At 70.3% G+C, this 57,357-nt stretch carries 53 protein-coding genes (1 of these 53 only partly in view); 46 read left to right on the top strand and 7 right to left on the bottom strand.

All coding sequences use genetic code 11. The features are described from left to right. The 5 genes from ACFCVM_RS13200 to ACFCVM_RS13180 all read left to right on the top strand — a co-directional run. A protein-coding gene (locus ACFCVM_RS13200; RefSeq protein WP_375836820.1) for an ABC transporter permease crosses the window boundary here: on the top strand, positions 1-485 show its 3' end. Its footprint begins 757 nt before the window's first position; 485 of the gene's 1,242 nt are visible here — the last part of the coding sequence; its start codon lies beyond the left edge, outside the window; its stop codon occupies positions 483-485. Between the two features lie 59 nt (positions 486-544). Further along, positions 545-1,036, top strand: coding sequence for a GNAT family N-acetyltransferase (locus ACFCVM_RS13195; protein ID WP_375836818.1), 492 nt, complete (start codon positions 545-547; stop codon positions 1,034-1,036). A 108-nt stretch (positions 1,037-1,144) separates the two neighbouring features. After that, entirely contained in the window at positions 1,145-4,048 is a 2,904-nt protein-coding gene (locus ACFCVM_RS13190; RefSeq protein ID WP_375836816.1) for a DNA translocase FtsK, read from the top strand. A 76-nt stretch (positions 4,049-4,124) separates the two neighbouring features. Beyond that, a complete protein-coding gene (gene pgsA, locus ACFCVM_RS13185) occupies positions 4,125-4,727 on the top strand; it encodes a CDP-diacylglycerol--glycerol-3-phosphate 3-phosphatidyltransferase (RefSeq protein ID WP_375836814.1) in 603 nt (200 codons plus the stop codon). Between the two features lie 13 nt (positions 4,728-4,740). Further along, positions 4,741-5,241 carry a CinA family protein gene (locus ACFCVM_RS13180; protein ID WP_375836811.1) on the top strand — a complete coding sequence of 167 codons (501 nt, stop codon included), beginning with the start codon at positions 4,741-4,743 and terminating at the stop codon, positions 5,239-5,241. A gap of 49 nt (positions 5,242-5,290) precedes the next feature. Here ACFCVM_RS13180 and ACFCVM_RS13175 read toward each other — a convergent pair whose 3' ends face one another. Continuing rightward, on the bottom strand, positions 5,291-5,986 hold the full coding sequence (locus ACFCVM_RS13175; RefSeq protein WP_375836809.1) for a response regulator: 696 nt from the start codon (positions 5,984-5,986) through the stop codon (positions 5,291-5,293). Beyond that, positions 5,983-7,614, bottom strand: coding sequence for an ATP-binding protein (locus tag ACFCVM_RS13170; RefSeq protein WP_375836808.1), 1,632 nt, complete (start codon positions 7,612-7,614; stop codon positions 5,983-5,985). Before ACFCVM_RS13170 ends, ACFCVM_RS13175 begins: the two co-directional genes overlap by 4 nt. Positions 7,615-7,813: 199 nt before the next feature. On the opposite strand from ACFCVM_RS13170, the gene ACFCVM_RS13165 reads away from it, so the two are divergent. The 10 genes from ACFCVM_RS13165 to dapF all read left to right on the top strand — a co-directional run bounded on the left by ACFCVM_RS13165 (position 7,814) and on the right by dapF (position 17,420). Next, entirely contained in the window at positions 7,814-8,881 is a 1,068-nt protein-coding gene (locus tag ACFCVM_RS13165; RefSeq protein WP_375836806.1) for a Bug family tripartite tricarboxylate transporter substrate binding protein, read from the top strand. Beyond that, positions 8,878-9,435, top strand: coding sequence for a tripartite tricarboxylate transporter TctB family protein (locus ACFCVM_RS13160; protein WP_375836804.1), 558 nt, complete (start codon positions 8,878-8,880; stop codon positions 9,433-9,435). The genes ACFCVM_RS13165 and ACFCVM_RS13160 overlap by 4 nt, the downstream gene beginning before the upstream one ends. Then, positions 9,428-11,029 carry a tripartite tricarboxylate transporter permease gene (locus ACFCVM_RS13155; RefSeq protein ID WP_375836802.1) on the top strand — a complete coding sequence of 534 codons (1,602 nt, stop codon included), beginning with the start codon at positions 9,428-9,430 and terminating at the stop codon, positions 11,027-11,029. The genes ACFCVM_RS13160 and ACFCVM_RS13155 overlap by 8 nt, the downstream gene beginning before the upstream one ends. A gap of 146 nt (positions 11,030-11,175) precedes the next feature. Further along, positions 11,176-11,484, top strand: coding sequence for a helix-turn-helix domain-containing protein (locus tag ACFCVM_RS13150; protein WP_056013571.1), 309 nt, complete (start codon positions 11,176-11,178; stop codon positions 11,482-11,484). A 71-nt stretch (positions 11,485-11,555) separates the two neighbouring features. Further along, positions 11,556-11,801, top strand: coding sequence for a DUF3046 domain-containing protein (locus ACFCVM_RS13145; RefSeq protein ID WP_375836799.1), 246 nt, complete (start codon positions 11,556-11,558; stop codon positions 11,799-11,801). Between the two features lie 308 nt (positions 11,802-12,109). Next, positions 12,110-13,174 carry a recombinase RecA gene (gene recA / locus ACFCVM_RS13140; RefSeq protein WP_375836797.1) on the top strand — a complete coding sequence of 355 codons (1,065 nt, stop codon included), beginning with the start codon at positions 12,110-12,112 and terminating at the stop codon, positions 13,172-13,174. 35 nt (positions 13,175-13,209) lie between these two features. After that, on the top strand, positions 13,210-13,932 hold the full coding sequence (locus ACFCVM_RS13135; protein ID WP_375836794.1) for a regulatory protein RecX: 723 nt from the start codon (positions 13,210-13,212) through the stop codon (positions 13,930-13,932). Between the two features lie 45 nt (positions 13,933-13,977). Continuing rightward, positions 13,978-15,555, top strand: coding sequence for a tRNA (N6-isopentenyl adenosine(37)-C2)-methylthiotransferase MiaB (gene miaB, locus ACFCVM_RS13130; RefSeq protein WP_375837626.1), 1,578 nt, complete (start codon positions 13,978-13,980; stop codon positions 15,553-15,555). A gap of 1 nt (position 15,556) precedes the next feature. Then, complete coding sequence (gene miaA / locus ACFCVM_RS13125; RefSeq protein ID WP_375836792.1) at positions 15,557-16,477, top strand: tRNA (adenosine(37)-N6)-dimethylallyltransferase MiaA; 921 nt, start codon at positions 15,557-15,559, stop codon at positions 16,475-16,477. A gap of 61 nt (positions 16,478-16,538) precedes the next feature. Next, a complete protein-coding gene (dapF, locus tag ACFCVM_RS13120) occupies positions 16,539-17,420 on the top strand; it encodes a diaminopimelate epimerase (protein ID WP_375836790.1) in 882 nt (293 codons plus the stop codon). A gap of 40 nt (positions 17,421-17,460) precedes the next feature. Here dapF and ACFCVM_RS13115 read toward each other — a convergent pair whose 3' ends face one another. Then, the gene (locus ACFCVM_RS13115) at positions 17,461-18,075 is read right to left on the bottom strand and encodes a class I SAM-dependent methyltransferase (RefSeq protein ID WP_375836787.1); all 615 of its coding nucleotides are present in this window, start codon (positions 18,073-18,075) and stop codon (positions 17,461-17,463) included. A gap of 42 nt (positions 18,076-18,117) precedes the next feature. Between ACFCVM_RS13115 and hflX the strand changes: the two genes are divergently transcribed. The 4 genes from hflX (at position 18,118) to ACFCVM_RS13095 (ending at position 24,180) form a co-directional block, all read left to right on the top strand. Further along, positions 18,118-19,647, top strand: coding sequence for a GTPase HflX (gene hflX, locus ACFCVM_RS13110; RefSeq protein ID WP_375836784.1), 1,530 nt, complete (start codon positions 18,118-18,120; stop codon positions 19,645-19,647). 267 nt (positions 19,648-19,914) lie between these two features. Continuing rightward, positions 19,915-20,901, top strand: coding sequence for a methylenetetrahydrofolate reductase (locus tag ACFCVM_RS13105; protein WP_375836782.1), 987 nt, complete (start codon positions 19,915-19,917; stop codon positions 20,899-20,901). Further along, positions 20,898-23,249 carry a 5-methyltetrahydropteroyltriglutamate--homocysteine S-methyltransferase gene (gene metE / locus ACFCVM_RS13100; protein ID WP_375836780.1) on the top strand — a complete coding sequence of 784 codons (2,352 nt, stop codon included), beginning with the start codon at positions 20,898-20,900 and terminating at the stop codon, positions 23,247-23,249. The genes ACFCVM_RS13105 and metE overlap by 4 nt, the downstream gene beginning before the upstream one ends. A 163-nt stretch (positions 23,250-23,412) precedes the next feature. Next, positions 23,413-24,180 (top strand): alpha/beta fold hydrolase, encoded by a 768-nt coding sequence (locus tag ACFCVM_RS13095; RefSeq protein ID WP_375836778.1) that lies wholly within the window; start codon positions 23,413-23,415, stop codon positions 24,178-24,180. Positions 24,181-24,211: 31 nt separating this feature from the next. Here the strand turns inward: ACFCVM_RS13095 and lexA are convergent, their stop codons facing one another. After that, positions 24,212-24,889 (bottom strand): transcriptional repressor LexA, encoded by a 678-nt coding sequence (gene lexA / locus ACFCVM_RS13090; RefSeq protein ID WP_375837625.1) that lies wholly within the window; start codon positions 24,887-24,889, stop codon positions 24,212-24,214. Positions 24,890-25,154: 265 nt separating this feature from the next. On the opposite strand from lexA, the gene ACFCVM_RS13085 reads away from it, so the two are divergent. From ACFCVM_RS13085 to ACFCVM_RS13045, 9 genes are all read left to right on the top strand, one after another. Further along, entirely contained in the window at positions 25,155-25,547 is a 393-nt protein-coding gene (locus ACFCVM_RS13085) for a LysM peptidoglycan-binding domain-containing protein (RefSeq protein ID WP_375836776.1), read from the top strand. A gap of 42 nt (positions 25,548-25,589) precedes the next feature. Continuing rightward, complete coding sequence (locus ACFCVM_RS13080; protein WP_375836774.1) at positions 25,590-26,681, top strand: histidinol-phosphate transaminase; 1,092 nt, start codon at positions 25,590-25,592, stop codon at positions 26,679-26,681. Next, positions 26,678-27,292: an imidazoleglycerol-phosphate dehydratase HisB gene (hisB, locus tag ACFCVM_RS13075; RefSeq protein ID WP_375836772.1), complete on the top strand. Its 615-nt coding sequence runs from the start codon at positions 26,678-26,680 to the stop codon at positions 27,290-27,292. Before ACFCVM_RS13080 ends, hisB begins: the two co-directional genes overlap by 4 nt. Then, positions 27,289-27,927, top strand: a complete 639-nt coding sequence (gene hisH / locus ACFCVM_RS13070) for an imidazole glycerol phosphate synthase subunit HisH (protein ID WP_375836769.1) — start codon at positions 27,289-27,291, stop codon at positions 27,925-27,927. The genes hisB and hisH overlap by 4 nt, the downstream gene beginning before the upstream one ends. A gap of 156 nt (positions 27,928-28,083) precedes the next feature. Continuing rightward, positions 28,084-28,830, top strand: coding sequence for a bifunctional 1-(5-phosphoribosyl)-5-((5-phosphoribosylamino)methylideneamino)imidazole-4-carboxamide isomerase/phosphoribosylanthranilate isomerase PriA (gene priA / locus ACFCVM_RS13065; RefSeq protein WP_375836768.1), 747 nt, complete (start codon positions 28,084-28,086; stop codon positions 28,828-28,830). 10 nt (positions 28,831-28,840) lie between these two features. Further along, positions 28,841-29,653: an SseB family protein gene (locus ACFCVM_RS13060; protein WP_375836766.1), complete on the top strand. Its 813-nt coding sequence runs from the start codon at positions 28,841-28,843 to the stop codon at positions 29,651-29,653. A gap of 117 nt (positions 29,654-29,770) precedes the next feature. Continuing rightward, positions 29,771-31,216: a pyridoxal phosphate-dependent decarboxylase family protein gene (locus ACFCVM_RS13055; protein WP_375836764.1), complete on the top strand. Its 1,446-nt coding sequence runs from the start codon at positions 29,771-29,773 to the stop codon at positions 31,214-31,216. Between the two features lie 52 nt (positions 31,217-31,268). Beyond that, entirely contained in the window at positions 31,269-35,813 is a 4,545-nt protein-coding gene (locus ACFCVM_RS13050) for an ATP-dependent helicase (RefSeq protein WP_375836761.1), read from the top strand. Then, complete coding sequence (locus tag ACFCVM_RS13045) at positions 35,800-36,576, top strand: DNA-formamidopyrimidine glycosylase family protein (protein ID WP_375836759.1); 777 nt, start codon at positions 35,800-35,802, stop codon at positions 36,574-36,576. Before ACFCVM_RS13050 ends, ACFCVM_RS13045 begins: the two co-directional genes overlap by 14 nt. 22 nt (positions 36,577-36,598) lie before the next feature. Here the strand turns inward: ACFCVM_RS13045 and ACFCVM_RS13040 are convergent, their stop codons facing one another. Continuing rightward, positions 36,599-36,949 (bottom strand): DUF1844 domain-containing protein, encoded by a 351-nt coding sequence (locus tag ACFCVM_RS13040; protein WP_074261092.1) that lies wholly within the window; start codon positions 36,947-36,949, stop codon positions 36,599-36,601. A 262-nt stretch (positions 36,950-37,211) separates the two neighbouring features. On the opposite strand from ACFCVM_RS13040, the gene infC reads away from it, so the two are divergent. The 17 genes from infC to ACFCVM_RS12955 all read left to right on the top strand — a co-directional run bounded on the left by infC (position 37,212) and on the right by ACFCVM_RS12955 (position 54,312). Beyond that, entirely contained in the window at positions 37,212-37,832 is a 621-nt protein-coding gene (infC, locus tag ACFCVM_RS13035) for a translation initiation factor IF-3 (RefSeq protein WP_375837624.1), read from the top strand. Between the two features lie 55 nt (positions 37,833-37,887). Beyond that, positions 37,888-38,082, top strand: coding sequence for a 50S ribosomal protein L35 (gene rpmI / locus ACFCVM_RS13030; RefSeq protein ID WP_056657888.1), 195 nt, complete (start codon positions 37,888-37,890; stop codon positions 38,080-38,082). A 32-nt stretch (positions 38,083-38,114) separates the two neighbouring features. Continuing rightward, a complete protein-coding gene (gene rplT / locus ACFCVM_RS13025; protein WP_375836757.1) occupies positions 38,115-38,501 on the top strand; it encodes a 50S ribosomal protein L20 in 387 nt (128 codons plus the stop codon). A gap of 144 nt (positions 38,502-38,645) precedes the next feature. After that, positions 38,646-39,458 carry a TrmH family RNA methyltransferase gene (locus ACFCVM_RS13020; protein ID WP_375836755.1) on the top strand — a complete coding sequence of 271 codons (813 nt, stop codon included), beginning with the start codon at positions 38,646-38,648 and terminating at the stop codon, positions 39,456-39,458. Positions 39,459-39,514: 56 nt separating this feature from the next. Then, entirely contained in the window at positions 39,515-40,303 is a 789-nt protein-coding gene (locus ACFCVM_RS13015; RefSeq protein WP_375836753.1) for an amino acid ABC transporter ATP-binding protein, read from the top strand. A 56-nt stretch (positions 40,304-40,359) separates the two neighbouring features. Next, entirely contained in the window at positions 40,360-41,223 is an 864-nt protein-coding gene (locus tag ACFCVM_RS13010) for a glutamate ABC transporter substrate-binding protein (protein WP_375836751.1), read from the top strand. 65 nt (positions 41,224-41,288) lie between these two features. Further along, positions 41,289-41,936: an amino acid ABC transporter permease gene (locus ACFCVM_RS13005; protein ID WP_375836749.1), complete on the top strand. Its 648-nt coding sequence runs from the start codon at positions 41,289-41,291 to the stop codon at positions 41,934-41,936. After that, positions 41,933-42,859, top strand: a complete 927-nt coding sequence (locus ACFCVM_RS13000) for an amino acid ABC transporter permease (protein WP_375836747.1) — start codon at positions 41,933-41,935, stop codon at positions 42,857-42,859. The genes ACFCVM_RS13005 and ACFCVM_RS13000 overlap by 4 nt, the downstream gene beginning before the upstream one ends. Positions 42,860-42,902: 43 nt before the next feature. Continuing rightward, positions 42,903-43,943 (top strand): phenylalanine--tRNA ligase subunit alpha, encoded by a 1,041-nt coding sequence (gene pheS, locus ACFCVM_RS12995; RefSeq protein ID WP_375836745.1) that lies wholly within the window; start codon positions 42,903-42,905, stop codon positions 43,941-43,943. Between the two features lie 3 nt (positions 43,944-43,946). Next, complete coding sequence (gene pheT / locus ACFCVM_RS12990; protein WP_375836744.1) at positions 43,947-46,472, top strand: phenylalanine--tRNA ligase subunit beta; 2,526 nt, start codon at positions 43,947-43,949, stop codon at positions 46,470-46,472. A 486-nt stretch (positions 46,473-46,958) separates the two neighbouring features. After that, positions 46,959-48,002 carry an N-acetyl-gamma-glutamyl-phosphate reductase gene (gene argC / locus ACFCVM_RS12985; protein WP_375836742.1) on the top strand — a complete coding sequence of 348 codons (1,044 nt, stop codon included), beginning with the start codon at positions 46,959-46,961 and terminating at the stop codon, positions 48,000-48,002. Then, positions 47,999-49,150 (top strand): bifunctional glutamate N-acetyltransferase/amino-acid acetyltransferase ArgJ, encoded by a 1,152-nt coding sequence (argJ, locus tag ACFCVM_RS12980; RefSeq protein ID WP_375836740.1) that lies wholly within the window; start codon positions 47,999-48,001, stop codon positions 49,148-49,150. The genes argC and argJ overlap by 4 nt, the downstream gene beginning before the upstream one ends. A gap of 2 nt (positions 49,151-49,152) precedes the next feature. Continuing rightward, complete coding sequence (gene argB / locus ACFCVM_RS12975; protein WP_375836738.1) at positions 49,153-50,061, top strand: acetylglutamate kinase; 909 nt, start codon at positions 49,153-49,155, stop codon at positions 50,059-50,061. Positions 50,062-50,093: 32 nt separating this feature from the next. After that, complete coding sequence (locus tag ACFCVM_RS12970) at positions 50,094-51,245, top strand: acetylornithine transaminase (protein WP_375837623.1); 1,152 nt, start codon at positions 50,094-50,096, stop codon at positions 51,243-51,245. A 33-nt stretch (positions 51,246-51,278) separates the two neighbouring features. Continuing rightward, complete coding sequence (gene argF / locus ACFCVM_RS12965; RefSeq protein ID WP_375836736.1) at positions 51,279-52,208, top strand: ornithine carbamoyltransferase; 930 nt, start codon at positions 51,279-51,281, stop codon at positions 52,206-52,208. After that, positions 52,208-53,698: an argininosuccinate lyase gene (argH, locus tag ACFCVM_RS12960; RefSeq protein ID WP_375836734.1), complete on the top strand. Its 1,491-nt coding sequence runs from the start codon at positions 52,208-52,210 to the stop codon at positions 53,696-53,698. Before argF ends, argH begins: the two co-directional genes overlap by 1 nt. Continuing rightward, on the top strand, positions 53,695-54,312 hold the full coding sequence (locus tag ACFCVM_RS12955) for a DNA-3-methyladenine glycosylase (protein WP_375837622.1): 618 nt from the start codon (positions 53,695-53,697) through the stop codon (positions 54,310-54,312). Before argH ends, ACFCVM_RS12955 begins: the two co-directional genes overlap by 4 nt. A gap of 3 nt (positions 54,313-54,315) precedes the next feature. On the opposite strand, the gene ACFCVM_RS12950 is transcribed toward ACFCVM_RS12955, so the two are convergent. Further along, positions 54,316-54,918 carry a hypothetical protein gene (locus tag ACFCVM_RS12950; protein ID WP_375836732.1) on the bottom strand — a complete coding sequence of 201 codons (603 nt, stop codon included), beginning with the start codon at positions 54,916-54,918 and terminating at the stop codon, positions 54,316-54,318. Next, on the bottom strand, positions 54,915-55,520 hold the full coding sequence (locus tag ACFCVM_RS12945; RefSeq protein ID WP_375836730.1) for a DNA-binding protein: 606 nt from the start codon (positions 55,518-55,520) through the stop codon (positions 54,915-54,917). Before ACFCVM_RS12945 ends, ACFCVM_RS12950 begins: the two co-directional genes overlap by 4 nt. Positions 55,521-55,627: 107 nt before the next feature. Here ACFCVM_RS12945 and tyrS point away from each other — a divergent pair, with 107 nt between their 5' ends. Beyond that, positions 55,628-56,929, top strand: a complete 1,302-nt coding sequence (gene tyrS, locus ACFCVM_RS12940) for a tyrosine--tRNA ligase (RefSeq protein WP_375836729.1) — start codon at positions 55,628-55,630, stop codon at positions 56,927-56,929. The last annotated feature ends 428 nt before the right edge of the window (positions 56,930-57,357 follow it).

Raw genomic sequence — 57,357 nt, 5'->3', positions numbered from 1 at the left:
TCCAATCCGAGCTCGGCGAGGGTGCGACCGTCGACGGATGGCGCAGCGACTATGCCGCCCAGGAAGGCGACCCGTTCCTGCCGATCAAGCTCATGGTGGTCGGCGTCGCGGTCGTCATCCTGCTGCTCGGCGCGCTCGGCCTGCTCACGATCGCGCTCGTCACGGTCCGCGGACGCATCCGCGAGATCGGCATCCGCCGTTCGTTCGGCGCCACCGCGGGCCGCGTGTTCTTCTCGGTGCTGATGGAGACGGTCGTCGGCACGTTCGTCGCGGGCGTCGTCGGCGTCGGGGTCGCGATCGCCCTCGTGCGCAGCCCGCTCATGGGCATGGCGCTCGGCGGGGCCGAGGTGCAGGACATGCCGGGGTTCCCGATCGAGGCGGCGCTGATCGGCATCGGGGCCGCCGTCGCGGTCGGCGCACTCGCCGGACTCCTGCCGGCGCTCGGCGCGGTACGGGTGAAGGTGATCGACGCGATCCGGTTCTGAGGCCGCGGGCGCCGACGGCGCGAAACACCGCCGAAACACTCCGCGCGTAGCATCCGGCCATGGCGGCATTCACGTTGCGGCCGGCTGCCCCCGACGACGGTTCGTTCCTCGCCGACATGGTGGTCGAGGCCGCGAACTGGCGATCGGGAGGCACCCGACCGCGACCGACGGTGCTCGCCGATCCCGCGTCTCGCGGCTACATCTCGGGGTGGCAGCGGCCGGCCGATCGCGGCGTCGTCGCGCTCGACGGCGAGGGCCGGCCGGTCGGCGCCGCCTGGTACCGGCTGTTCGCCGCCGACGCTGCGGCCCACGGCTTCGTCGCGGTCGGGGTGCCCGAACTCATCATCGGCGTCCGGCCGCTCTGGCGTGCGCAGGGTGTCGGACGCGGCCTGATGCAGGCGCTCGCCGAGACCGCACGCGCGGCCGGGTTCGCCCGACTCGCCCTGAGCGTCGAGCACGGCAACTTCGCCGCCACGCTCTACAGATCAGAGGGCTTCGCCGTCGTCGCCTCGCATGGCGGGCGAGACACGATGGTGCGTTCGCTGGGCTGACCTCTGCGGCTCGCTTCCGCTGGAATCCGGGGCGAATGGCACGGCGGATCGCGAACACTCGCATCCGGCTGTCGTCCAGTGCGGGCGCGCGGCCGTAGCCTTGTGGACATGGCTACGAGCACCAGGTCGAACGGGCGTGCCTCGGGCGCGTCCTCGCGTGCTTCGAGTTCCCGAACTGCGCCCACGAAGAAGCTGCCGGCCGCGAGCACCCGCGCCGCCGCGACGAAGAAGGCGCCAGCCGCACCCGAGGGGCCGAACCTCATCGTGCGCGCTTGGATGGGTCTCGCGCACCTGACCGGCGGGGCGGCCCGCGCACTCGGCCCCGAGACGCTCTCGAAAGAGGAGCGCCGCGACGGCCTCCCGTTCTTCATCGTCGTGCTCGCGATCATCGGCGCCGTCGTCGAGTGGTTCCTCATCAACGAGCCCGTCGCCCAGACCCTCGACTCATGGACTTTCGGCGGACTCTTCGGCCGCGTGGCCTTCGCGCTGCCCGTCGTCATGCTGCTGTTCGCGGTCTGGCTGTTCCGGCACCCGAGCTCGGTGCACGACAACACCCGCATCGGCATCGGGCTGGGCCTCCTGCTCCTGACCGTCTCCGCCCTCTGCGACATCTTCGGCGGGCAGCCCGAGCCGCGCGAGGGCATGGCCGTGCTCGCCCGTGCCGGCGGTATCCTCGGCTGGCTCGTCGCAGCGCCCCTCATCGCCCTCATCACCCAGGCCGGCGCTGCTGCCGTCGTGATCGTGCTGCTGCTGCTCTCGCTGCTCATCATCACGAAGACGCCGCCGAATCGCATCCCGGCGCGCTTCCGCGAGCTCTACGAATGGCTCTTCGGCGCGACCCACGACGAGACCGACGCCCCGCCCGAGGCGAAGCCGAAGCGCGAGCGCAAGAAGTCGGTGCAGACCGAGCTCGACGGCATCGACGCCCTCGGCGACGGCGACGACGAGGAGCCGAAGGGCGGCATGCTGCCGTGGTGGCGCCGCAACGACTCCAATCGTGAAGAGGACCCCGCGTTCGAGGCCACCGGCGTCGAGGGCCTCACCGAGGTGTTCGGAGCGGGCTCGGCCGCCGGCAGCTTCGAGACGCCGCTCGAGGGCGTCGGCCAGAGCAGCTACAACACCGAGGTGCTCGGCGACCTCGAGCGCGCCGAGTCGGCGCTGCAGCAGTTCACGGGCGACGTGCCGCGCGGCGGCACCGGTCTCCGCGGCGACGACGCCGGCGCCACGAACGTGCTCGCCGCGTTCGACGTCGCGGGCGACGCCGACGACGCGGCAGCTCTGCCGGGCGCCGGCGCACCCGATGCGTCGGAGTTCGATGCGGAGGCGGCATCCGAACCCGATCGCCCCTACAACCTCCCGGCCGCGTCGACGCTCGCCGCCGGCGCCCCGGCCAAGAAGCGCTCGCAGGCCAACGACGACGTCGTGCGCCAGATCACCGGGGTGCTCGAGCAGTTCGGGGTCGACGCGAAGGTCACGGGCTTCTCGCGCGGCCCGACCGTGACGCAGTATGAGATCGAGCTCGGCCCGGGCGTGAAGGTCGAGCGCGTCACCGCGCTGTCGAAGAACCTCGCCTACGCCGTCGCCTCGAACGAGGTCCGCATCCTCTCGCCGATCCCCGGCAAGAGCGCGATCGGCATCGAGATCCCGAACGCCGATCGCGAGATCGTGACCCTCGGCGACGTGCTGCGCTCGGGCAACGCCGCGAACGCGACGCACTCCATGACGATCGGCGTCGGCAAGGACGTCGGCGGCGGCTACGTCGTCGCCAACCTCGCGAAGATGCCGCACCTCCTCGTCGCCGGCTCGACGGGCTCCGGCAAGTCGAGCTTCGTGAACTCGATGATCACGTCGCTCCTGATGCGCGCGAAGCCCTCCGACGTGCGCATGGTGCTCATCGACCCGAAGCGTGTCGAGCTCGCCCCGTACGCGGGCGTGCCCCACCTCATCACGCCGATCATCACGAACCCGAAGAAGGCCGCAGAGGCGCTCTCGTGGGTCGTGAAGGAGATGGACATGCGGTACGACGACCTCGCGTCGTTCGGCTTCCGCCACATCGACGACTTCAACAAGGCCGTCGTGAACGGCGAGATCGTGCTGCCGGCCGGCTCCGAGCGCAAGCTCAAGCCATACCCGTACCTGCTCGTCGTCGTCGACGAGCTCGCCGACCTCATGATGGTCGCCCCGCGCGACGTCGAGGACTCGATCGTGCGCATCACGCAGCTCGCCCGCGCCTCCGGCATCCACCTCGTGCTCGCGACGCAACGACCCTCGGTCGACGTCGTCACCGGCCTCATCAAGGCGAACGTGCCGTCGCGGCTCGCGTTCGCCGTCACGAGCGTCACCGACTCGCGCGTCATCCTCGACCAGCCGGGTGCCGACAAGCTCATCGGGCAGGGCGACGCGCTCTTCCTGCCCATGGGCGCGTCGAAGCCGCTCCGCGTGCAGGGCGCCTGGGTGAGCGAAGACGAGATCGAGCGGGTCGTCAAGCACGTCACCCGTCAGGCACGTCCGGAGTACCGGCAGGATGTCGCGGAATCCGCCCCCCGGAAAGAGATCGACTCCGACATCGGAGACGACCTCGAGCTGCTGCTCGCGGCAGCCGAGCTCGTGGTGTCGACCCAGTTCGGCTCGACGTCGATGCTGCAGCGCAAGCTCCGCGTGGGCTTCGCGAAGGCCGGGCGCCTCATGGACCTGCTCGAGTCGCGCGAGATCGTCGGCCCGTCCGAGGGGTCGAAGGCGCGCGACGTGCTCGTGACCGCCGAGCAGCTGCCCGGCGTGCTCGCCCGACTCCGCGGCGAGGAGCCGGCGGCTGCACCGGCAGCGCGGCCTGCTGCGGCGCCGGCACCCGCTCCCGCGCAGACCGGCCCGCTCGGCGGCGGCATCGCTCCCACCGAAGCGTACGACGCCCCCGACGCGCGCTACGACGACCCCGTCGCACGCATGAGCGAGGGCCTGCCCGAGGTCGAGGGCGACACCGACGAAGACGCATGGGGCCTCACCGGCCGCGACTGAGCCGCGACTGATCCGGGACCGCTCCGGTACGCACGTCGGCCTCTCCACGCGACCGCCCGGCCGGTAGTCTGACCGTATGACCTCTTCCGCCGGCACCCCCGCGCGATCGGCGAACTGGAACCTTCCGAACGCGATCACCGTCGTCCGCATCCTCGCCGCGCCCGTCTTCTTCTGGATGCTGCTCGCCGACGGGGGCGCCGACGGCGCGCTGCGGTGGTGGGCGGCGGCGCTGTTCATCGTCGCGATCGCGACCGACGGCATCGACGGCTACATCGCGCGCTCGCGCGGACTCGTGACCGACCTCGGCAAGATCCTCGATCCGATCGCCGACAAGCTCCTCACGAGCGGCGCGCTCATCTGCCTCTCGATTCTGAACGAGCTGCCCTGGTGGGTCACCGCGATCATCGTCGTGCGCGAGGTCGGCATCACGGTCTGGCGGCTGGTCGAGCTCCGCCGCGGCAACGTCGTGCCCGCGTCATCCGGCGGAAAGCTCAAGACGCTCGTGCAGGCGGTCGCGATCTCGTTCGCACTCGTGCCGCTCTGGACCGTCGTCGGCGACTGGATCTTCTGGGTCAACGGCGTGCTCATGACCGCGGCCGTCGTGCTCACCCTGTGGTCGGGCCTGCTCTACGTGCGCGACGCGGTGCGTCTCGCGCGGGCACCCCGCGACGCGAGCTGAGGCGAGCGAGCGGATGCCTCGTGCCACCGAAGACCCGGCAGCCCGACTCATCGCCGAGCTCACCGAGCGCGGCCTGCGGGTCGCCGTCGCGGAGTCCCTGACGGGCGGGCTCGTGGTCGCCGAACTCACGAGCGTGCCCGGGGCATCCGTCGTGGTCAGCGGCGGCATCGTCGCGTACGACACCGCGGTGAAGCGGTCGGTGCTCGGGGTCGACGCAGACCTGCTCGCCACCGAGGGCGCCGTGCACTCCGAGGTCGCCCGGCAGATGGCCGATCGCGTGCGCAGCGTGCTCGCGGTCGACGGACGAGCGGCCGAACTCGGCATCGCGACGACCGGTGTCGCAGGGCCGACCGATCAGGACGGCAAGCCGCCGGGCACGGTGTTCGTCGGCATCGCGTTCGGTGTCGAGGTCGAGACGATCGCGCTCGCCCTCCGCGGCAACCGTGCCGAGATCCGGATCGCGACCGTGCAGGCCGCGATCGACGCGGCGCTCGCGCGGCTCGTCCGGGCCTGAGTCGAGCCGTCGCCCGGTCCGTCGGGCCCGATCCGTCGGCCCCGCGGGGTCAGGCGAGCGGGCGCCCGTGCGGCGCGCGGTACCGGTGCTCGGGGCGTCCGGCGTTGCCGTAGCGGGGCGACACCTCGGCGACACCGCGTGACACGAGGTGCTCGAGGTAGCGACGGGCACTGACCCGTGACATGCCGAGGGATTCGGCGATCTCTGCTGCCGAGGCATCCGAATCGCGCGCGGCCAATTGCGCGGCGACGCGCTCGAGGCTCACCGGGGACAGGCCTTTGGGGAGCACGGCCCGTCGGTTCGACGCACCCCCCAGCATCTGGTCGACGGCACGCTGGTCGAGTGCTGCACCCGGCATCGCGGAGTCGGCGACGATGCCGCGGCGCACCTCGTCGAGTCGTTCGCCGAGCGCCGCACCCGAGAACGGCTTCACGAGGTAGTGGCGCACGCCGAGCTGCCGCGCCCGGCGGACCGTGTCGAGGTCGCGCGCCGCGGTCACGGCGATGACCTCGACGTCGTCGTCGGCAGCGCGAAGGCGCCGCAGCACGTCGATGCCGCCGAGGTCGGGCAGGTAGACGTCGAGCAGCACGAGCTGCGGCCGGTGCAGCTCGATCGCCGCGAGCGCCTCGGCGCCGGTGTGCGCCTCGGCCACGACCGTGAAGCCGGGCCGTGCGTCGACGAAGGCGCGATTGACCTGCGCCACGGCGAAGTCGTCGTCGACGATGACGACGCGGACATCGCTCATGCGCGTGCCCCGATGCCGGCGGCTGCGATCTCCGCAGTGCGCTCGCGGTCGTCGGGCCCCGGCCATGGGAGTCGCACCGTGAACCGCGCCCCGCCCGCCGGCGATGCGGCGACGGCCGCGGAACCGCCGAGCCGATCGGCGATACGCGTGACGATCGTGAGTCCGATGCCTCGCCGTGCCTTGCCCGGCGCGGCCGACTTCTCGCTCACATCGGGTTCGAAGATCGCCGAGCGCCGATCTTCGGGCACGCCGGGGCCATCGTCGTCGACGCGGACGACCACGGTCGCCGGGTCGAGGTCGTCGCGGATCGAGAGCGTCACCCGGCCTCCGAGCACGCACGCTTCGATCGCGTTGTCGAGCAGGTTGCCCACGACGGTCAGCAGCTCGGTCCGCGGGGCGTCGTCGCCCGCCGCATCGAGGTGCGATTCGGGGTCGAGGCGGAGTTCGATGCCGAGCTCCTGCGATCGCGAGCGCTTGGCGAGCACGAGCGCGGCCGTCTCGACGTCGCCGATGCCGTCGTGCTCGTCGAGCGTCGAGAGAGCTCCGCCACTGCCGACGCGCTCGATGAACGCGATCGCGGCCTCGACGTGTCCGAGCTCGAGCAGCCCGCTCACGACGTGCAGTTTGTTGGCGAACTCGTGCGACTGCGCCCGCAGGCCCTCTGCGAGACCCTGCGCCCCCTCGAGCTCGCGCAGGATCGTCTCGAGCTCGGTGCGGTCGCGCAGGATCGCGATCGAGCCGATCTCGCGACCGTCGACGCCGACCCGGTCGCCGTGCACGAGCAGCACCCGTTCACCCGACAGCACGAGCGTCTCGCGATCCTCGCCCGACGCGATGAACGCGGCGAGCTCGCGATCGAGCACCGCGTCGACCGGCACGCCGAGCACCGCGCCGGGTTCGTCGACATCGAGGAGGCGTGCGGCCGCGTCGTTCATCAGCACGATGCGGCCGCCGTCGTCGACGGCGACGAGGCCCTCGCGGATGCCGTGCAGCATCGCTTCGCGGGTCTCGAGGAGCGCCCGGATCTCGTCGGGCTCGAGCCCGTAGATGCGGCGACGGATGACGCGGCCGATCCATGCCGAACCGACCACCCCGATCACCGCGGCCGCGACGAGCGCGACGAGGAGCATCGTGAGGCCGCCCGCGAAGTCGGCGCGCAGCTCGGACTCGAGGATGCCCACCGAGACCTGCCCCATCACCTCGCCGTCGGCCGCGAAGATCGGCACCTTCACGCGCCACGACTCGCCGAGCGTGCCCGTCTGGGTGCCGACGTAGACCTGGCCGGAGAGCGGGATCGCCGGGTCCGTCGAGACCTTCTCGCCGATGCGATCGGGGTTCGGGTGCGAGTAGCGGATGCCGAGGTCGTTCGCCACGACGATGTACGTGACGTCGGAGGCGCGGCGCACGACCTCCGCGACGGGCTGGATCGTCACCGCGGGGTCGAGATCGTCGAAGGCCTCGGTGATGACGGGGAGTCCGGCGACCGACTGCGCGACGGCGACCATGCGGTCCTCGTAGGCGTCTCGCAGCTGCTGCTCCTGCATCCAGACGGCGGCGACGCCCGTGCCGACCACGGTCGTGAGCACGATGACGATCTGCAGCAGCAGGAGCTGCATGCCAAGCGTCATCGACCGGCCCATCCGTCAAGTGTGCCGCACGACGCCGCGGTGCCAGGCCGCGGGACCGTGACCAATACGACCGAATCGACCGAAACGACCAGTACGACCGTTACGACCGCAGGCTTCCGGCCCCGGTCGCGTCCGCCCTAGCGTCGGCGGCACATCGATCGTCACGCCCGCGGATCTCCCGGGCACTCAAGGAGGAGCATTGCGATCTCACAGCGGGCCGCGCACGTCGGCCGCACTCACTCGAACCACCCGTACGGCGACGCGCGTCGCGCTCGCGGGTGCCGGCGTCGCCCTATTGCTGGGCCTCGCCGCATGCGCGGCCCCGGCCGGCAGCGACGCCGGCGAGACGGATGCCGCAGCGGCATCCCTCGACGCCGTGAACCTCATCGCCCCGGCCGACCCCGGCGGCGGCTGGGACCAGACGGCCCGTGCCATGTCCCAGGTGCTGACCGACGAAGGCCTCGTCACGCAGGCGCCGGTGCAGAACATCGGCGGGGCCGGCGGCACCGTCGGGCTCGCCTCGCTCGCAAATGAGAAGGATCCGGCGACGCTCATGGTCACCGGGCTCGTCATGGTCGGCGCCGTCGAGACGAACGCCTCGGACGTGCGCATCGAGGACATGACCCCGATCGCGAAGCTCACCGAGGAGGCGCTCGTGCTCGTCGTGCCGGCCTCGTCGCCGTACAAGACCACCGAGGACCTCGTCGATGCGATCGTCGACGAGGGTGCGGCGATCTCGGTCACCGGCGGTTCGGCCGGCGGCGCCGACCACATCCTCGCCGGCATGCTCCTGACCGAGGCCGGAGTGGACCCCGCCGACATCCCGTCGACCCTCAACTACATCCCGAACTCGGGCGGCGGCGAGGCCGTCACGATGCTGCTCGGCAACACCGTGCAGGCCGGCATCTCGGGCGTCGGTGAGTTCGTCGAGCAGATCGAGGCCGGCGAACTCCGCGCGCTCGCCGTCTCCTCGCCCGAGCCCGTCGAGCTGCTGCCCGACACCCCGACCCTCATCGAGGAGGGCTATGACGTCGAGCTCACGAACTGGCGGGGCCTCCTCGCTCCCGGCGGCATCTCGGATGCCGAGATCGACGCACTCACGACGCTCGTCACGGAGCTGCACGACTCGGAGGGCTGGACCGCGACGCTCGCCGACAAGGGCTGGGCCGATGCGTTCCTCGTCGGCGACGAGTTCGAGTCGTTCCTCGACGGCAACATCGCCGAGGTGACGAAGACGCTCACGACGATCGGCCTGGTCGCCCCGTGACCGACGCCGCTCAGGCTCCCCTCGGCGCTGCGGTGTCGGGGGGAGCCGCCCCCGTTCGGACGCCGATCGGCGAGTACGTCTTCGCCGCCGTGTGCGCCGCGCTCGGCGTCTACGCGATCATCGGGGCCGGATTCATCCGCGTTCCGCCGGGCTCGGCGAGCGTGCTCGGGCCCCGGGTCTTCCCGTACGCCGTCGGGGTGCTGCTCGTCGCGGCATCCGTCGTCGTCGTGGTGCAACTCGCCCGCGGCCGCCGCGGAGTGCCCGACGAGGGGGAGGACGTCGACCCCGACGCGCCGACCGACTGGCTCACGGTCGTCAAGCTCGTCGTGTGCTTCCTCTCGCAGATCGTGCTCATCGAATTCGCGGGCTGGCCGCTCGCGGTGACGGTGCTCTTCGCAGGGGCCGCCTGGTCGCTCGGCGCGAAGCGCTGGTGGATGGCCGTCGCCATCGGGTTCGGCCTCGGCATCGTCACCCAACTCGTCTTCGGCTCGTGGCTCGGACTCTCGTTGCCCGCCGGCCCCCTCCTCGACTGGATCCCGATCTTCCATGGATAGCCTCACCGCACTGCTCGAGGGGTTCGCCACCGCGCTGCAGCCCCAGTACCTGCTCTACGCCCTCTTCGGCGTGTTCATCGGCACCGCCGTCGGCGTCCTCCCGGGCATCGGCCCGGCGATGACCGTGGCGCTCCTGCTGCCGCTCACGTACTCGCTCGACCCCACCGGCGCGCTCATCGTCTTCGCCGGCATCTACTACGGCGGCATGTACGGCGGGTCGACGACCTCGATCCTGCTGAACACGCCGGGGGAGTCGGCGTCGATCGTGACGGCGCTCGAGGGCAATCGCATGGCGAAGGCCGGGCGAGGGGCGGCGGCCCTCGCGACCGCGGCGATCGGATCGTTCGTCGCGGGAACGGCGGCGACCCTCGCGCTCACCTTCCTCGCCCCCGGCATCTCGAAGCTCGCGGTGCAGCTCGGGCCCGCCGACTACTTCGCGCTCATCGTCGTCGCCTTCCTGACGGTCGGCGCACTGCTCGGCTCGAGCGTGCCGCGCGGCCTCGTCTCGCTCGGCCTCGGCCTCCTGCTCGGGCTCGTCGGCACCGAGGTGCTCTCGGGCCAGCAGCGCTACACCTTCGGCATCCCGAGCCTCGCCGACGGCATCGACGTCGTGATCATCGCGGTCGGCCTCTTCGCGCTCGGGGAGACGCTCTACGTGGCGTCGCGGCTCCGACACGGCGCCGTCCGCGTCATCCCGGTCACGAAAGGATGGCGCAGCTGGATGACCCGCAGCGACTGGTCCCGCTCATGGCGACCGTGGCTGCGCGGCACCGCGATCGGCTTCCCGATCGGCACGATCCCGGCGGGCGGGGCGGATGTCGCGACCTTCCTCTCCTACGCGACGGAACGGAAGCTCGCGAAGGGCGATGCGCGGGCGGAGTTCGGCCGCGGCGCCATCGAGGGCGTCGCGGGACCCGAAGCCGCGAACAACGCGGCGGCGGCGGGCGTGCTCGTCCCGCTCCTCACGCTCGGGCTCCCGACCACGGCGACGGCCGCGATCATCATCTCGGCGTTCCAGTCCTACGGGATCCGCCCGGGGCCGATGCTCTTCGAGAACCAGTCGGGCCTCGTGTGGGCGCTCATCGCGAGCCTCTACATCGGCAACGTCATGCTGCTCGTGCTGAACCTGCCGCTCGTCGGCATGTGGGTGAAGGTGCTGCGCATTCCCCGGCCGTACCTGTACGCGGGCATCCTCGCGTTCGCGGGCCTCGGCGCGTACGCGCTGCACTTCAACGTCTTCGACACGGTCACGCTGCTCGCGGTCGGCCTCGTCGGCTTCTTCATGCGCCGCTACGGGTACCCGGTGGCGCCGATGGTGGTCGGCGGCATCCTCGGTCCGATGGCCGAGGAGCAGCTGCGCAAGTCGATGGCCATCAGCCAGGGCGACCTCGCCTACCTCGTGCACAGCCCGTTCGCGATCGTGGCCTACGGCACGCTCGCCGTCATCATCGTGCTCGGCATCTGGCTGAAGCGGCGCAAGGCGAAGCTCGAGGCGACGCCGACACTCGTGCCGACGGCGGCGATCGCGGCCGTGGGGGATCGGGAGCACGAGACATCCGGGAGTCGAAGGGAATCCGGCCGGGACGCGGAATAGTCTTCGTGAACACCCTGTTACATGTGGCAGGTTCACACGAAAGCCCCAGTGTGCAACGCTAGATTGGAAGCACGGAGAGTCAGCTAGACTGACGCTCCCGTTTCCGGCTTCCAGCGGAGCCGCAGGCAGAGAGAAGGAGGTTCCCGATGGTCCTGGTTCGACAGGAGATCGGCGATGTGCTGAGGGACTTCCGCCTGCAGAAGGGTCGTACCCTTCGCCAGGTCGCGTCCAAGGCCAGCGTCGCACTCGGCTACCTGAGCGAGGTGGAGCGCGGCCAGAAAGAGGCGTCCTCCGAGATCCTCGCCTCCGTCGCCGACGCACTCGACACGCCCATCTCGGTGATCATGCACGAGGTCGGCGACCGCATCGCAGTGCTCGAGGGCCTCTCAGTGGTGCCCGACAGCCTGCCCGACGAGCTCGTGGCGGAGTTCGACGCCGACCTGATGGTCCGCTGACCACTCCACGCACGCACAACGCAGATCGGCCGGTCCTCGGACCGGCCGATCGTCTGTCCAGAGGTGATCCGGTGAAGCAGAGCGAGTTCCAGGCTGCGGTCGCAGAGGAGTTCGGCGTCGGCTACGGCGGCGCGATCGTCGGCGATCTCGTGCTCACCGCGCTCGGCGGCCGCACGGCCCGTGAGGCACTCGCCGCAGGGGTGCGCCCGCGCGAGGTCTGGCTCGCGCTCTGCGAGGCGACGGATGTCCCGGACGAGCGCCGACACGGCGCCGGCCGCCCGGTGCCCGGCGAGACGCGCACGCCGAGACACCCGTAGTCCCGCGGTTCGCCGCGCCATCGAGGCTCGCAGTCGCGTCCGAAGACGTGTTCGACACGCGGGCGATTCTTCGAACATGCGTTCGGGAGCTGGGGTAGGCTCCTCAACAGCAGGAGCTTCAGCGCAGCTGTCCACATCCCCGTCGGAACGACGACGGATGTCGGTGGCCGACCATACGGTCGATGCGTCGGAACACACCGCAACCGCCTTGTCGCACGACGCCGCGGGTCAGCACCGATCGGTCAGCACCCGCAACGTGGAACGACAGCCTAGAGGCAGCAGCAATCGAGCAAGAAGGAGCCCCACCCATGGCATCAGCAGCAGACCGCGAGAAGTCACTCGAGACCGCCCTCGCGCAGATCGACCGCCAATTCGGCAAGGGCTCGGTCATGCGCCTCGGCAGCGAAGATCGCGCCCCCGTCGAGGTCATCCCCACCGGCTCGATCGCCCTCGACATCGCGCTCGGCATCGGCGGTCTCCCGCGCGGCCGCATCATCGAGATCTACGGCCCCGAGTCGTCGGGTAAGACGACGCTGACCCTCCACGCCATCGCCAACGCGCAGCGCAACGGCGGCATCGCCGCCTTCATCGATGCCGAGCACGCGCTCGACCCCGAGTACGCGAAGAAGCTCGGCGTCGACATCGACGCGCTGCTCGTCTCCCAGCCCGACACGGGTGAGCAGGCGCTCGAGATCGCCGACATGCTCGTGCGCTCCGGCTCCATCGACCTCATCGTCATCGACTCGGTCGCGGCGCTCGTTCCCCGCGCCGAGATCGAGGGCGAGATGGGCGACTCCCACGTCGGCCTCCAGGCCCGACTCATGTCGCAGGCGCTCCGCAAGCTGACGGGTGGTCTCAGCCAGACCAACACCACGATGATCTTCATCAACCAGCTGCGCGAGAAGATCGGCGTGTTCTTCGGCAGCCCCGAGACCACCGCGGGCGGCAAGGCGCTGAAGTTCTACGCCTCGGTGCGCCTCGACATCCGTCGCATCGAGACGATGAAAGACGGCACGGAGGCGGTGGGCAACCGCACCCGGGTGAAGGTCGTGAAGAACAAGATGGCCCCGCCCTTCAAGCAGGCCGAGTTCGACATCCTGTACGGCACCGGCATCTCGCGTGAGGGCAGCCTCATCGACTTCGGCGTCGACCAGGCCATCGTCAAGAAGTCGGGTGCGTGGTACACGTACGACGGCGACCAGCTCGGCCAGGGCAAAGAGAACGCCCGCAACTTCCTGCTGCAGAACCCCGACATCGCGGCCGACATCGAGCAGAAGATCCTCGCGAAGCTGGGCGTCGGCCAGCCGGCCGCTGCTGCAGCACCGGCGAACGTCGAGCCCATCGCACCGAAGCTCGGCCGCAAGGGCGCCTGAGTTCCGAACCACGACATGACCGGGGTGAGTCAGACATGAGCGACGCATCATCAGAACGACTCGCCCCGGTCACGTACCTGCCGTGGGCGAAGGCGGAGCCGACGGCGCCGCCGGCCGGGTCTTCGCGGAGCCGGCCGACGGTCGAACCAGAGGCCGAATCCGAAGCGCCGCCTGTCGCGGCATCGCGGAGTCGGCCGAAGACCGACGGCGGTCGCGGTCGCCTTCGGTCCGTCTCGCGCAACGAGGCCTGGGCGGAGTCGGACTCGTCGGAGCCTGAGGAGTCCGGGGCGGAGCGCGACGAGCGCATCGATCGGCTCGTCATCTCGCGGCTGCGTCGCTCGGCGCTCTCGGTGTCCGAGGTGCGTGCGGTGCTCGTCGAGCACGGGCTCGACGACATCGAGGTCGAAGAGTGGATCGAGCGCTACGAACGGCTCGGCTACCTCGACGACGCGAAGCTCGCCGAGCAGCTCGTGCACAGTCACGGCGTGCGTCGGGGCAAGGGCAGTGGTGCGATCATGCAGGAGCTCGGGCGGCGCGGCGTCGACAACGCGCTTGCGCGGGCGGCGGTCGAAGACCTCGACCCCGAGACCGAGCTCGAGAACGCTCGCACGGTCGCCGAGCGGCGGGCGCGTCAGTTGCGCGGTCTCGACCGGCAGACCGCCGAGCGCCGATTGTCGGCGTTCCTCCAGCGGAGGGGCTACCCGGGCGATGTCGTGCGCGAGGCGGTGACGGCGGCACTCGCCGCCGAAGGCTCGTAAACTGGTGCGATCATGAGCACCATTCACGACGTCTCCATCCCTGAGATGACCGGCGACGAGCTCGCCGGAGCGGCAACGACGCCGCGCACCTACGAGGTCCGCACCTTCGGGTGCCAGATGAACGTGCACGATTCCGAGCGGCTCTCGGGCTCGCTCGAGGCCGCGGGCTACGTGCCCGCCGACGGCGCGGAGCCCGATGTCGTGGTCATCAACACGTGCGCCGTTCGTGAGAACGCCGACAACAAGCTCTACGGCAACCTCGGCCACCTCGCGTCGGTCAAGCGTCGCCACGAGGGCATGCAGATCGCGGTCGGCGGATGCCTCGCCCAGAAGGACAAGAACGTCATCCTCGAGAAGGCGCCCTGGGTCGACGTCGTCTTCGGCACCCACAACATGGGCGCGCTCCCGAGCCTCCTCGAGCGCGCGCGCCACAACGACGAGGCGCAGCTCGAGATCCTCGACTCGCTCGAGGTGTTCCCATCGACGCTGCCGACCAAGCGCGACTCCAGCTACAGCGGCTGGGTGTCGATCTCGGTCGGCTGCAACAACACGTGCACCTTCTGCATCGTGCCGGCGCTGCGCGGCAAAGAGAAGGATCGCCGCCCCGGCGACATCCTCGCCGAGATGCAGGCGCTCGTCGACGACGGCGTGATGGAGATCACCCTGCTCGGCCAGAACGTGAACTCCTACGGCGTCGAGTTCGGCGACCGGCAGGCATTCGGCAAGCTGCTGCGGGCCGCCGGCCAGATCGAGGGCCTCGAGCGCATCCGCTTCACGAGCCCGCACCCTGCAGCGTTCACCGACGACGTCATCGACGCGATGGCCGAGACGCCGAGCGTCATGCCGCAGCTGCACATGCCGTTGCAGTCGGGTTCCGACCGCATCCTCAAGGCGATGCGACGTTCCTACCGTTCCGAGAAGTTCCTCGGCATTCTCGACCGGGTGCGTGCGCGCATCCCGAACGCCGCGATCTCGACCGACATCATCGTGGGCTTCCCGGGCGAGACCGAGGAGGACTTCCAAGAGACCCTCCGCGTCGTCGAGGCGGCCCGATTCGCCTCGGCCTTCACCTTCCAGTACTCCATCCGCCCCGGCACGCCGGCGGCGACGATGGAGGACCAGGTGCCGAAGGAGGTCGTGCAGGAGCGCTACGAACGGCTCCTCGCGCTGCAGGACCGCATCTCGTGGGAGGAGAACCAGCGCCTCATCGGTCATCCCGTCGAGGTGCTCGTGGCCACCGGCGAGGGCAAGAAGGATGCGGAGACGCATCGCCTGAGCGGCCGCGCCGAAGACAGCCGTCTCGTGCACTTCGAGGTGCCGGCCGGCTCCGAGCTGCCGCGTCCGGGCGACGTCGTCTCGGTCACCATCACGCAGGCCGCCCCGTTCCACCTGATCGCCGACTCGCTCGACGATGCTCCGCTCCGCATCCGCCGCACACGTGCGGGCGACGCGTGGGATCGCGCGCAGGCGGAGAGTTGCGGCGTGCCCGCCGCCCCTGGGGCATCCGCTGCCGGGCGGGTCTCGCTCGGCCTGCCCACGCTGCGTGCGCGCGGCACCGAGCCGCTCATCGCGCCCGGCGTCGGCACGATGCCGATCTACGACCCGTCCGACGGCCAACGCTGACGTGACGCTCATCACGATCGTCGGTGCGACCGGCACGGGCAAGTCCGCGTTCGCGCTCGATCTGGCCGAGGCCTTCGGCCGGGTCGGCCGCGTCGCCGAGGTCGTGAACGCCGACGCCATGCAGCTCTACCGCGGCATGGACGTCGGCACGGCCAAGCTCCCGCTCGCCGAGCGTCGCGGCGTGCCGCACCACCTGCTCGACGTGCTCGACGTCGTCGACGAGGCATCCGTCGCCGAGTACCAGTCGACAGCGCGTGCCGCGGTCGACGACGTGATCGCGCGCGACGGCGTCGCACTGCTCGTCGGCGGCTCGGGCCTGTACGTCTCGTCGGTCATCCACGACTTCCGCTTTCCGGGCACGGATGCCGCGGTGCGCGCGCGACTCGAGGCCGAACTCGCCGAGCGGGGTCCTGGCATGCTTCACGCGCGCCTCCGCGAGATCGACCCCGAGACGGCGGCGAGCGTCGACGCGCAGAACGGGCGTCGGCTCGTGCGCGCCCTCGAGGTGATCGAGGTGACCGGTGAGCCCAAGGCGGCTCGGCTGCCCGACGAACCCGTGTCGTGGCGACCGCACGGCGTCGTGCATCTCCGCAGCGATCGGGCGACGCTCGTCGAGCGCCTCGACGAACGCGTCGAGGGCATGTGGCGCGACGGCCTCGTCGACGAGGTGCGGGGGCTCATCCCGGCCGGCATCGAGCAGGGGGTGACCGCGCGCAAGGCCATCGGCTATGCGCAGGCGCTCGGTGAGATCACGGGCCGGCTCTCGCGGGCCGAGGCGATCGCCGAGACGCAGCAGCTCACCCGCACGTACGCGCGGCGACAGGTGAGCTGGTTCAAGCGCTATCGCGACGCGGTCACGATCGATGCGGATGACGCCGTGGCACGCGGCACCGAACTCGCCCGGATCGCAGCCATAGACTGATCGGATGGCATTCGATCTGCGGCTCGCCGAGGGCGCCGGATCGCAGCCATAGACTGATCGGATGGCATTCGATCTGCGGTTCACCAAGGGCCAGGGCACGGGCAACGACTTCGTGCTCTTCAGCGACCCCGAGGGGGAGTCGGAGCTCACCTCGACCCAGATCGCCGCGGTGTGCGACCGCCGGTTCGGCGTGGGCGCCGACGGCGTCATCCGCGCCGTGCGCTCGGCGAACCTCGACGCGGGCGCAGCATCGCTGGCCGAAGACCCGCAGGCACTGTGGTTCATGGACTACTGGAACGCCGACGGCACCGTCTCCGAGATGTGCGGCAACGGCATCCGCGTCTTCACGAGCTACCTGATCGACCAGGGGCTCGCCGACCTCGGCGTGAACGACTCGATCGCGATCGGCACCCGCGCCGGCGTTCGCACCGTGCGTCGCACGGCGACGGGCTTCGAGGCCGACCTCGGCCCGTGGCGCCTCGACGGCGGCGAGCCGCTCGTTCGGGGCAAGAGCCTGCCGGTCGCCCGGCCGGGTCTCGGCATCGACGTCGGCAATCCGCACATCGTCGTCGCCCTCGCCGATGACGACGAACTCGACGGACTCGACCTCTCGTACCAGCCGGTGATCGAGCCCGAACCAGCGGCGGGTGCCAACATCGAGTTCGTGGTGCCTGCGGAGCCCCTCGTCGAAGACGGCGTCGGCCGCATCCGCATGCGCGTGCACGAGCGCGGCTCGGGCGAGACGCTCTCGTGCGGAACCGGGGCCGTGGCCTCCGCGCTCGCGGTGCGCTACTGGGCGGGCGAAGCCGCTCCAGACCGCTGGCGCGTGCAGGTGCCGGGCGGCGTGCTCGGCGTGCGCCTGTTCCAGGCCGCCGACGGAGAGCACGCGGCGCTCTCCGGTCCGGCCGAGCTCGTCTTCGACGGCGTCCTCAGCCTCGCCTGAGCCGGCCGCGCCCGCCGTTCGACGGGGGCGTACCGCGCGGTCAGTGAGCGGATGCCGCGGCGCTCACCTCGAGCACCCGGAAGCCCTTGTCCTGCGCGACCCGGTCGACGTCGAAGGCGAGCTCGTCGGCGATCCATCGCTGCAGCGACTCGGCACCGAGGTGCTTCGCGACGACGAGCCACGCGCTCGCATCGTCGCCCAGGCGGGGCAGCCAGTGCTCGAGGAGCGCGTGCAGCTCGGCCTTGCCCACGCGGATGGGCGGGTTCGACCAGATGCCGGCGAAGCGCACGTCTGCGGGAACATCGCCCGGCAGCACCGCGTTGACATTGGTGATGCCGAGGCGCGCCGTGTTGCGGCGCACGAGGTCGAGGGCGCGTTCGTTCACGTCGACGGCCCACACCGTGGCATCCGGAGCCCGAAGGGCCAGTGAGATCGCGATCGGGCCCCAACCGCAGCCGAGGTCGAGCAGGTCACCGCTCGCCGGCGGCTCGGGGGCGCGGTCGAGCAGGATGCGGGTGCCGGTGTCGAGGTGCTCGGGGCTGAAGACGCCGCCCGAGGTCGAGAGCGACAGCTCGCGCCCGGCGAGGGTCACGGAAATGGTGCGGAGAGTGGCCTCGCCGCCCGGACGAGAGGAGAAGTAATGGTCGGAGGCCATACAGGGGAACCTATCGCAGCGATGGGAACTAGGGTTAATGCGATGAATGACGCCGAACAGAACGCCGCAGACGACGCCGTCGAGCGGGTGCTCAAGGGTGCAGAGACGAAGGCCGGCGTGACCCGATTCGGATCCGACGCCGCCGAGGCGCTCATGTCGCCCGACTCGGTCGACCTGTTCGCCTCCGACACCGACGGCGAGCAGTACGACCGCGAGGCGCGGGCCGGCCTCCGCCGGGTCGGCGGACTCTCCACCGAACTCGAAGACGTCACCGAGGTCGAGTACCGACAGCTGCGTCTCGAGAACGTCGTGCTCATCGGCGTGTACTCGCAGGGCTCGCAGGACGAGGCCGAGAACTCCATGCGCGAGCTCGCCGCCCTCGCCGAGACGGCGGGCGCCCGCGTGCTCGACGGCGTGCTGCAGCGTCGCCCGCACCCCGATCCCAGCACGTACCTCGGCCGCGGCAAGGTCGACGAGCTGCGGCACATCGTCGCCTCGCTCGGTGCCGACACCGTCGTCGCCGACACCGAACTCGCGCCGAGCCAGCGGCGTGCCCTCGAAGACGCGATCAAGGTCAAGGTCATCGACCGCACCGCCGTCATCCTCGACATCTTCAGCCAGCATGCGAAGAGCCGCGAGGGCAAGGCCCAGGTCGAACTCGCGCAGCTCGAGTACCTCCTGCCGCGACTGCGCGGCTGGGGTGAGTCGATGTCCCGCCAGGCTGGTGGCCAGGTCGGCGGCGCCGGCGCCGGCATGGGCTCGCGCGGCCCCGGTGAGACGAAGATCGAGCTCGATCGCCGCCGCATCCATTCGCGCATGGCGAAGCTCCGCAAGCAGATCGCGGGCATGAAGCCGGCACGTGAGGCCAAGCGCGCAAACCGCAAGCGCAACGCCGTGCCGTCGGTCGCGATCGCGGGCTACACGAACGCCGGCAAGTCGAGCATCCTGAACCGCATCACCGGTGCCGGTGTGCTCGTCGAGAACGCCCTCTTCGCCACGCTCGACGCGACCGTGCGCCGCAACACGACTGCCGACGGACGCGTCTACACGATCGCCGACACCGTCGGCTTCGTTCGCAACCTCCCGCACCAGCTCGTCGAGGCGTTCCGCTCGACGCTCGAAGAGGTCGGCGACTCCGACCTCATCGTGCACGTCGTCGACGCCGCCCACCCAGACCCGGCCGGGCAGATCGCCACGGTGCGCGATGTCATCGGCGAGGTCGGTGCGCGCGATATCCCCGAACTCATCGTCTTCAACAAGGCCGACCTCGTGACTCCCGAAGACCGCCTCGTGCTGCGCGGTCTCGAGCCCGGCGCGATCTTCGCGTCGGCACGCACCGGGGAGGGCATCTCCGAGGTGCTCGAGGCGATCGCGCGCATGATGCCCGATCCTGCCGTCGAGATCGACCTGCTCGTGCCGTACGACCGGGGCGACGTCGTCTCGACGCTGCACGAGACCGGTCGAGTGCTCTCGATCGAGTACGACGAAGAGGGAACGCGCGTGCGCGCGCTCGCATCGCCCGAGCTGGCCGGCCAGCTCGAGGAGTTCGCAGCGGCCTCCGCCGGTCGCTGACCCGCGGCATCCGCTCGCAGTGCTGAACTGCGGATGTTTCGGCGACCCCTGCCGCGGCGACGCCCACGTGTCACCGTGCGTCACAGTCGTGGCGTCACCGGGCGCTGCCGCGTATCGTCGCTCCTGATCGATCAGTGACCGGCCGACGCCGACCACTTGGAGCGACCGCCGAGCCCGGCACCCGCCCGCGACATCCACCCGCCGTTCCGGCCGGGGGAACGCGGCCTGCCGTGTTCTTCCCGTTGCCGCTCGCCACGCAGGAGCACCATGGCATCGACCGCAACCGACGCATCGGGCGCCGACTGTCCGCCCAGGCTGCCGCTCTCCTTCGAACTCTTCCCGCCGCGAACGGACGCTGCGGCGCTGGCACTCGGCCGCACGATCGACCGGCTCGCCGAGGTCGACCCCGCGTTCATCTCGGTGACGTTCGGCGCCGGCGGCAGCTCGCGCGCCCGCTCGCTGACGGTGCTCCGCTACATGCTCGAGCACACGCACGTCGAGCCGATGGCGCACCTGACGTGCGTGGGATCCTCGCACGCCGAGGCCAACCGGCTCGTGCGCGAATTCCTCGACGCGGGCATCACGAGCTTCCTCGCGCTGCGCGGCGACCCGCCGGCCGACGCCGACCCCGACGCGGGCATCGGCGACCTCGGCAGCGCTGCCGAGCTCGTGCAGCTCATCCACCGGGTGCAGGAGGAGCGCGAGCCCTTCGAGCAGGTCGGGGTTCCCGGCAACCCCGGTGCTTCGCGCATCAGGGCGCGGCCCCGGCCCGAGCGCGTCGCGGTCGCCGCATTCCCGACAGGGCATCCACGGTCGCGGAACCTCGGACACGACGTCGACACGCTCCTCGCGAAGGAGATCGCCGGAGCGACCCTCGCCATCACGCAGCTCTTCTGGCGTGCCGACGACTACCTCGGCTTCGTCGAGCGCGCTCGCGCGGGCGGCGTCACGATCCCGATCCTTCCGGGCATCATGCCGGTCACGACGCCCGCCCGCCTCGCGCGGCTGACGCAGCTGACCGGCGTCGAACCGCCCGCGGCGCTCGCCATCGACCTCGAGATCGAACCGGATGCCGCTGCGCAGACCGAGCTCGGCATCGCCTTCGCCACCCGGCTCGCCGCCGAGGTGATCGCGGGCGGCGCAACCGGCCTGCACCTCTACACCTACAACCGCCATGAAGCCGTGCTCGACGTCGTCGACCGGCTCGGACTGCGAACCGACCGGTTCGCCGACGAGAGGAACACCGCACGATGACCACCCCTGCACCCGTCTTCCCGAACGCGACGATCCTGGGCTATCCGCGCATCGGTCGCCGCCGCGAGCTCAAGCGGGCGGTCGAGGCGTTCTGGGCCGGATCGATCACGGCCGACGAGCTCGAACGACAGGCCGCCGAGCTTCGCGCCGCGACCCGTGAGCGCCTCGCATCGCTCGGCCTCGCCCGCACCGGGTCGGCGATTCCCGAGACGTTCTCGTTCTACGACCAGGTGCTCGACACCGCGGTCGCGGTCGGTGCGGTGCCGGAGCGCTTCGCCGGCCTCGCCGATGAGCAGGGCCGCCTCGACCCCGCGGCGTACTTCACGATCGCCCGAGGCGTCGGCGAGGACGCCCCGCTCGAGATGACGAAGTGGTTCGACTCGAACTACCACTACCTCGTGCCCGAGATCGGCCCCGACACCGTGTTCTCCCTGCATGCCGAGCGCATCGTCGCCGAGTTCGCCGAGGCGAAGGCGGCCGGGTTCACGACGCGGCCCGTGATCGTCGGACCCGTGACCTTCCTGCTCCTCGCGAAGGCTGCCGACGGCGCTCCGACCGGATTCGCGCCGATCGACCGACTGGCGGATCTCGTCCCGGTCTACGCAGCGCTGCTCGAGCAGCTCGCCGCTGCCGGCGCGGAATGGGTGCAGCTCGACGAGCCCGCCCTCGTGAGCGAGAGCATCGACGTCGACCGGGCCCGCGTGCTCGAGTCGGTCGGCATCGCCTACGACGCGCTCGGTGCACTCGATGCCCGCCCGGCGATCTTCGTCGCAGCCCCCTACGGCTCGCTCGACGATGCCCTGCCGGCCCTCGCTGCGACCCCGGTCGAGGCGATCGGCCTCGACCTCGTGCGCGGCTCGCTGCCCGACGGACTCGACCCCGTCACCGCCGAGTCGCTCGCGTCGAAGACGCTCGTGGCCGGCGTCATCGACGGTCACAACATCTGGCGCGGCGACCTCGCCGCCGCGTTCGATCGCGTCGCGGCCGTGCAGCACCTCTCGTCGGCCGTCTCGGTGTCGACCTCGACGTCGCTGCTGCACGTTCCCCACGACGTCGCGGATGAGGACGAACTCGATGCGCGCCTCACTTCGTGGCTCGCGTTCGCCGACCAGAAGGTCGGCCAGGTGGCCGTGCTCGGTCGCGGTCTCGCCGAGGGGCGCGACTCGATCGAGGGCGAGCTCGCGGAGGCATCCGCCGCCCTCGCCGACCGCGACGCAGCGCCCGGCGTGCGCGTGCCGTCGGTGCGCGAACGCCTCGCGGGGCTCGCCGAACAGGACTTCGCCCGCGTGGGCTACGACGAGCGCGTCGCGGCGCAGGAGTCGCTGGGCCTGCCCGAGCTGCCGACGACCACGATCGGCTCGTTCCCGCAGACGGCCGAGATCCGTCGCGCACGTGCCCGTCTCGTCAAGGGAGAGCTGCCCGTCGACGACTACGCGGCGCTCATGCGCGCCGAGATCGAGCGCGTCGTCCGGTTGCAGGAGGAGCTGGGCCTCGACGTGCTCGTGCACGGCGAGCCCGAGCGCAACGACATGGTGCAGTACTTCGCCGAGCTGCTCGACGGCTTCGCGGTCACGAAGCACGGCTGGGTGCAGTCGTACGGGTCGCGCTGCACGCGGCCGTCGATCCTCTGGGGAGACGTCTCACGGCCGGCGCCGATGACCGTCGAGTGGTCGAGCTACGCGCAGTCGCTCACCGAGCAGCACATGAAGGGCATGCTCACCGGCCCGGTCACGATCCTCGCCTGGTCGTTCGTGCGCGACGACCAGCCGCTCGGCGACACGGCGCGACAGGTGGCCCTCGCCCTCCGCGACGAGATCACCGACCTCGAGTCCGCCGGCATCCGCATCATCCAGGTCGACGAACCCGCGCTGCGCGAGCTGCTCCCGCTGAAGCTCGCCGACCAGGCCGCGTACCTCGACTGGTCGGTCGGCTCCTTCCGCCTCGCGACGGGCGGCGCCGTACCCGGCACGCAGGTGCACACGCACCTCTGCTACTCCGAGTTCGGCGTCGTGATCGACGCGATCAGGAACCTCGACGCCGACGTCACCTCGATCGAGGCGGCCCGCAGTCGCATGGAGGTCGTCGACGACCTCGAGACGAGCGGCTTCGACCACGGCATCGGCCCGGGCGTCTACGACATCCACTCGCCGCGCGTGCCCGGCGTCGCCGAGGTGCAGGCGCTGCTCGAGCGCGCAGCGGGCGCGATCCCCGCGACGCGGCTCTGGGTCAACCCCGACTGCGGCCTGAAGACCCGCGGCTACGACGAGACCGTCGAGTCGCTGCGGCACATCGTCGAGGCGACCGCGGCCGTGCGGGCGGAGCGCGCCGCCCCGGTGCTCGCCGGGTAGCAGGCACCGAACGGATGTCGCGGCTCGCGGCATCCGTTCCAGCAACCGAGCGGATGTCGCGGCTCGCGGCATCCGTTCCAGCAACCGAGCGGATGTCGCGGCTCGCGGCATCCGCTCGGCTCCTGCCGGGGTGATGCACAGGCGCGGCACGTACCGTCGAGGCATGCAACTCGCGGTCCACGAATCAGGCGGGGGCGCGCGCACCGCGATCCTCATCCACGGCATCATGTCGGACTCTCGCGCCTGGCATCGCGTCACCGCAGAGCTCGAAGCCCAGGGCTTCCGCGTGCTCGCGGTCGACCTCGCCGGCCACGGCCGCAGCCCGCGCGCACTGCGCTACTCGCCCGCAGCCTGGGCCGGCGACGTCGTCGAGACGCTCGAACCGTTGCTCGACGGACCGCCCGACATCGTCATGGGGCACTCGCTCGGCGGCCTCGTCGCGAGCCTCGTCGCCGACCGGCTCGCACCTCGGGCAGCGATCTACATCGACCCGGCCTTCTCGTTTCCGAAGGGCGTCAAGGGCTGGGCGTTCAAGGCGTTCTTCGCCGTCGCACCGCGGCCCCGGCGTTCGGCGCTCGTGCGCATGAACCCGAAGTGGAGCGCCGTCGACGTCGACATCGAACTCGCGACACTGCGCGACTGGGACAAGCGCACGATCCTCGGCTTCACCGACACGCGGCCGCTCGTGCCGCCGGCCCGTCTCGTGGCGCCGACGCTCGTGGTGCTCGCCGAGAAGAGCCTGCTCATCACGGCGAAGGTCGCCCGTCAGCTGCGTCACCAGGGCATGACCGTCGAGACGGTGCAGGGCACCGGGCACACCGTCTTCCGCGACGATCACGCCGGATTCATGGACGCCGTGTTCGGGTGGCTTCGCGATCTTGCGCCGACGGCGCCGGAACCGGTGCCGGCCGGAGCTCGTACCGCCGCGTAGCGCGCGGCATCCGCTGCTGCGGCGACGCTCGTCAGACCGAGCGCAGCACGGCGACGATCTTGCCGAGCACCTCGGCGTGGTCGCCGACGATCGGCTCGAACGCGCTGTTGCGGGGGAGCAGCCACGTGTGCCCGTCGCGCTGACGGAAGACCTTGACGGTGGCTTCGCCGTCGAGCATCGCCGCGACGATCTCGCCGTTCTCGGCGGTGCGCTGCGATCGCACGACGACCCAGTCGCCGTCGCAGATGGCCGCGTCGATCATCGAGTCGCCGACGACCTTCAACATGAAGAGCTCACCCTTGCCGACGAGCTGGCGGGGGAGCGGGAAGACCTCGTCGACCTGCTGCTCCGCGGTGATCGGGACACCCGCCGCGATGCGCCCGACGAGCGGCACCATCGCCGCGTCGCCGACGGGTGTGGGATCGGACTGCGTGATCGGGCGGTCGGTCACGCCCGGCAGCTCGATGAGCACTTCGAGGGCGCGAGGGCGGTTGGGGTCGCGCCGGAGGTACCCGGCGAGTTCGAGCTGGTTGAGCTGGTGGGTCACGCTCGACAGCGAGGAGAGCCCGACCGCGTCGCCGATCTCGCGCATGCTCGGCGGGTAGCCGCGGCTCGAGACCGAGCGCTGGATCATCTCGAGGATGGCGATCTGCTTCGCGCTCAGACTCTTGCGGCGGCGAGGCCTGCCCGCTGCCTGCACGTCGTCGATGTCGGTGCTCAACGTCTCCGCCCCTCGTAGCGGCCAAGCGGCCGGATGTCGGTGGTGTCTGGTCGACTGTCTTCCAGACATTCGAAACTGTATCCGCCTCGCGTGCGTGCGGCAAACATCTGTTCGAGTGTGTCGGAGATCCGGTCGCCCGGGTTTCCGGAGTTTCATCCTTGCAATGTTCGAAATTCGAATGTATGTTCGGAACAGAGTTTCGCATCCGGCTCTCCGGCCGAGGGCCGGATGCGACTCCTACAGGAGGTGTGACATGAGCGCAGCGATCGCAACGACCGGCTTCCAGCCCTCGCGGGCCCTCCCGCGCGAGCCGGCGGCGCAGGTGCAGACCACAGTGGTGCGCACCCGACTTCGTCTGACCCGCCGCGGTCGCGTCGTCTTCACCGGCCTCGCGGCGCTTCCGCTCGTGATCTGGGCGTTCGTCCTCGTGCTCGGGTCGGGTGCCGCCGCCGCCGACGTCGACTCCGCCGGCGCGACCTTCGAGTACGTCACCGTCGGTCAGGGCGACTCGCTGTGGGCGATCGCCGAGACGATCGACCCGAGCGGCGACGTGCGCGAGGTCATCGCCGAGATCGTTCGGCTCAACGGCCTCGACGACGCGGTCGTCGAACCCGGGCAGCGTCTCGCGCTGCCGCTCGCTCCCTGACGCTCGCCGAAACACGGCAGCGGGCCTCGTTAGGCTTGCAGGGTGACGAGTCTCGAAGACCTCCCCATCCGCGACGACCTCCGTGGTCGCACCCCGTACGGGGCGCCGCAGCAAGCAGTGCCGGTCGCACTCAACGTCAACGAGAACACGCATCCGATTCCCGAGGCCGTCGCGCACGACATCGTCGCCCGCGTCGCGGCCGCGATCATGACGCTGAATCGCTACCCCGACCGCGAGTTCACCGCCCTGCGACGAGCCCTCGCCGACTATCTCGGGCACAGCCTCGACCCTGCGCAGATCTGGGCGGCGAACGGTTCCAACGAGGTGCTGCAGCACATCATGCAGGCCTACGGCGGGCCGGGTCGCTCCGTGCTGGGCTTCGCGCCGACCTATTCCATGTACGGCCTGCTCGCCTCGGGGACCGGCACCGAATGGGTCACGGCAGGCCGCGATGAGGAGTTCGAACTCAGCCCCGCGACGGCCGTGGCCGCAGTGCGCGAGCACGACCCCGACATCGTGCTGCTCTGCGCACCGAACAATCCCACGGGTACTCCGCTCTCGATCGAGACGATCGAGGCCGTGGCCGACGCGGCACGCGGCATCGTCGTCGTCGATGAGGCGTACTTCGAGTTCGCCGACCCCGGTACGCCGAGCGCGCTCACCCTGCTCGAGGGGCGACCGCGCCTCCTCGTCTCGCGCACGATGAGCAAGGCCTTCGCCTTCGCAGGCGCCCGCGTCGGCTACCTCGCCGGAGACCCCGCGGCGATCGACGCGCTCCGACTCGTGCGCCTGCCCTATCACCTCTCGGCGCTGACGCAGGCGGCGGCCCTCGGTGCACTCGCCCACTCGGCCGAGATGCTCGCCATGGTCGACGAGATCCGCGGGCAGCGCGAGCGCATCTCCGACGAGCTCGCCCGGCTCGGCTTCCACCCCTACCGCAGCGGCTCGAACTTCGTGCTGTTCGGCGGCGTCGACGACCCGCGTGCCGTGTTCGAGCAGCTGCTCGCCCGCGGCATCCTGATCCGGGAGATCGGCATCCCCGGCCACCTGCGGGTCACGGCCGGCACCGAAGCGGAGACCACGGCCTTCCTCGAAGCGATCGCCGTATCCGCCCCGAATAGGATTGCCTCATGACCGCATCGAGCCCTTCGCGCACTGCCCGGGTGCAGCGCGAGACGAGCGAATCCAGCATCGACCTCTCGATCGACCTCGACGGCACCGGGTCGAGCGACATCGAGACCGGGGTCCCGTTCTACGACCACCTGCTCACGGCGTTCGCGAAGCACTCGCTGACCGACCTCACGGTCAGGGCGAGCGGCGACCTCGAGATCGACGTGCACCACACGGTCGAAGACGTCGGCATCGTGCTGGGGCAGGCCATCAAGCAGGCACTCGGCGACAAGCGCGGCATCTCCCGTTACGGCGACGCCCTCGTGCCGCTCGATGAGGCGCTCGCGCAGGCGGTCGTCGACATCTCGGGCCGGCCGTTCCTCGTGCACACGGGCGAGCCCGTCGGGTTCGAGTACCACCTCATCGGCGGCCACTTCACGGGTTCGATGGTGCGGCACGTCTTCGAGGCGATCGCGTACAACGCGGCGCTCACCGTGCACGTGACCGTGCTCGGCGGCCGCGACCCGCACCACATCGCCGAAGCGGAGTTCAAGGCGTTCGCGCGGGCGTTCCGCCAGGCGAAGGCATTCGACCCGCTCGTGTCGGGCGTGCCGTCGACCAAGGGTGCACTGTGACGCGCACCCGACGCGTCGTCGTGCTCGACTACGGTTCGGGCAACGTGCACTCGGCCGCGAAAGCGCTCGAGCACGCCGGGGCCGAGGTCACCGTGACCGCCGACCGCACGGCGGCCCTCGAGGCCGACGGGCTCCTCGTGCCCGGGGTCGGTGCGTTCAAGGCCGTCATGGACCAGCTGCACGCGGTGCGCGGCGGCGAGATCATCGATCGCCGCCTTGCGGGCGGTCGCCCGGTGCTCGGCATCTGCGTGGGCATGCAGGTGCTCTTCGAGCGCGGCGTCGAGCGCGGCGTCGACACCGAGGGACTCGGCGAATGGCCGGGAACCGTCACCGAGCTGCCCGCTCCGGTGCTGCCGCACATGGGCTGGAACACCGTCGAAGCGGGTGAAGGTTCCTCGCTCTTCGCCGGCATCGAAGACGAGCGGTTCTACTTCGTGCACTCCTTCGCCGCGCAGGAGTGGCTGCTCGACGTCGAGCCGCCCTTCCCCGCGCCGACCCTGACCTGGGCCGAGCACGGCGGCCGGTTCCTCGCAGCGGTCGAGAACGGCCCGCTGACGGCGACCCAGTTCCACCCCGAGAAGTCGGCTGAGGCGGGCATCCGCCTGCTCGCCAACTGGATCGGGACCCTCGGCTGAGCCGTTCGGCCATGACGTGCTCGGCACCGACATGGTCGAATCGGGACCCTCGGCTGAGCCGTTCGGCGTCACGTGCAGTCGGCTCCGACACGGTCGGACTAGGATGCTGTGACTGTGCCGACTCGCAAGGCGCGACCGCGATGACTAGGACAGTGAATGAGTGAATTCAACAAGACCCCCCGCCTCGTGCTGCTCCCGGCGGTCGATGTCGCCGGCGGCAAGGCGGTGCGCCTGACCAAGGGCGAAGCCGGCACCGAGACGAGCTACGGCGACCCCGTCGATGCTGCGGTGGAGTGGGCCGACCAGGGCGCCGAGTGGATCCACCTCGTCGACCTCGACGCCGCGTTCGGACGCGGCTCGAACGCGAGCGTGCTGAAGAAGACCATCCGCCAGGTCCGCGGCGTCAACGTCGAGCTCTCCGGCGGCATCCGCGACGACGAGTCGCTCGAGCACGCCCTCGAGATCGGCGCCAAGCGCATCAACCTCGGCACGGCGGCGCTCGAGAACCCCGAGTGGGCGGCCTCCGTCATCGCGCAGTACGGCGAGGCGATCGCGGTCGGGCTCGACGTGCGCGGCACCACCCTCGCGGCCCGCGGCTGGACGCAGGACGGCGGAGACCTCTGGCAGGTCATGGAGCGCCTCGAAGAGGCCGGCGCCGCACGCTACGTCGTCACCGACGTCACGAAGGACGGCACGCTGCAGGGCCCCAACCTCGACCTGCTCCGCCAGGTCATGGAGCGTACGCACCGTCCGGTGGTCGCATCGGGCGGCATCTCGAGCCTCGACGACATCGTGGCGCTCCGCGAACTCGTGCCGCTCGGCCTCGAGGGAACGATCGTGGGCAAGGCGCTGTACGCGGGCGCCTTCACCCTGGTCGAGGCATTGGACGTCGCTTCGCAGTGAGCGCTGACGAGTGAGCGATGACGTGGGCGAGGGCCACCCCGCCGTCGACGCATCGGCGGCGGCCGCCGACTCCGCCGGAGTGCCGTGGGCCGGGCGTTCGTTCCAGCCCAACACGCACGCCTCCGACGACGGCCGGGCGCCCGCCGCGCTCGTCGCCGCGCTCGATGCCTTCCGTTCCGGCGCTGCCGGACCGGCGCCCGTCGTCGCGGAGTTCGCGCGCTCCCGCCTGCTGATCCCGCTCCTGGCCGAACTCGGCGACGGGGGCTCCGAGGTCGGCGCCCACGGGCTCGCGGTCGACAAGAGCCAGGAGCTCTCGATCGTGACGGTGCAGGGGCCCGACGGACGCAAGGTGCTACCGGTCTTCGCCTCGGTCGAGGCGATGTCGCGGTGGAATCCGCTCGCGAGGCCCGTGCCCGCCGACGGTGTGCGCGTCGCGCTGGCCGCCGCCGACGACGGCACCGAACTCGTCGTGCTCGACCCGGGTTCGCCGACCGAGTTCGTGCTGCGCCGACCCGCGGTGTGGTCCATCGCGCAGGCGCACGAATGGCAGCCTCCGTTCGAATCACCGGCCGTCGGCGAGGCCTTCGGGAGCTCGATCGCGCGGGAGCTCGCCGTGCTCGGCGTGACCCTGCACCCGGGCGACCCGACGGCCCGCCTCATCGGGCCGGAACTCATCGTGCGCCTCGAGCTGGTCGGCGGCCTGAGCCGCGAGGAGCTCGACGCGATCACTGCGCGGCTCGCACGACGCTGGGCAGCCGATGACGTCATCGCCACGTCGGTGGACTCGCTGACGGTGAAGCTCGTCGGCACTCCCGCCCGCTGAGTCGGTCGAGCGGTCGGGCGCCTCCCGAGCGGTGGCCGGTCGACGGCCCGTTGACCGCGCCCGCGAACCGGCGCACAATCGGTGGTGTGCGCTCGTCGCACGGAATCCAGGTGTGCCATGACTGATGCGAACACGACGATCGGCGGCCTCGACGAGACCGGCCCGACAGCGGATGACTCGTACGAGGCGGTCATCGAGGCATCCGGCCGCCATGCTCGGGCGTGGCTGTCGGGCGTTGCCGAACGACCGATCCCGCCGCAGGCGACCGCCGACGACATCAAGGAGCGCCTCGGGCGTGATCTCCCGCCCGACGGCGAACCCGACCTCGAGGTCATCGGCCGACTGGCCGAGGGCATCGAGCCCGGACTCATCGCGATCGGATCGCCGCGCTTCTACGGGTGGGTGATCGGCGGCACGCAGCCCGTCGCGCTCGGTGCCGACTGGCTCGTCTCCGCGTGGGACCAGAACACGGGCCTGCGGGCGATCACGCCCGGCGCCGTCGCCGTCGAGGAGCTCGCCGGCGAATGGCTGCTCGACCTGCTCGGCCTGCCGCCTCAGAGCGACGTCGGCTTCACGACGGGCGCCACGATGGCGCAGTTCTCGTGCATGGCGGCCGCACGCAACGAGGTGCTGCGCAGGGCCGGCTGGGACGTGGAGGGCAAGGGGCTCGCCGGCGGCCCGGCGATACGGTGGATCGCCGGCGAGGAGCGCCACGGCACGATGGATCTCGCGGCGCGATACCTGGGGCTCGGCGCGCCGATCACCGTCCCGGCCGACGAGCAGGGGCGGATCCGCGTCGACGAGTTGGCTGTCGTGCTCGAGGCCGGCGACGGCCCGGCGATCGTCGCGCTCCAGGCCGGCAACATCCACTCCGGCGCGTTCGACGACTTCGCCGCCGCGATCGACGTCGCGCACGCGGCCGGAGCGTGGGTGCATGTCGACGGTGCGTTCGGGCTCTGGGCGGCGGCGTCGCCGAGGCTCCGCCACCTGACCACGGGGTTCGAGGCCGCCGACTCGTGGTCGACCGACGCGCACAAGACCCTGAACGTGCCGTACGACTGCGGCATCGCGATAGTGAGCGACCCGGCGGCGATGCGGCGCGCCCTCGGCATGCACGCGAGCTACTTGCAGGCCACCGAGGTCGGAGCCGATCCCCACGAGAAGGCGCCGGAGCTGTCGCGCCGCGCTCGCGGGGTGCCCACCTGGGCGGTGCTGCGCTCGCTCGGCCGCGACGGCGTCGCGCGACTCGTCGACGGTCTGGCCGAGGCCGCGCGCGGCATCGCCGACGGCGTCGGCGCCCTTCCCGGTGTCGAAGTGCTGAACGAGGTCGTCTTCACCCAGGTCTGCATCGCGCTCGACAGCGACGAGGCGACCGAAGCCCTCAGTGAACGACTCTGGAACGAGGGCGAGGTGCTGGCCATGACCTCGCGCTGGCATGGCCGTGCCGTCGTGCGCTTCTCGGTGAGCAATTGGCGAACGGATGCCGCGGAGGTGCGTCGCACGGTCGACACCGTCGCCCGTACGCTCGCCGCGATCAGGGCGGAGGCCGACCCGGAGCGATGACGTTGACGCTCTCGGCAGGCCCGGCGTCGGCGGCATCCGCTTGAATGGAGGCATGGCTTCGGCGCTCGATGCGTTCTCGCCCGCGACGCGGGCGTGGTTCACCGAGTCCTTCACGGCGCCCACCACCGTGCAGAACGGCGCATGGCAGGCGATCTCGCGCGGTGAGCACTCGCTCGTCGTCGCCCCGACGGGCTCGGGCAAGACCCTCGCTGCGTTCCTCTGGGCGATCGACCGGCTGCATCACGAGAATGCCGATGCCGAATCGACGGGCACGCGCGTCATCTACCTCTCGCCGCTGAAGGCGCTCGGCGTCGACGTCGAGCGCAACCTCAGGGCGCCCCTCATCGGCATCGCCCGCACCGCGACGGCGCACGGCATCGAGGTGCCCGAGGTCTCCGTCGGCGTGCGCTCCGGCGACACGCCGCCGGGCGAGCGGCGACGGCTCGTGACGCACCCGCCCGAGATCCTCATCACGACGCCCGAGTCGCTGTTCCTCATGCTCACCTCGGCGGCGCGCGAGACCCTCCGCGGCGTGCAGACGGTGATCGTCGACGAGATCCACGCGCTCGCGGGCACGAAGCGCGGCTCGCATCTCGCGCTCTCGCTCGAGCGGCTCGACGAACTCACCGCCGCACCGGTGCAGCGCATCGGACTCTCGGCGACCGTACGGCCACACGAGGAGGTGGCGCGGTTCCTCGGCGGCACCCGGGCGGTCACGATCGTGGCGCCGGCCTCGGGCAAGAAATTCGACCTGCGGGTCACCGTGCCCGTCGACGACCTCTCCGACCTCGCGGGCGAGACGGGGGCCGGCACGGTGTGGCCGCACGTCGAGGAGGCGATCCTCGACGAGGTGCTCGCGCACCGCTCCACGATCGTCTTCGCGAATTCCCGGCGACTCGCCGAACGGCTGACGGCGAGGCTCAACGAGCTCTGGGCCGAGCGCACCGCGCTGCAGGTCGAGGCACTGACGGTGCCGGTGCAGGCAGCCGCGGTGCCGACGGCGACGAGACGAACGCCGGCAGAGGCGGTCGGCGCCTCGGGCATCACCACGGGAGCGCCGCCCGTGATCGCGCGCTCGCACCACGGCTCGGTGAGCAAAGAGGAGCGCGCCCTCGTCGAAGACGATCTCAAGTCGGGAAGGCTCCGCTGCGTCGTCGCGACCTCGAGCCTCGAGCTCGGCATCGACATGGGCGCGGTCGACCTCGTCATGCAGGTGGAGTCGCCGCCCTCGGTCGCGAGCGGCCTGCAACGGCTCGGCCGAGCCGGGCACCAGGTCGGCGAGGTCTCGAAGGGCCTCATCTTCCCGAAGCACCGGGCCGATGTGCTGCACTCGGCGGTCGTCGCCGAACGCATGATCGGCGGGGCGATCGAAGAGCTCCGCATCCCCGCGAACCCGCTCGACGTGCTCGCCCAGCAGACGATCGCGGCGACCGCACTCGACGAGTGGGACGTCGAGGCGTGGTTCGAGCTCGTGCGCCGCGCAGCGCCCTACGCCGCGCTGCCCCGCTCGGCGTTCGACGCGACGCTCGACCTGCTCGCCGGGCGGTACCCCTCCGATCGCTTCGGCGAGCTCCGTGCTCGCATCGTCTGGGACCGCGACGCCGGCACGATCGTCGGCCGTCGCGGTGCCCAGCGCCTCGCGGTCACGAGTGGCGGCACGATCCCCGACCGGGGCCTGTTCGGCGTGTTCATGGTCGGCGAGGCGGGCCCCGGCCGCCGCGTCGGCGAACTCGACGAGGAGATGGTCTACGAGTCGCGGGTCGGCGACGTGTTCGCCCTCGGGGCCACGAGCTGGCGCATTCAAGAGATCACCCACGACCGCGTGCTCGTCGCACCCGCATTCGGCGAGCCGGGCCGACTTCCGTTCTGGAAGGGCGACGGCATCGGACGCCCCGCCGAACTCGGGGCGGCGATCGGCGGCTTCATCGCGGAGCTGTCGGGCGCACCGGCATCCGACGCCCTCGCTCGCAGCCGTGCCGCCGGGCTCGACGAGCGCGCCGCCACGAACCTCGTGAAGTTCATCGACGACCAGCGCACGGCGACCCGGGTGGTGCCCGACGCGACGAACCTCGTGGTCGAGCGGTTCCGCGACGAGCTCGGCGACTGGCGCATCGTGCTGCACTCGCCCTACGGCATGCGCGTGCACGCGCCGTGGGCCCTCGCCATCGGCGCGCGCGTGCGCGAGCAGAGCGGCGTCGACTCCAATGCCGTGGCGAGCGACGACGGAATCGTGCTGCGCATGCCCGACACGGGCGACGAACCGCCCGGCGCCGAGCTCTTCGCCTTCGAACCGGCCGAGCTCACCGAGCTCGTCACGGCGAACGTCGGCGGTTCGGCACTGTTCGCTGCGCGGTTCCGCGAGTGCGCCGCGCGGGCGCTCATCCTGCCGCGGACGAACCCGGGCAAGCGTTCGCCGCTCTGGCAGCAGCGGCAGCGGGCGTCGCAACTGCTCGAGGTCGCCCGCGACTTCCCAGAGTTCCCCATCGTGCTCGAGGCGGTGCGGGAGTGCCTGCAAGACGTCTACGACCTGCCGGCGCTCACCCGCCTCGCCGAAAGGATCGAACGTCGCGAGCTGCGATTCGTCGACGTCACGACCGAGTCGCCGAGCCCGTTCGCCTCGAGCCTCCTCTTCGGCTACGTGGGCGCATTCATGTACGAGGGCGACGCCCCGCTCGCGGAGCGCCGGGCGGCAGCCCTCTCGCTCGACCCGGCACTCCTCGCCGAGCTGCTCGGCACGGTCGAGCTGCGCGAGCTCCTCGACCCCGAGGTGGTCGACGAAGTCGAGCGCATGCTCCAACGGCTCCATCCCGATCGCCTCGCTCGCGGCGAGGAGGGGGTCGCCGACCTGCTCGGCGATCTCGGACCGCTCACGGCCGAAGAGGTGGCGGCGAGGGTCGATGAAGAGACGGATGCCGGTGCGGCCCTCGCGGCGCTCGTCGAGGCGCGTCGTGCCGCACCGGTGAGCTTCGGCGGCCGGTCGTGGTTCGTCGCGGTCGAAGACGTCAGCCGGTTGCGCGATGCGCTCGGCGTGCCGATCCCGCCGGGGCTTCCCGAGGTGTTCGGCGAGGGGGTGCGCGACCCGCTCGGAGATCTCGTCGCCCGCTACGCCCGCACGCACGGCCCGTTCACGGCGCAGGCCGTGGCGGAGCGCTTCGGCATCGGGCAGGTCGTGGCATCCGCGGCCCTCGCGAGGCTCGGCGGAGAGCGCCGCGTGGTCGAGGGCGAGTTCCTGCCCCACGGGTCGGGACTGGAGTGGTGCGACAGCGGAGTGCTCCGACGCATCAGGCGACGCTCGCTCGCGGTGCTCCGCAACGAGGTCGAACCGGTCGAGCCGCGCGAGTTCGCTCGCTTCCTGCCGGCCTGGCAGCACGTGGGCGGCAAGCTCAGCGGCGTCGACGGCGTCGCCGCGGTGATCGAGCAGCTCGAGGGCGCGCGCATCCCGGCCTCCGCATGGGAGGCGTACGTGCTGCCGGCGAGGGTCGCCGACTACCGGCCGGGCATGCTCGACGAACTGACCGCGTCGGGCGAGGTGCTCTGGGCCGGCACCGGGTCGCTCGGCGGCGACGACGGGTGGATCAGCCTGCACCTCGCGGAGACGGCCGAGCTCACGCTGCCGCCGCCCGCCGAGGCACCGCTCGATCCGCTCGAATCCGAACTCGTCGCGGTGCTCGGCGGGGGAGGCGGCTTCTTCTTCCGCCAGTTGGCCGAGGCCGTGGGCTCCGAAGACGACCGCGCGCTCGCCGACGCGCTCTGGCGGCTCGTCTGGGCAGGTCTCGTCACCAACGACACCTTCGCCCCGGTGCGCGGCATGCTCGCCGGCGGGGGAGCGCACAAGACCGCTGCACCCACTCCTCGCGCCCGGCTTCGGGCGGGTTCGCTGTCGCGCCGATCGCTCGCGGCGACCGTGCAGGCCGGGCGCACGGCCGCGGCCCGAGCCAACCCGCCACGGGCCGCCGGGCGCTGGTCGGTGCTGCCGCTCGCGAGCGGCGCCGCCACACCGCGGGCGCACGCCCTCGGCGAGGCGCTGCTCGAGCGGTACGGCATCGTCACCAGGGGCTCGGTGATGGCCGAGGCGCACGTCGGCGGGTTCGCGCTCGCCTATCGCACGCTCTCGGGCTTCGAGGACTCGGGCCGGGTGCGTCGTGGCTATTTCATCGACGGCCAGGGCGGGGCGCAGTTCGCGACGGGGGCGGCCGTCGACCGTCTCCGCGCCGCGCCGAAGGGCGAGGCCGTCGCGCTCGCGGCCACCGATCCGGCCAATCCGTTCGGCGCCGCCCTCGACTGGCCCGAGCTTCCGGGTGAGAGCGCGCATCGACCGGGCCGCAAGGCGGGCGCCTTCGTCGCGATCGTCGACGGCGAGGCGGTGCTCTACCTCGAGCGCGGCGGACGCACGACCCTCGTCTTCACCGACGACGAGCCGGCATTGGCAGCGGCGACCACGGCACTCGCCGCCGCGCTCACGCGGGGCCGCACCGAGCGGCTTCGCGTCGAGACGGTGAACGGCGACGCGGTCTTCGGATCGGCGCTCGACCGACCGCTGCGCGCCGCCGGGTTCCGGGAGACGCCGAGAGGGCTCCGCTTCGATGCCAGAGGGTGACACCGTCCACCAGGCGGCGCGGCGACTCGACGAGGCGCTCGCAGGTCGCACGGTCACCCGCTCCGACTTCCGGGTGCCCGCGCTCGCCGAGGTCGACCTGGCCGGCGAGCAGGTGCACTCCGTCGGGAGCCGCGGAAAGCACCTCCTGATGCGCATCGGCGGGGTCGTCGTGCACTCGCACCTGAAGATGGAGGGGGAGTGGCGGGTGTTCCGCCCCGGTGCTCCATGGCGACGGCCCGCCTGGCAGGCGCGCGCGATCATCGAGGTGCCGGATGCCTCGGCGGTCGGCTTCGACCTCGGCACCCTCGAGCTGTTCGGCGCGGCGGAGGAGGGCGAGCGGCTCGGCTACCTCGGGCCCGACCTGCTCGGGCCCGACTGGGACGCCCACGAGGCCGCGCGCCGGCTCGCGAGCGCGCCCGAGACTCCCGTCGCGGTCGCCCTCGCCGAGCAGCGCAATCTCGCGGGGCTCGGCAACGTCTACGTCAACGAGCTGTGCTTCCTCCGCGGCATCCTGCCGACCCGGCCGATCGGCGAGGTCGAACTCGTGCCCCTCGTGGCGCTCGCGAGCCGCGTCATCCGTGCCAACCGCGATCGTGCGGTGCGCACGACGACCGGCGACACGCATCGCGGCCGGCAGCTCTGGGTCTACGGCCGTGGAGGCGAGGCGTGCCGGCGTTGCGGCACGCTCATCGAGCACGGCCGACTCGGACGCAACGCCGTCGAGCAGCGCGAGACCTGGTGGTGCCCGAGCTGTCAGCGCTAGCGTGCCGCCGGGTCGGTCCGGCTCAGCTGACCGGACCGGTCCACTTCTCGCCGGGGCCCTTGCCGATCGGGTCGGGGATGACGGATGCCTCGCGGAACGCGAGCTGCAGCGAACGCAGGCCGTCGCGCAGCGAGCGAGCGTGCATGTCGCTGATCTCGGGAGCGCCGGCCGTGATGAGCCCGGCGAGGGCGTTGATGAGCTTGCGCGCCTCGTCGAGGTCGATCTGCTCCTCGGGGTCTTCTGCCAGTCCGACCTTCACGGCGGCGGCGCTCATGAGGTGCACGGCGGCGGTCGTGATGATCTCGACTGCGGGGACCTCGGCGATGTCGCGGGTGGCGCCCTCGACCGTGGTCTCGTCTGAACTACTGTTCACGGATTTCCTCTGCTAGACTACTTCGGGCTCCGGGGCTTCACCCCGGTACGAAAGTGGAGATTCTCCCACCCGCGCATACCGCTTCATCAAGGTTACCGGGTCATTGCACTCCGCTCCCGCGTCGCAAGACGGGGGAGTAGATAGGGTGCCGCATGAAAAGCACGGTGGAAATCCGTGTACGCATGCGCGAATTTCTCCTTTCGTCGTCGGGCGGCAACCGCCTCCCGACCGAGCGAAACCGCTTGAGTAGAGGAGAACACGCATCAGCGATCCCCGTACAAACGACCGTATCCGCGTCCCCGAGGTTCGACTCGTGGGGCCTGCCGGAGAGCAGGTCGGCGTCGTGAAGATCGAGGTGGCCCTGCGGCTCGCGCAGGAGGCCGATCTCGATCTCGTCGAGGTCGCTCCGAACTCGAAGCCGCCGGTCGCGAAGATCATGGACTACGGCAAGTTCAAGTACGAGGCTGCGCAGAAGGCGAAAGAGGCCCGGCGCAACCAGGCGAACACCATCCTCAAAGAGGTGCGGTTCCGTCTCAAGATCGACAAGCACGACTACGAGACCAAGATGAAGCGCGCCATCGGCTTCCTGAAGGCCGGCGACAAGGTCAAGGCGATGATCCTCTTCCGCGGTCGCGAGCAGTCGCGCCCCGAGATGGGTGTCCGCCTGCTGCAGCGCTTCGCGGAAGACGTGGCCGAGTTCGGCACGGTCGAGCACACCCCGACGATCGACGGCCGCAACATGGTCATGGTGATCGGACCCCTCAAGAACAAGGCCGAGGCCAAGGCCGAAGCCAATGCACAGCGTGCTGCAGCGAAGGCGCGACCGGCGGCAGACGCCCCGGCCGACGGCGACGAGCAGACGGCCGAGCCCGTCGAGGGCTGAGCCAAACATCCCCGTCCGTCACTCGCGTGACGGCAGAACCAAGGAGAAATACGAGATGCCGAAGCAGAAGACCCACTCCGGGTCCAAGAAGCGCTTCAAGATCACCGGTAGCGGCAAGATCAAGAAGCAGCAGGCCGGTATGCGCCACAATCTCGAGGTCAAGTCCTCGAAGCGCAAGGCCCGTCTGAACCAGGACAAGGTCGTGTCGGCCCCCGACGCCAAGGTCATCAAGAAGCTTCTCGGCCACTGAGCCGCGAGACCCGTTAAGGAAGAAACAGAGTCATGGCAAGAGTGAAGCGGGCGGTCAACGCCCACAAGAAGCGCCGGGTCATTCTCGAGCGCGCCAGTGGTTACCGCGGCCAGCGTTCGCGTCTCTACCGCAAGGCCAAGGAGCAGGTCACCCACTCCCTCGTCTACGCGTACCGCGACCGCCGCCAGAAGAAGGGCGACTTCCGTCGCCTCTGGATCCAGCGCATCAACGCCGCGTCGCGTGCGAACGGCCTCACGTACAACCGCCTGATCCAGGGCCTCGGCCTTGCGGGCATCCAGGTCGACCGCCGCATCCTCGCCGACCTCGCGGTCAACGAGCCTGCGACGTTCGCCGCACTGGTCGAGTCGGCCAGGAAGGCCCTCCCGGCCGACACCTCGGCTCCGAAGACCGCCGCGTAAGAAGGCGCTGCATTCTTCGGCGGCCGACACCTCGGCTCCGAAGACCGCCGCGTCAGCAGCGACTTCAGCTTTCGAACGGCCCGGCACCTCCGCTGCACAAGCGGGGTGCCGGGCCGTTCGGCATTCCCCCAATAGAATTGGGACATGCTCGAGAATCCCCGATCGCCGCGCGTGCGCGCAGTAGCGAAGCTCGCCCGCAAGGCGGCACGTGTCGAGAGCGGGATGTTCCTGCTCGAGGGGCCCCAGGCCGTCGCCGAGGCGCTCACCTTCCGGCCTGAACTGGTCATCGAGCTCTTCGCGACGCCGACGGCGCTCGAGCGCCACCCCGAGATCGTCGAGGCTGCGGCGTCGACGGAGGTCGAGATCGAGTTCGTCACCGAAGAGGTGCTCGACTCGATGGCCGACACGGTGACGCCGCAGGGATTCGTGGCGATCTGCCGCCAGTTCCCGACCGCGGTGAAAGACGTCTTCGCGGCGAAGCCGAAGCTCGTCGCCATCCTCGAAGAGGTGCGCGACCCCGGCAACGCCGGCACCATCGTGCGCGCGGCCGATGCCGCAGGTGCCGATGCGGTCATCTTCACCGGGCGCACCGTCGATCTCTACAACCCGAAGGTCGTCCGCTCGTCGACGGGCTCGATCTTCCACCTGCCCGTCGCCATCGGCGCCGAGCTCGAAGACGTGCTCGTGCGGGCGCGCGCCGCGGGTCTCGCGGTGCTCGCCGCCGACGTGAAGGGCGACGACCTGCTCTCCGCCCGCACCGCCGGCGCGCTCGCCGGGCCGACCGCCTGGGTGTTCGGCAACGAGGCCCGTGGCCTGCCAGACGAGCAGCTCGAGCTCGCCGATCGCGTGGTCACCGTGCCGATCTACGGGCACGCGGAATCGATGAACCTCGCGACCGCGGCTTCCGTCTGCCTGTACGAGAGCGCCTTCGCTCAGCGCACTGCTGATCACGGTTAGGTAACCACTGCTCTCCTCCTTGTCGCTCGGCCGCTGCTGGCCCTAACTTGGGGGATATGGAGCCAACGCAGCCTGCCCCGCCGACCTCGAACATCTCGGTGCGTCGCGGCGAGCCGCTCGTGGTCGTCGACCACATCGACAAGCACTACGGCGAGCTCCACGTGCTCAACGACATCAACACCGTCGTGAACCGCGGCGAGGTCGTCGTCGTCATCGGCCCGAGCGGCTCGGGCAAGTCGACGCTCTGCCGTGCGATCAACCGCCTCGAGACGATCGACTCGGGCTCGATCGCGATCGATGGCGTGAAGCTCCCCGAAGAGGGCGCCGCGCTCGCGAAGCTCCGCGCCGACGTCGGCATGGTCTTCCAGTCGTTCAACCTGTTCGCGCACAAGACCGTGCTCGAGAACGTCACGCTGGCACCGATCAAGGTCAAGCGGATGTCGCGGAAAGACGCCGAGGCGAAGGCGATGGAGCTGCTCGAGCGCGTCGGCGTCGCGAACCAGGCGAAGAAGCTCCCGGCCCAGCTGTCGGGCGGTCAGCAGCAGCGCGTGGCCATCGCCCGTTCGCTCGCGATGAACCCCAAGCTCATCCTGATGGACGAGCCGACGAGCGCGCTCGACCCCGAGATGATCAACGAGGTGCTCGACGTCATGATCGGCCTGGCCAAAGACGGCATGACGATGATCGTCGTCACGCACGAGATGGGCTTCGCACGCAAGGCGGCCGACCGCGTGCTGTTCATGGCCGACGGCCGGATCGTCGAAGAGGCGGCGCCCGCCGAGTTCTTCGACCACCCGAAGTCCGAGCGTGCGAAGGACTTCCTCTCGAAGATCCTCGAGCACTAGAGACCTGCGCCGTCACGAGCGGCGAGGAACCATCACACAGGAGAAGAGGCAGAGACATGAAACGCATGAGAATGGCACTCGTCGCAGCAGCTGCGGTGTCGGCGCTCGCGCTGGCGGGCTGTGCAGGCGGTGGCGGCGAGACCGCCGAGCCCACGGCAGAACCGGCCCCCACGTTCGAAGCCGGCACGACCATGGCGAAGCTCTCCGAGGCGGGCAAGATCACCGTCGGTACGAAGTTCGACCAGCCCTTGTTCGGCCTCAAGGGGCCGTCGGGCGACCCCGAGGGCTTCGACGTCGAGATCGCGAAGATCATCGCGAGCGAACTCGGCATCGACGAAGAGAACATCGAGTGGGTCGAGTCGGTCTCGGCGAACCGCGAGCCGTTCATCGAGAACGGCCAGGTCGACATCGTCGTGGCGACGTACACGATCAACGACAAGCGCAAGGAGGTCGTCTCCTTCGCCGGCCCGTACTACATGGCCGGTCAGTCGATCCTCGTGCTCGCCGACAACGACGACATCAAGAGCGAGGAAGACCTCGTCGGCCAGCCCGTGTGCTCGGTCACCGGTTCCACCCCCGCGGCGAACCTGAAGGAGCTCGGCGCCGAGGTCATCGAGACCGATACGTACAGCAACTGCCTTGAACCGCTCCGCAGCGGCCAGGTCGTCGCGGTGTCGACCGACAACGTGATCCTCGCGGGTCTCGCCGCTCAGAACGAGGGCGAGTTCAAGGTCGTCGGCGAGCCCTTCACCGAAGAGCCCTACGGCATCGGCCTCGCGCTCGATGACACCGACTTCCGCATGTGGATCAACGACGTGCTCGAAGAGGCGTACGAAGACGGCCGCTACGAGGAGGCGTGGAACTCCACGGCCGGAGCCGTGCTGCCGTTCGTCGAGCCGCCGGCCGTCGACCGCTACTGATCGGTACGGGTCCCGGGCGCACGTCGCCCGGGATCCGTCCCACCACCTGACCGGAACGGAGACGCGTGGACGCCGTCATCGAGAACCTGCCGACGTACCTCGAGGGCTTCAGGATGACCCTGCTGCTCCTCGTCGTGAGCGGTGTCTCGGCACTCATCCTCGGCACGATCATCGCCGCGATGCGCATTTCGCCGGTCGGGTCGTTGCGAGCGTTCGCGACGGTGTACACCGAGCTCGTGCGCAATACGCCGCTGACGCTCGTGCTCTTCTTCTGCGCGATCATCCTGCCGTACCTCGGATCGCGCCTCGATTACGTGACGGCCGCAATGATCGGACTCTCCGTCTACACCTCCCCGTTCGTCGCAGAGGCGCTCCGCTCTGGCATCAACGGCGTGCCGCTCGGGCAGGCCGAGGCCGCTCGCAGTGTGGGACTCGGGTTCGGCCAGACGGTCAGCCTCGTGATCATGCCGCAGGCGTTCCGCATGACGATCCCCCCGCTCATCAACGTCTTCATCGCGCTCACGAAGAACACTTCGGTCGCTGGCGGGTTCTTCGTCTTCGAACTCTTCGCCGCGACGCGTGAGATCGCGAATGCCAACGGCAACGCAGTGATCGCGATCCTGTTGGCCGCCGCGACGCTGTACCTCGTGATCACGATCCCATTGGGCATCCTCGCCGCCCAGCTCGAACGCAAGTGGGTGGTGCAGCGATGAGTAACTCGTCGGTCCTCTTCGACGCACCAGGACCCAAGTCCCGCCGTGCGTCACTGATCTCCTCGATCATCGCGGGCATCCTCATCATCGCCGGCCTCGCCTGGATGGCCTGGACGCTGGCCCAACCGCGCGAGAGCGGCGGCATCACCCTCCCCGGATTCTTCGACCCGAGCCGGTGGGACATCTTCGCCGATCCCGAGGTGTGGCAGTACATCTTCTTCGAGGGCGTGCTCGGCACGCTCAAGGCGGCCCTCGTCGCCTCGGTGTTCGCAATCGCGCTCGGCGTCGTGTTCTCCCTGCTGCGAAGCGCGCAGGCGGCGTGGATCCGGGTCCCCACCACCGTGATCCTCGAGTTCCTGCGCGGCATGCCGGTGCTGCTCATGATGCTGTTCATCCTCCTCGCGCTGAACACCGGCTCGTACTGGGCGGTCGTCGCCGCACTCAGCCTCTACAACGGTGCGCTCATCGGCGAGGCGCTGCGCGCCGGCCTGGCAGCGCTTCCCCGCGGGCAGCGGGAGGCCGGGCTGAGTCTCGGCATGCGCCCGTTGCAGTCCAAGATGCTCGTGGAGTTTCCGCAGGCGTTCCGCCAGATGCTGCCGATCATCGTGGCCCAGCTCGTCGTGCTCCTGAAGGACACGTCGCTCGGCTACATCGTCGGCTACACCGAGTTGCTCCGCACGAACATGAACGTGCTCGGCAGCTTCTATGGGAACCGCTACCTGTTCTCGCTCTTCGTCGTGACGCTCGTGCTCTACCTGATCATGAACCTCTCGCTGTCGTGGTTCGCACGCTGGCTGTCGAAGCGCACCGCGTCGAAGTCGAGCGGCACGAGACTCGATCCCGAGGATCCGAACCAGGCGATGCTCGTCGCGCAGGCGACGGCCACGGCGCGTCAGTCCGAAACGCAGCACGGCAGCATCTGACGCGACCCGAGTCGGAGGGTCTTGCCCGGTAGACTCGTTTCTCGTGTCCGAGCCCCGTGAAATCACCGAGAGCGCCGTCCAGACGGCGGTCGACGCAGCCCTCGCGGCCATCGCGTCGGCCGGCGACTCCGCCGCGCTGAAGCAGGTCCGCACCGAGCACACCGGCGACAAGTCCGCCCTTGCGCTCCTGAACGCCGAACTCCGCAACGTTCCGAACGAGCAGAAGGCCGCACTCGGCAAGCTCGTCGGCGGCGCCCGCGGTCGGGTGAACCAGGCGTTCGCCGCCCGCGAGGCCGAGATCGTCGAGGCCGAGGCCGCCGCGCAGCTCGCGGCGGAGACGTTGGACGTCACGGCGCTCGCGTCGCGGTACCGCCCGGGTGCGCGGCATCCGCTGTCCCTCCTGCAGGACCGCGTCTGCGACGTCTTCACCGGTATGGGCTGGGAGATCGCCGAGGGCCCCGAGGTCGAGAGCGAGTGGTTCAACTTCGACGCGCTGAACTTCGACGCCGACCACCCTGCCCGCGCCATGCAGGACACGTTCTTCGTCGACCCGCCCGAGTCGCACCTCGTGCTGCGCACGCACACGAGCCCGGTGCAGATCCGCTCGATGCTCGAGCGCGAACTGCCGCTCTACGTGCTCGCACCGGGCCGCGTCTATCGCACCGACGAGTTCGACGCCACGCACCTGCCCGTCTTCATGCAGTTCGAGGGCGTCGCCGTCGACAAGGGCCTCACGATGGCGCACCTCAAGGGCACTCTCGATCACTTCGTGAAGTCGATCTTCGGCGACGAGGCGAAGATCCGCCTGCGCCCGAGCTTCTTCCCCTTCACCGAGCCGTCGGCCGAGCTCGACTTCTGGCACCCGACCTTCAAGGGCGGCGCGCGCTGGATCGAGTGGGGCGGCTGCGGCATGATGCACCCCAACGTGCTGAAGGCGGCGGGCATCGATCCCGACGTCTACACCGGGTTCGCCTTCGGCATGGGCATCGAGCGCGGGCTCATGCTCCGCAACGACGTGCAGGACATGCGCGAAATGGTCGAGGGAGACATCCGCTTCTCCCAGCAGTTCGGAATGGTGGTCTAGAACATGCGGGTTCCACTGAGTTGGCTCGCCGAGTACGTCGAGCTCGTGCCGGGCACCACGCCTGAAGACGTGCACGCCGCCCTCGTCAAGGTCGGCCTCGAAGAGGAGGACGTGCACACGTTCGACCTCGAGGGTCCGATCGTCGTGGGCGAGGTGCTCGAGTTCGTCGAGGAGCCGCAGTCCAACGGCAAGACCATCCGCTGGTGCCAGGTGCGCGTCGCCCCCGAGGGCGAGACCGCGGCCGATGGCGGCGACGCCGTGCACGGCATCGTCTGCGGTGCCCGCAACTTCTTCGTCGGCGACAAGGTCGTCGTGACGCTGCCGGGCGCCGTGCTGCCCGGTCCGTTCCCGATCGCCGCACGCAAGACCTACGGCCACGTCTCCGACGGCATGATCGCCTCGGCGCGCGAGCTCGGCCTCGGCGAAGACCACGACGGCATCCTGCGACTGTCGACCCTCGGCATCGACGCACCCGTCGGCACCGACGCGATCGCGCTGCTCGGCCTCGACGACGCCGCCATCGAGATCAACGTCACCCCCGACCGCGGCTACGCGTTCTCGATCCGCGGCGTCGCTCGCGAGTACGCCCACGCGACCGGGGCCCGATTCCGCGACCCGGTCGAGCAGGCTGCGCCGGCGGATGTCTCCGACGACGCGTTCTCCGTCGTGATCGACGACGCCGCTCCGATCCGCGGCAAGATCGGCTCCTCGGTCTTCGCCACGCGCATCGTGCGCGACGTCGACGCCTCGCGTCCGACGCCGCCGTGGATGATCGCGCGACTGAAGCTCGCCGGCATCCGCTCGATCTCGCTGCTCGTCGACATCACGAACTACGTCATGCTCGAGCTCGGCCAGCCGATCCACGGCTACGACCTCGACCAGCTCCGCGGCGGCATCGTCGTACGCCGCGCCACGGTGGGGGAGAAGTTCACCACGCTCGACGGCAAGGAGCGCACACTCCACGTCGAAGACCTCGTCGTCACCGACGACCGTGGGCCGATCGGCCTCGGCGGCGTCATGGGCGGCGCGGAGACCGAGATGGGCGACGAGACGCGCAACGTGCTCGTCGAAGCGGCCAACTGGGACCCGGTGTCGATCGCGCGCACAGCGCGTCGCCACAAGCTGCCGAGCGAGGCCGCCAAGCGCTACGAGCGGGGCGTCGACCCCGAGATCGCGGCCGCGGCCGTCTCGCGCGTCGCCCAGCTCATGGTCGACCTCGCCGGCGGCACCGCCGACGCGGGCGGCTCCCTGATCTCGAACGCACCGGCGCGCGCGGCGATCCTGCTTCCTGCGGGATTCGTCTCCTCGATCATCGGCGTCGAGTACACCGAGGCCGAGGTGCACGACGCCCTCGCCGAGATCGGCGGCGTCATCAGCACCGTCGAGGGCGGATTCTCGGTCGTGCCGCCGGCCTGGCGCCCCGACCTGACGGGCCGTGAAGAGCTCGCCGAAGAGGTGGCCCGCCTGATCGGCTACGACCGCATCCCCTCGGTGCTGCCCGTCGCGCCTCCTGGCCGCGGCCTCACCCGCTCTCAGCGGTTGCGTCGTCGCACGGCCGACACGCTCGCGGCCGCCGGATCGGTCGAGGTGCTCTCCTTCCCGTTCGTCTCCGACGCCGACAACGCGGTGTTCGGCAGTGCCGACGGCGCGCCCGTGGCATCCGTACGCATTGCGAACGCCCTCGACCAGACCGTGCCGTTCCTGCGTCGATCGCTCGTGCCCGGCCTAATCGGCGCCGCGCGTCGCAACCTCTCGCGCGGCCTGACCGACCTCGATCTCTTCGAGATCGGCACGGTGTTCCTGCCCGAGCCGGGTCGCACGTACGGGTCGCTCGAACTTCCGGTGGGCAACGAGAAGCCGAGCGACGAGGTGCTCGCAGCGCTCGACGCCGGCATCCCGCCGCAGCCGCGCCACCTCGGAGCACTCATCGTCGGCGACGTCGTGGCGAAGCAGCCGGGTCAGCCCGCCGTGCCCGCCGGCATCGCCGACGCGCTCGACGTCGTGCGCCAGGTCGAACTCGCGACCGGTGCCCGCATCGACGTCTCGCAGGGCTCGCACTCGGCGATGCACCCGGGCCGCACGGCCGAACTGCGCGTCGGAGGCTCGCTCGTCGGCTACGCGGGCGAACTGCTGCCGGCGCTCGCCCTCGAAGCCGACCTGCCGCGGGTCGTCGCGGTCGTCGAACTCGACCTCGACGCCGTCATCGCCCTGACCGACCCCGCCCTGGAGGCGCGGACGATCGACACGATGCCCGCTGCGACGCAGGACCTCTCGCTCATCGTCCCTGTGGAGGTCGCGGCGGCCGAGGTCGCCACGGCGATCCGCGAGGGCGCCGGCGCGTTGCTCGAGCACCTCTCGATCGTCGACGACTACCGCGGCCAGGGCGTGCCCGCCGGGGCGAAGAGCCTGACGTTCGCGCTCAGGTTCCGTGCCGACGACCGCACCCTCACCGCGGCCGAGGCCAGCGAGGCGAAGCTCGCCGGTGCTGCGCTCGCGAGCGATCGCTTCGGCGCGGCCATCCGCGAGTAGTCGCGAGGTCGGCGACGTCGGTACGTCGGCTGTCTCCGCGGACGGCGTGACCCCGGCTCGATTCCGAGGAGATCGGCGATATGGAGGATGATCGGGCCGCGCCCGAACCTCGGAATCGCAGATCTCCTCGGAATCGCGGTGAGATGACTCCCGTAGAAATACCAACATGCGCGCGTGCCGTGCGTTTGCACGACACGAGCCGCGCCGGATAGGGTCGCTGTATGTCCGCCGCTCGGTTCGCAGCCCCCGCACGCATCTCGCGTGTCGTCGTGGTGCGCAGCCGACGTCGTGGCGAGCGCCGACTCTAGGCGACCCCGCATGCGGCAACGAAGCCGTCAGCAGGTGTCGCCGGAACCGTCCCTCGACCACTCCGACCGTTCTGGTCGCATGCGTCGCAGGGAGCCCGACCTCGACCACTTCGACCTTTCAGGTCATGTGCATTGTCGTGAGCCAACCTCGACCACTTCAGACCTTTAAGGTGGAACCATGACGTTCACCGTCGCCGTTTCCGGCGCGTCCGGCTATGCCGGAGGCGAGATCCTTCGCCTCCTCGCCGATCATCCCGATTTCGACGTGCGCACCGTGACCGCGCACTCCAACGCCGGCCAGCCGCTCATCGCGGTGCAGCCGCACCTGCGCAGCTACACGCATCTCACGCTGAAGGACACGACGGCCGAGAACCTCGCCGGCCATGACATCGTGTTCCTCGCGCTCCCGCACGGGGCATCCGGTGCGGTCGCGGCGCAGCTGGCGCCCGAGACGCTCGTCATCGACTGCGGTGCCGACCACCGCCTCGAGAGCAAGGCCGACTGGGCGGCGTTCTACGGCGGCGAATTCCACGGCGCGTGGACCTACGGCGTGCCCGAGCTGCCGCGGCTGTCGGGCACGCAGCGCGACCGGCTCGCGAAGACGAAGCGCATCGCTGCACCGGGCTGCAACGCCTCGACGGTGGCGCTGTCCCTCGCGCCCGGCATCCGGGCCGGGGTCATCGAGGCATCCGATGTCGTCTCGGTGCTCGCGGTGGGGCCGTCGGGAGCCGGCAAGAGCCTGAAGGCGCACCTGCTCGGCTCCGAGATCCTCGGTTCGGCGAACCCCTACTCGGTCGGCGGCGTGCACCGGCACATCCCCGAGATCCAGCAGGCGCTGCGCTGGGCGGGCGGCGGCGATCCCACCATCTCGTTCACCCCGGTCATCGTGCCGATGTCGCGGGGCATCCTCGCGACCTCGACGGCCCGCATCGTTCCCGGCACGGATGCCGCGACGGTCCGCGCCGCCTGGGAGGACGCCTACGCAGGGGAGCGCTTCGTGCAGCTGCTGCCCGAGGGGCAGTTCCCGCGCACGGCCGACGTGCTCGGTGCGAACACCGCGCTCCTCGGCCTCCAGATCGACGAGAACTCGGGCCGCGTCGTCGTGGTCGCCGCCGTCGACAACCTCGTGAAGGGCACCGCGGGTGCCGCCATCCAGTCCGCGAACATCGCACTCGGGCTCACCGAGTCGACCGGACTCCCCGTGAACGGAGTCGCCCCGTGACCGTCACCCATCCGCTGGGATTCGAAGCCGCCGGCATCGCCGCGGGCATCAAGCGCTCGGGCGCGCTCGACCTCGCGCTCGTCGTGAACCGCGGGCCTGCGCAGCAGGCGGCGGTCGTGTTCACGGCGAACCGGGCGCAGGCCAACCCGATCATCTGGTCGAAGCAGGTCGCGGCCGACGGCATCGTCTCGGCGATCGTGCTGAACTCAGGCGGGGCCAACTGCTTCACGGGCCCCGAGGGGTTCCAGGTCACCCACCGCACGGCGGAGGCCGTCGCCTCGGGCCTCGGCGTCGCAGCAGGCGACGTGCTCGTCTGCTCGACCGGTCTCATCGGCGACCAGCTCGACGGTGAGGTGCTCGAAGAGGGCGTGGTCTCGGCGATCGCCCGTCTCTCCGCCGACGGCGGCGACGACGCGGCTCGCGCGATCATGACGACCGACACGACGCCGAAGCAGGTCGTCGTCGAAGGAGGCGGCTGGTCGATCGGCGGCATCGCGAAGGGCGCGGGCATGCTGGCCCCCGGCCTCGCGACGATGCTGGTGGTCGTGACGACGGATGCCTCGCTGCCGGCCGACGATCTCGACACCGCACTCCGCGCCGCAACGCGCGTGACCTTCGACCGGCTCGATTCCGACGGCTGCATGTCGACGAACGACCAGGTGTCGCTGCTCTCCTCGGGCGCGTCGGGCGTCACGCCCGATCTCGGCGAGTTCACCGCGGCCCTCACCGAGGCCTGCCGCAACCTCGCGCTGCAGCTGCAGGCCGACGCCGAGGGCGCGAGCCACGACATCGCGATCGAGGTCGTCGGCGCGGTGACCGAAGACGACGCCGTCGAGGTCGGTCGTTCGGTCGCCCGCAACAACCTCTTCAAGGCGGCGATCTTCGGCAACGACCCGAACTGGGGCCGGGTGCTGGCTGCGATCGGCACGACGAGCGCACCGTTCGACCCCTACCTCGTCGACGTCTCGATGAACGGAGTGCGCGTCTGCCACGCCGGTCGCCCCGACGCCCCGCGCGAACAGGTCGACCTCACGCCGCGCGCGACGCACGTGCTCATCGAGCTGCACGCCGGCGAGGCATCCGCCACCATCTTCACGAACGATCTCACGCACGACTACGTGCACGAGAACAGCGCCTACGCGAGTTGAGCATGAGCGACGACATCGAAACCGAACCCGACGATACCAACGACGCCGCGGCGAAAGCCCAGGTGCTGATCGATTCGCTGCCCTGGCTGAAGCGATTCCACGGCGAGACGATCGTCGTCAAGTTCGGCGGCAACGCCATGGTGAGCCCCGAACTGCAGCGCGCCTTCGCCGAGGACATGGTCTACCTGCGCTACGCCGGCATCAAGCCCGTCGTCGTGCACGGCGGCGGACCGCAGATCTCGGCGATGCTCGAGCGGCTCGGCATCCCGAGCGAGTTCCGCGGAGGCTACCGGGTCACGACACCCGAGACCATGGACGTGGTGCGCATGGTGCTCTCCGGCCAGGTGAACCGAGAGCTCGTCTCGCTCATCAACGAGCACGGACCCCTCGCCTCCGGCCTCTCGGGCGAAGACGCCGGACTGTTCACCGGGCGGCGTCGCGGCGCCATCGTCGACGGCGAAGAGGTCGACCTCGGGCTCGTCGGCGACGTCGTCGCGGTCGACCCGGCCGCCGTGCTCGCCGAACTCGACGCCGAGCGCATCCCCGTGGTGTCCTCGATCGCCCCCGACGGCGACGTCACCGGGCAGTCGCTGAACGTGAACGCCGATTCGGCCGCGGCGTCGCTCGCGGTCGCGCTCGGCGCGGCGAAGCTCGTGATCCTCACCGACGTCGCCGGTCTCTACCGCGATTGGCCGAACCGCGACTCGCTCGTCTCGGTGATCGACGTGCCCTCGCTCGTCGAACTGCTGCCGAGCCTCGAGTCGGGCATGATCCCGAAGATGGCCGCGTGCCTCGAGGCCGTCGAGGGCGGCGTCGCGAAGGCCGCCATCATCGACGGCCGCGTGCCGCACTCGATCCTGCTCGAGGTCTTCACGCAGTCGGGCATCGGCACCGAGGTGGTGGCGGCGTGAACGACTGGCAGCTGCGGTTCGACCAGCGCATCATGCGCTCCATCGGCATGCCGCTCGCGAAGCTCGAGCACGGCTCGGGCGCCTGGGTGACGGATGCCGCGGGCACGACCTACCTCGACTTCCTCGCCGGCATCGCGGTGAACTCCCTCGGGCACGCGCACCCGGTGTTCGTCGAGGCGGTCACCGCGCAGGCGTCGAAGCTCGCGCACGTGTCGAACTACTTCACGACCGAACCCGCGCTCGAGCTCGCAGAGCGGCTCGTCCGTCTCGCCGGCGCAGGACCCGACGGGCGCGCCTGGTTCGGCAACTCGGGCGCAGAGGCGAACGAGGCCGCGTTCAAGCTCGCGCGCCTCAACAACTCGGGCGGTGCGCGCACCCGGGTGATCGCACTCGTCGACGCCTTCCACGGGCGCACGATGGGCTCGCTCGCCCTGACCGGCAAGCCGCACATGCGTGCGCCGTTCGAGCCGATGGCCGGCGGAGTGGAGCACATCCCCGCGACGATCGAGGCGCTCGAAGCATCCATCGACGACGCGGTCGCGGCCGTCTTCGTCGAGCCCATCCAGGGCGAGGCCGGCGTCGTCGAACTGCCCGAGGGATTCCTGGAGGCGGCACGCGAGCTGACCCTCCGCCACGGTGCACTGCTCATCGTCGACGAGATCCAGACCGGCGCAGGCCGCACCGGCGAGTGGTTCGGGTTCCAGCACGACGGCATCACGCCCGACGCGATCACGGTCGCGAAGGGCATCGGCGGCGGTATCCCGATCGGCGGCCTCATCACCTTCGGCCGTGCCTCCGAGCTGTACCAGAAGGGCCAGCACGGCTCGACCTTCGGCGGCAACCCGCTCGCGACCGCGGTGTCCAACGCGGTGCTCGGTGAGATCGAGCGAGCCGGTCTCGTCGAGAACGCCGCCGTGCGGGGCCCGCAGCTGCGCCGGCGCGTCGAGGCGATCGGTTCGCCGCTCGTCGCAGGCACTCGCGGCCGGGGTCTCCTCGTCGGCGTGGCGCTCACGGCGCCGGTCGCCGGCGACGTCGTCGCACACGCCATGCACCACGGACTCATCGTGAACGCCGCCAACGACACCACCATCCGCATCGCGCCGCCGCTCATCGTCGGCGACGCGGAGATCGACGAGTTCGACGCACGCTTCGCGCGCGCCCTCGCCGATGCCCACCCGTACTGACCCGACCGACCTCTCCACGAACGGACGCACCACATGACCCGCCACTTCCTCCGGGACGACGACCTCACCCAGGCCGAGCAGACCGAGATCCTCGATCTCGCCGAGCAGCTCAAGGCCGACCGATGGTCGCAGACGCCGCTCGCCGGCCCGCAGACCGTCGCCGTGATCTTCGACAAGTCCTCGACGCGCACGCGCGTGTCGTTCGCCGTCGGCATCGCCGACCTCGGCGGTTCGCCGCTCATCATCTCGACCGCCAACAGCCAGCTCGGCGGCAAGGAGACTCCCTCCGACACCGCCCGGGTGCTCGAGCGCATGGTCTCCGCGATCGTCTGGCGCACCTACGCGCAGGCCGGTCTCGAGGAGATGGCCGCCGGCACCACCGTGCCCGTCGTCAACGCCCTCTCCGACGACTTCCACCCGTGCCAGCTGCTCGCCGACCTGCTCACCATCCGCGAGCACAAGGGCCGGCTCGCCGGACTCACGGTCACCTTCCTCGGCGACGGCCGCAGCAACATGGCGCAGTCGTACCTGCTCGCCGGCGCGACCGCGGGCATGCACGTCCGCATCGCCGCTCCGGCCGAGTTCGCGCCCGAGGCATCCGTCGTGGCCGACGCCGAGCGCATCGCAGCGACGACCGGCGGGTCCGTCGCCGTCGTCACCGACGCGCGCGAGTCCGTGACCGGAGTCGACGTCGTCGTCACCGACACGTGGGTGTCGATGGGCAAGGAGGAGGAGAAGGCGCATCGCGTCGCCACCTTCGGCGGGTACCAGGTGGATGCGGAGCTCATGTCGCTCGCGGCATCCGATGCGGTGTTCATGCACTGCCTGCCCGCCGATCGCGGGTACGAGGTGAGCGCCGACGTGATCGACGGCCGGCAGTCGATCATCTGGGACGAGGCGGAGAACCGACTGCACGCCCAGAAGGCGCTGCTCGTGTGGCTGCTCGCCCGGAAGGACGCATGATGAGCGACGTGAACGGCACCGACGACACCGGCACTCCCGAGGGCACCGAGACTCACGGCACCAACGAGGGCTCGCTCTGGGGTGCTCGATTCGCGAGCGGTCCGTCGCCCGAGCTGCAGCGCCTCTCGAAGTCGACGCACTTCGACTGGCAGCTCGCGGGCTACGACCTCGCGGGGTCCCGGGCGCACGCCCGGGCACTCGCCGCCGCCGGATACCTCGAAGCCGACGAGCTGGACGCCATGCTCGCCGGGCTCGACACCCTCGAGGCACGCGTGGTCTCGGGCGAGAACGTCGCCGGCGAGGCGGACGAAGACGTGCACGGCGCCCTCGAGGCTGCACTGATCACGATCGTCGGCCCCGAACTCGGCGGCAAGCTCCGCGCCGGCCGCAGCCGCAACGACCAGATCGCCACGCTCGTGCGCCTCTACCTGAAAGACCACGCCGCGACCATCGGGCGCGACCTCGTGCACCTCATCGACGCGCTCGCCGCGCAGGCCGACGCGCACCGCACGGCGATCATGCCCGGGCGCACGCACCTGCAGCACGCGCAGCCGGTGCTGCTCGCGCACCACCTGCTCGCGCACGCATGGGCGCTCTCGCGCGACCTCGAGCGGCTCGTCGACTGGACGAAGCGAGCGGATGTCTCGCCGTACGGCGGCGGCGCTCTCGCCGGGTCGACGCTCGGTCTCGACGCGGCATCCGTCGCCCGCGACCTCGGCCTCGCGAGCCCCGCCGAGAACTCGATCGACGCCACCGCGAGCCGAGACGTCGTGGCCGAGTTCGCCTTCGTCACGGCGATGATCGGCATCGACCTCTCACGCTTCGCGGAAGAGATCATCCTCTGGAACACCCGCGAGTTCGGCTTCGTCACGTTGCACGACGGCTACTCGACGGGCTCCTCGATCATGCCGCAGAAGAAGAACCCCGACATCGCCGAGCTCGCGCGCGGCAAGTCGGGCCGTCTCATCGGCAACCTCACGGGGCTGCTCGCGACTCTGAAGGCGCTGCCGCTCGCGTACAACCGCGACCTGCAGGAGGACAAGGAGCCGGTCTTCGACTCCGTCGAGACCCTCGAGGTGCTGCTGCCCGCCTTCACGGGCATGGTCGCGACGCTGACGTTCCACACCGACCGCATGGCCGAGCTCGCGCCGGCCGGCTTCTCGCTGGCGACGGATGTCGCGGAGTGGCTCGTGAAGCAGCGCGTGCCGTTCCGCGACGCCCACGAGATCACCGGCGCGCTCGTGCGCTACGCGGAAGAGCACTCGCTCGAGCTCGACGCCGTCGACGACGACGCACTCGCGGCGATCTCCCCGCATCTCACGCCGGATGTGCGCGAAGTGCTCACGGTCGAGGGCTCGGTGGCGAGTCGCGACGGCATCGGCGGCACCGCCCCGGTGCGCGTCGCCGAGCAGTTCTCCCGGCTCGCCGACCGCGTGCGGCACCTCGTCGCCGGCCTTCCGGAAGTGCACAGCCCGGAGGCGCGCAGCTGAGCGGACTCGTCACCCCCGACCGGGAGTTCTTCGAACAGGATCCCGTCGCGCTCGCACCGCTCCTCCTCGGAGCGGTGCTGAGCTACGACGCTCCCGACGGGCCGGTGGCGATCCGGCTGTCGGAGCTCGAGGCCTACCGAGGCGTCGGCGAGGATCCCGGGTCCCATGCCTTCCGGGGGCGCACACCGCGGAACAGGGTGATGTTCGGTGCGCCGGCGCACCTGTACGCGTACTTCAGCTACGGAATGCACGTGTGCCTCAACATCGTCGCGCGTCCGGCCGGCTCCTCGTCGGGCGTCCTCATGCGCGGAGCAACGGTCGTCGACGGAATCGAACTGGCGCGAAGCCGTCGGCCCGGCGTGAGCGATCGCGATCTCGCGAGGGGACCGGGCCGGCTCGCGAAGGCGCTCGGGGTGCCGCTCGAGGCCGGCGGCAGCGACCTGCTCGCACCGCCGTTCACGCTGCAGGTGCCGGCGACGCCGCTGCACGCCGCGAGCGGTCCGCGCACGGGCGTCGGGGGAGACGGCGGCGGATCGCAGTATCCGTGGCGGTTCTGGCTGCCCGGCGACGAGGGCGTCTCGCCGTATCGCCGGCACAAGCTCGCGGCGGAGTGACGCTCAGCGCAACGCGAGATGCACGACGAGTGCGCCGGCGCACGCCCAGATGAGGCTCGCGAAGGTGCCGATGATGAATCGCTCACGGGCCTCTGGCGCCTCGAGCTCGGTGAATCGGCCGACGCCCTTGATCGCGACGACGATCGCGAGCGCCTCGGGGAATCCGGCGATGATCGCACCCGCCGAGGCGATGCGTTCGAGCACGCCGATCGTGAGCCCGCCGCGCAGCACCTCGCGCTTGGCTGCCGCCTGCACGCCCCGGTGCTCTTCGTCCGCCGATCGCTTCTCGGCGACGATGATGCCGCCGTGGAGGCCGGGTGCGACGGTGCCGCCCATCGCGAGATCGAGTGCCGTCGCCGCGGCCGGGCTGCCGCCGAACACGGCGACGGTGAGGCCGAGCACCGTGATGAGCGGGGCCAGACCGAACTGCGCGGGGTCGCCTGCGGATGCCGCAGCGAGGAGCGCCACGCCGAGCGAGCCCGCGGCGAACCACATGTACGCGCGGCGCGGGCGCAGGTACGCGAGCACCGAGAGCGTCGCCGCTGCGAGCAGCGAGATCACCAGGGCCGACCAGGTGATGGCATCGGCGATGACGAAGAGGTTCATGCGTGGGCTCCCGTCGAGCTGTCGAGGTTCTCGAGCAGCCTAGCGAGGGCGGGCACGGCGTCGAGCTCTGCACGGATATTCGCCGACTTCATTCGCGAGCTGATCGCCGGGGCGCTGACCCCGAGCTCGTCGGCGATCTCCGACTGCATGGCGCCCGCGACGATGCGGTCGTAGACCTCCCATCCCTGGTCCGACCTGCGCTCGCGGAGGAGGAGGGCGAGCTTGAACAGTGCCTCGACATGCTCGGCGTCATCGTGCGCGGCCTCGATCGCGAGCCTGGGCGTGCTCTTCTTGGCACGCTCGACCGCGTCGCGTGCGGCGAAGAACGCCTCGCCGCTCGCCTCCCGGATGTCCGCCGGAAGGGGATCCCGCACGTCGCCGCATCCGATGCCGACGCTCCAGGCGCCGTCGCGGGTCAGTTCGAAGACGACCTCGACGACGGTGCGGGCATCGCGGGTGATCAGCTGGATCTCGTCGCCTGCGTTGCGTGCGACCGGCAGGAGCAGCTTCTCGCCGTGGGCGCGTTGGATGCGGTCGCGCTCGGCTCCGGCGAGGTCGGCCTGCGTGCGACTGGAGACCTGGTCTGCGGTGACGACGATCATGGCACCCCTTCAGCGTGTAGCCTTCATCAGTGGTCAGATAAGCATACAGGATTAATCCACATTCGGTTAGAGATGGGACCTAATCCGCTCGCTGATACCCTGACGGAGTGTCAGACCCCGTGATCCTCAGTACCCAGCAGAACGACGCCTCATTCGATGACGTCTGGGAGGAGCTCGTCTGGCGCGGCCTCGTGCACGTGTCGACCGACCAGGCTGCGCTGAAAGAGCTTCTCGCGGGCGAGCCGATCACGTATTACTGCGGTTTCGACCCCACTGCGCCGAGCCTGCACCTCGGCAATCTCGTGCAGCTGCTGACGATGCGCCGCATCCAGCTCGCCGGCCACAAGCCGCTCGGCCTCGTCGGCGGCTCGACCGGCCTGATCGGCGATCCCCGGCCCACGGCCGAGCGCACGCTCAACACGAAGGAGACCGTCGCCGAGTGGGTCGGGTACCTGCAGGGGCAGGTCTCGAGGTTCCTCTCGGGCGAAGGCGAGAACGCGGTCCGGCTCGTCAACAACCTCGATTGGACTGGCGGGCTCTCCGCCATCGACTTCCTCCGCGAGATCGGCAAGCACTACCGTGTCGGCACGATGCTGAAGAAGGACGCGGTGGCATCGCGCCTGAACTCCGACGCCGGCATCAGCTACACCGAGTTCAGCTACCAGATCCTGCAGGGCTTCGACTACCTCGAGCTCTACCGCCAGTACGGCTGCGTGCTGCAGACGGGCGGCAGCGACCAGTGGGGCAACCTCACGAGCGGTACCGATCTCATCCACCGCGTCGAAGGTGCCAGCGTGCACGCGATCGGCACCCCGCTCGTCACGAACTCCGACGGCACGAAGTTCGGCAAGAGCGAGGGCAACGCCATCTGGCTGGATGCCTCGATGTGCAGCCCGTACGCGTTCTACCAGTTCTGGCTCAACACCGACGATGCCGACGTCATCTCGCGGCTGAAGATCTTCACGTTCCTCAGTCGGGAGCGCATCGAGCAGCTCGAAGGACTCGTCGAGACCGAGCCGTTCAAGCGCGAGGCGCAGAAGGTGCTCGCCCTCGAGGTCACGACGCTGGTGCACGGCGCGGAGGCCACGCGGGCCGTGATCGATGCGTCGCGCGCGCTGTTCGGGCAGGGCGACCTCGCCGCCCTCGACCGCGCGACGCTCGAGGCCGCGGTTCGCGAACTTCCGAACACCACGGCGACGACGGATGCCTCGATCGTCCAGCTCCTCGTCGACACCGGGCTCGTCTCGAGCCAGAGCGAGGGCCGGCGCGCCATCGCCCAAGGGGGAGTGTCGCTCGACAACGTGCGCATCGACGATGACGCCGCGACGCTCGACGGTCGTGTTGCGGCAGGTGGCCTGGCAGTGCTTCGCCGCGGCAAGAAGACGCTCGCAGGTGTCTTCGTCGAATAGTCGTTCGCAGTTGGTTCCGGGGCTCCGGTCGTTCACTTCGGTGAGGGCCGGAGCCCTTGTCGTTTGGGGGGTGTGGGGTGCGACACGCCCGGGTTGCAGGCAAGATTTGCGTGGGTGGTTGTGGTGCACGTAGAGTAATCACTCGTTGCCCCACAGGAGCGGAAGAGCGGGACTGCTGAGAAGCGTCTGGTTCTCCTCCTCAAGTTGGCACGATGATCCCAAACCGAGTCGTTGTTTTTCGTCTTGTGTTTGAAGCGTTCGGATGCGTCCCTGGTGGGATGGCCGGATGAGAATGATGAAGCTCCGGTGTTCGGCCCTTGTGTGGGTCGGGTGTCGGGTGCGTCCGTTCCTTGAGAACTCAACAGCGTGCACTATGTTCAATGCCAAATTATTGAACCCCGACCTCACCTTTGGTGGGGGGAGGATTC

This window comes from Agromyces sp. NPDC056389 (assembly GCF_042262385.1).
In the GTDB taxonomy this organism is placed as follows: Bacteria; Actinomycetota; Actinomycetes; order Actinomycetales; family Microbacteriaceae; genus Agromyces.
The sequence above is the reverse complement of the archived record's forward strand: the minus strand, read 5'-3'. Positions and strand labels throughout refer to the sequence as shown.

Coding starts and splice junctions, on each gene's coding strand:
- ACFCVM_RS13195 (WP_375836818.1), top strand. CDS start 545: ATGGCGGCATTCACGTTGCGGCCGGCTGCCCCCGACGACGGTTCGTTC.
- ACFCVM_RS13190 (WP_375836816.1), top strand. CDS start 1,145: ATGGCTACGAGCACCAGGTCGAACGGGCGTGCCTCGGGCGCGTCCTCG.
- pgsA (WP_375836814.1), top strand. CDS start 4,125: ATGACCTCTTCCGCCGGCACCCCCGCGCGATCGGCGAACTGGAACCTT.
- ACFCVM_RS13180 (WP_375836811.1), top strand. CDS start 4,741: ATGCCTCGTGCCACCGAAGACCCGGCAGCCCGACTCATCGCCGAGCTC.
- ACFCVM_RS13175 (WP_375836809.1), bottom strand. CDS start 5,986: ATGAGCGATGTCCGCGTCGTCATCGTCGACGACGACTTCGCCGTGGCG.
- ACFCVM_RS13170 (WP_375836808.1), bottom strand. CDS start 7,614: ATGACGCTTGGCATGCAGCTCCTGCTGCTGCAGATCGTCATCGTGCTC.
- ACFCVM_RS13155 (WP_375836802.1), top strand. CDS start 9,428: ATGGATAGCCTCACCGCACTGCTCGAGGGGTTCGCCACCGCGCTGCAG.
- ACFCVM_RS13150 (WP_056013571.1), top strand. CDS start 11,176: ATGGTCCTGGTTCGACAGGAGATCGGCGATGTGCTGAGGGACTTCCGC.
- recA (WP_375836797.1), top strand. CDS start 12,110: ATGGCATCAGCAGCAGACCGCGAGAAGTCACTCGAGACCGCCCTCGCG.
- ACFCVM_RS13135 (WP_375836794.1), top strand. CDS start 13,210: ATGAGCGACGCATCATCAGAACGACTCGCCCCGGTCACGTACCTGCCG.
- miaB (WP_375837626.1), top strand. CDS start 13,978: ATGACCGGCGACGAGCTCGCCGGAGCGGCAACGACGCCGCGCACCTAC.
- dapF (WP_375836790.1), top strand. CDS start 16,539: ATGGCATTCGATCTGCGGTTCACCAAGGGCCAGGGCACGGGCAACGAC.
- ACFCVM_RS13115 (WP_375836787.1), bottom strand. CDS start 18,075: ATGGCCTCCGACCATTACTTCTCCTCTCGTCCGGGCGGCGAGGCCACT.
- hflX (WP_375836784.1), top strand. CDS start 18,118: ATGAATGACGCCGAACAGAACGCCGCAGACGACGCCGTCGAGCGGGTG.
- ACFCVM_RS13105 (WP_375836782.1), top strand. CDS start 19,915: ATGGCATCGACCGCAACCGACGCATCGGGCGCCGACTGTCCGCCCAGG.
- metE (WP_375836780.1), top strand. CDS start 20,898: ATGACCACCCCTGCACCCGTCTTCCCGAACGCGACGATCCTGGGCTAT.
- ACFCVM_RS13095 (WP_375836778.1), top strand. CDS start 23,413: ATGCAACTCGCGGTCCACGAATCAGGCGGGGGCGCGCGCACCGCGATC.
- ACFCVM_RS13085 (WP_375836776.1), top strand. CDS start 25,155: ATGAGCGCAGCGATCGCAACGACCGGCTTCCAGCCCTCGCGGGCCCTC.
- hisB (WP_375836772.1), top strand. CDS start 26,678: ATGACCGCATCGAGCCCTTCGCGCACTGCCCGGGTGCAGCGCGAGACG.
- priA (WP_375836768.1), top strand. CDS start 28,084: ATGAGTGAATTCAACAAGACCCCCCGCCTCGTGCTGCTCCCGGCGGTC.
- ACFCVM_RS13055 (WP_375836764.1), top strand. CDS start 29,771: ATGACTGATGCGAACACGACGATCGGCGGCCTCGACGAGACCGGCCCG.
- ACFCVM_RS13050 (WP_375836761.1), top strand. CDS start 31,269: ATGGCTTCGGCGCTCGATGCGTTCTCGCCCGCGACGCGGGCGTGGTTC.
- ACFCVM_RS13045 (WP_375836759.1), top strand. CDS start 35,800: ATGCCAGAGGGTGACACCGTCCACCAGGCGGCGCGGCGACTCGACGAG.
- rpmI (WP_056657888.1), top strand. CDS start 37,888: ATGCCGAAGCAGAAGACCCACTCCGGGTCCAAGAAGCGCTTCAAGATC.
- rplT (WP_375836757.1), top strand. CDS start 38,115: ATGGCAAGAGTGAAGCGGGCGGTCAACGCCCACAAGAAGCGCCGGGTC.
- ACFCVM_RS13020 (WP_375836755.1), top strand. CDS start 38,646: ATGCTCGAGAATCCCCGATCGCCGCGCGTGCGCGCAGTAGCGAAGCTC.
- ACFCVM_RS13015 (WP_375836753.1), top strand. CDS start 39,515: ATGGAGCCAACGCAGCCTGCCCCGCCGACCTCGAACATCTCGGTGCGT.
- ACFCVM_RS13010 (WP_375836751.1), top strand. CDS start 40,360: ATGAAACGCATGAGAATGGCACTCGTCGCAGCAGCTGCGGTGTCGGCG.
- ACFCVM_RS13000 (WP_375836747.1), top strand. CDS start 41,933: ATGAGTAACTCGTCGGTCCTCTTCGACGCACCAGGACCCAAGTCCCGC.
- pheT (WP_375836744.1), top strand. CDS start 43,947: ATGCGGGTTCCACTGAGTTGGCTCGCCGAGTACGTCGAGCTCGTGCCG.
- argC (WP_375836742.1), top strand. CDS start 46,959: ATGACGTTCACCGTCGCCGTTTCCGGCGCGTCCGGCTATGCCGGAGGC.
- argB (WP_375836738.1), top strand. CDS start 49,153: ATGAGCGACGACATCGAAACCGAACCCGACGATACCAACGACGCCGCG.
- ACFCVM_RS12970 (WP_375837623.1), top strand. CDS start 50,094: ATGCGCTCCATCGGCATGCCGCTCGCGAAGCTCGAGCACGGCTCGGGC.
- argF (WP_375836736.1), top strand. CDS start 51,279: ATGACCCGCCACTTCCTCCGGGACGACGACCTCACCCAGGCCGAGCAG.
- argH (WP_375836734.1), top strand. CDS start 52,208: ATGAGCGACGTGAACGGCACCGACGACACCGGCACTCCCGAGGGCACC.
- ACFCVM_RS12950 (WP_375836732.1), bottom strand. CDS start 54,918: ATGAACCTCTTCGTCATCGCCGATGCCATCACCTGGTCGGCCCTGGTG.
- ACFCVM_RS12945 (WP_375836730.1), bottom strand. CDS start 55,520: ATGATCGTCGTCACCGCAGACCAGGTCTCCAGTCGCACGCAGGCCGAC.